Below are 57,671 nucleotides of genomic sequence, written 5' to 3' on the forward strand. Positions count from 1 at the left end.
CATTCCGGAGCGCGACATGTTCAACACCTTCAACATGGGCGTCGGCATGTGCATGGCGGTCTCCAAGGAGACGGCGGACGCGGCCATTAAGGCGCTGAATGATGCGGGCGAAAAGGCGTTTGTCATCGGTGAAGTGGTTGAGGGCGACGAGGGGGTCATCCTGTGCTGAACATCGCAGTCCTCGTTTCCGGCGGCGGAACGAATTTGCAGGCGCTGATCGACGCGGAAAAAGCCGGTAAAATCGAAAACGGCAAAATTTCCGTGGTTGTGGCGAGCAAGCCGGGCGTTTATGCCTTGGAGCGTGCGAAAAACGCGGGCATTGAGGGCATTGTGCTGGCGCGCAGCGACTATGAAAACGTGGACGCGTACAGCGAAGCGCTCGAAAACTTGCTGAAAGAAAAGCACACGGACTTAATTGTTCTGGCGGGCTTTATGACCATTACGAACGAGAAGTTCACGAAGGCGTTTGAAAATAAGATCATTAACGTGCACCCGGCGCTCATTCCGTCGTTCTGCGGCAAGGGCTATTACGGTCTGCACGTGCACGAGGCGGCTTTGGCACGCGGCGTGAAGGTCTCCGGCGCGACGGTACACTTTGTAAACGAGGTGTGCGACGGCGGCCCGATCATCTTACAGAAAGCGGTGCCGGTGGAGCAGGGCGACACGCCCGAGACGCTGCAGCGCCGCATTATGGAGCAGGCGGAGTGGAAGATTCTGCCGCAGGCAGTGTCTTTGTTCTGCGCGGGTAAGCTTTCCGTGAACGGCTCTATCGTTACGATTAAAGAATAATTCATCCCTTTACATAGAAAGGAAACGGATACATGGAAATTCTGGATATTAAAAAGGAACTTGCAGGCAACGCATACCCGGGCCGCGGCATCGTTATCGGCAAAAGCGCGGACGGCGTGCATGCGGTCATCGCGTATTTCATTATGGGCCGCAGCGTGAACTCCCGCAACCGCGTGTTTGTGGAGCAGGGCGACGGCATCCGCACGGAAGCGTTTGACCCCGCAAAGCTTTCTGACCCGTCCCTTGTCATTTATGCGCCGGTGCGCGTTTTGGCAAACAAGACCATTGTGACGAACGGAGACCAGACGGATACCGTGTTTACATACCTCAAGGCGGGCAAGAGCTTCAAAAAAGCGTTGAAGACCCGCAAGTTTGAGCCGGACTCCCCGAACTTTACGCCGAGAATTTCCGGCCTTGTAAAGCTGAAGGACGGCGACTTTACCTATAAGCTTTCCATTTTGAAGAGCTGCGAGGGCAACCCGGACGCGCCGCAGAGCTTTTTCTTCGACTATACGCCGGTGGACGGCCTCGGCCACTTCATCCACACGTATAAGTGTGACGGCGCACCGCGTATCCCGTCCTTTGAGGGCGAGCCAAAGCCGGTGAAGATTGAGGGCGACATCGACACGTTTACGAATGACCTGTGGACGAACCTGAACGAAGACAACAAGGTCTCCTTGTTCACGCGCTTCATCAATTTGAAGACGGGCAAGATGGAGACCCGCATCGTCAACAAGAATAAGTGATTTTTCGGAGGGGAAACTATGAAAGAACTGGAACTGAAATACGGCTGCAACCCGAACCAGAAGCCGGCGAAAATTTTTACGAACGACGGTCGCGACCTGCCGATTCGCGTTTTGAACGGCAGACCGGGCTATATCAACCTTTTGGATGCGTTCAACTCCTGGCAGCTTGTAAAAGAGCTGAAAGCGGCAACCGGCATGCCGGCGGCGGCCTCCTTTAAGCACGTTAGCCCGGCGGGCGCAGCTGTGGCAAAGCCGATGAGCGACACGCTGAAAAAGATTTATTTCGTGGACGATCTGGAGCTCTCTCCCATCGCGACGGCGTATGCAAGAGCCCGCGGCGCAGACAGAATGTCCTCCTACGGCGACTGGGCAGCGCTTTCCGACGTATGCGATAAGGAAACCGCAACGCTGCTGGCACGTGAAGTTTCCGACGGCATCATTGCACCGGGCTACACGGACGAAGCGCTTGCGATTTTAAAGACAAAGCGTAAGGGCACGTACAATGTCGTCGAGATTGACCCGGATTACAAGCCGGAGCCGATTGAGCACAAGGATGTTTTCGGCATCACGTTCGAGCAGGGCAGAAACGAGCTGAAAATCGACGCGGACATACTGACAAATCTTGTGACGGAAAACAAAGAGATTCCGGAGGACGCAAAGCTTGACTTAGTGCTCTCCCTCATCACGCTGAAATATACGCAGTCGAACTCCGTCTGCTATGCGAAGGACGGTCAGGCCATCGGCATCGGCGCCGGCCAGCAGAGCCGCATCCACTGCACGCGTCTTGCGGGCAACAAGGCGGACATCTGGTATCTGCGTCAGCACGAGAAGGTGCTGAATCTGCCGTTTAAGGAGGGCATCCGCCGTCCTGACCGCGACAACACCATTGACGTGTACATCAGTGAGGAGCATGACGACGTGCTGCGCGACGGTGTTTGGCAGCAGTTTTTCACGGAGAAGCCGGAGGTGTTCACCCGCGAGGAGAAAGCGGCTTGGCTTGCGACGTTTAAGGGCGTTTCCGTGGGCAGCGACGCGTTCTTCCCGTTCGGCGACAACATTGAGCGCGCACACAAGAGCGGCGTAGAATTTATTGCGCAGCCGGGCGGCTCTATCCGCGACGACAACGTCATCGATACGTGCAACAAGTATGGCATCGCCATGGCATTCACGGGCATCCGTCTGTTCCACCATTGATCCGAAAGGCGAGGTGCTTTTATTATGAATATTCTGGTTATCGGCAGCGGCGGACGTGAGCATGCGATCATCCGCAAGCTGAAAGAGAGCCCTAAAACGGAAAAGCTGTGGTGCGCACCGGGCAACGGCGGCATTGCGGCAGACGCCGAGTGCGTGGCCATTAACGCGATGGACATTGACGGCGTTGTGGATTTCGCGAAGAAAAACGCAGTTGACCTTGTGTTTGTTGCGCCGGATGACCCGCTTGCGGCCGGTATGGTAGATGCGCTCGAAAAAGAGGGCATCCGTGCATTCGGCCCGCGCGCGAATGCGGCCATCATCGAGAGCAGCAAGGTGTTCTCGAAAAATCTGATGAAGAAATACGGTATTCCGACGGCGGATTACGCGGTGTTCTCCGACCCGAAAGAGGTTGTAGAGTACGTGGAAAAGCGCGGCAAGTTCCCGGTTGTCATTAAGGCAGACGGCTTGGCGCTTGGCAAGGGCGTTATCATCGCACAAAACTTTGACGAGGCGAAGGATGCCGTGCACACCATTATGGAAGACAAGGTGTTCGGCGCTTCCGGCAACAACGTTGTTGTGGAGGAATTCCTGACCGGCCCGGAGGTTTCCGTGTTGGCATTTACGGACGGCAAGACGCTGCGCCCGATGGTGTCCTCTAAAGACCACAAGCGTGCACTGGACGGCGACAAGGGCCTGAACACCGGCGGCATGGGTACCATCAGTCCGAACCCGTATTACACGAATGAAATTGCGGACGCGTGTATGAAAACCATCTTCCTGCCGACCGTCAAAGCGATGCAGACAGAGGGCAGACCGTTTAAGGGCTGTTTGTACTTCGGCCTGATGCTGACCCCGGACGGCCCGAAGGTCATTGAGTACAACGCGCGCTTCGGCGACCCGGAGACGCAGGTCGTGCTGCCGCGCCTCAAGACCGATTTTGTGGACGTCATCAACGCGGTCATCGACGAGAAGCTCGACGAGCTTGAGATTGAATGGATTCCGGAAGCGTGCGCGTGCGTCGTGATGGCGAGCGGCGGCTACCCGCAGTCTTACCCGAAGGGACTGGAAATCACCGGCCTTGACGAAAACGGTCAGGCGGAAGGCGTGACGGTGTACCATGCCGGCACGAAGCTTGAAAACGGTAAGCTGCTGACGAACGGCGGCCGCGTGCTTGGCGTGACTGCGACGGCTAAAACGCTGGATGAAGCGCTCGAAAAGGCGTATGCAGCGGTGGAGAAAATCCATTTTGACGGCGCGCATTACCGCCGTGACATCGGCAGAACGAAATAACCGAATATACGAGTATAAAAGAATGAGCCTTGTTCCGAAAAGTGAACGAGGCTCGTCCTTTTATTTTGAGTTCTTATCAAAGAATATGCTTGAATTTATGGTTTATATACAGTGTAACGAATAGAGTTAGAAATTCTGCCGCCGGCATGGCGAGCCATACACCGTTGAGTTGCAGATAATTCGGAAGAAAATACAGAAAAAGGAGAAGCAATATGAATGATCTCAGCAGTGTAATAATGGCAGAATAATGACCTTTTCCATAAGAAGTTAACCGAATTGTGGCGTAGATGTTGAAACCGGAAAAAAGATAACCAATTCCGTAAAGTCGCATTCCGTTTAATGCGAGTGAAAAAACCGTTGTTTCCGGCTCAGTAAAGCAGGAAACAGTCAGAGGAGATGTGCAATAAGCGACAATATATAGAATTAGAGGTGCAACAATAAAGAAACAGCGGGCATAGTTTTCCAGCTTTTTGCATATGTGATCGGACTTATTTCCGTATGCATAACTCAAAAGCGGCGATACCCCGGAAGCGTAACCAAAATAAATGCCGATGAACAGAAATTGCAGGTACATAATTATAGATACAGAAGCAATTCCGTCTTCACCCGCAAAAGAAAGCGCGGCTCGATTAAAAATAACAGTGGTGATAGCGATGGCGATTTGGTCAATAAATTCTGAAAACCCGTTAACAGCACACCGAAACCCTGTTTTGAATTTCAAATGTTTGAAAGTTGGTATCAGGCTTGTGTTACGGCACGGAAAATAAAGTATGCCGAAGATAACAGATAAGAAAAGTCCGAATAAAGTTGCTAATCCGGCACCCAAAACTCCCATTTTCATTTGTGCGACAAAAATATAATCTAACAGAATATTGGATATGCCGCCGGATATTGAAAGAAAAAAGCTGTACCCGGGCGAACCCGACATGCGGATAAAGTAGGTGAGCAGTTCTTTGCCGATGACCGCAGGAACGCCAATGAGCCAGATCAATGCATATGTTTTGCAATCGTCCAAAATCAGCGGGGTGGCACCGAGAAAAGTCAGAACCCGAGATAAATTAAAAGCAATAGCAAGTGAAACTGTGGTTCCGATAGCAAGAGAGAAAATAATGCTGAGTGTGAATTCTTGATTTGCTTGCTCGTTGTTTTTAGCGCCCGCAGAAATGGCAGCTAAGCTGCTTCCGCCGGTGGCAAACATTAATGCAATACCGGTAAGGACGTTTACAATGGGATATACAATGTTAATGGCTGCCAATGCGTTTGTTCCGACATATTTGGAAACGAACATACCATCTACAATCGTATACAGCGTATTGAATAGCGTTGTCAAATAGGTTGGAAGAACAAACAGCAGAATTTTACGGAAACGAATATCGTTTTTAGCAAAAAAGACAGATGAACTATTCATATTGGTACCTCCATGCTTTACAGTATAAAGCTTAAAGATACTTGAATGTCAAGGATTTGTTTGTTATAATTATTGAAACTGTGTTCCGGAGGATTTTTAGGTGAAAGACGGATTTCAAATCAATGAAATATCAAAGTTCTTTAATGTTCCAGCTTCAACGCTGCGCTATTGGGAAGAGATGGGGGTGCTGGCTGCCAAAAAGAACCCGGAGAATGGATATCGTATATACACAGTGTCGGATTTGATGACGATTTCGGATATTCTTTTTTATAAAAACCTTGGTATCCCGCTTAAAAAAATTCGGGACATGGAGAAAATGGATTTGCAGGCACATCAGGATTTGTGTGTGCAACAAGCAAAAACAATCCGGCAGCAGCAATTGGCTTTAGAACAGAGAATGAAAAAGCTTCAGTTTCATATTGAAGCTTTAGAGATGATCTGCAAACTGCAAGAGCGTCCATATACGGAAGAAAAAGTCGATGCGGACTGTATTGTACCTTTTGAATTGATAGAAATCGAGAAACTGAAAAGATATATTCAAAACCCATACGTTTATTCGAGAGTTCAACATTCTTCTTGTATGGAACAGGAACAGAGAGGCCTGAGTGTTACGTGCAGCCGTAAAGAAGTTGAGAATTACAAAAATACACTTTGGAAAAACAATGGTGGCAAGTATGTCGTTTGTTTGATGAAAGAGGAAATTGCGGACGGATATCCGAATGATTTAGAGATACATCTTGCGGAAATTCAAAGGATATATAAAACAGGGTATGTTATCAGCCGCTTTTTAACGTGCGCGCAGGAAAACGGGAAAACGTATGACTTTTACAAAACGTATATTGAAATCTTATAAACGGAAAAGCTCCGGCTGCGAACGGTACATTCGGCAGCCGGAGCTTTTGCAAATTGGAGGTTATGAAGTTAAATTCGTCCTATTCGAGTTCAAAAGCGCCGGTATAGAGGCGGTAATATGTACCCTTTTGGGCGATGAGGTCGCGGTGGCTGCCACGTTCGATGATGTGGCCGTGGTCGAGCACCATGATGACGTCGGAGTTCTGGACCGTCGATAGGCGGTGCGCGATGACAAACACGGTGCGGCCTTTCATCAAGGCGTCCATGCCGGACTGCACGATGGCTTCCGTGCGGGTATCGATGGAGGACGTCGCTTCGTCGAGAATCATGACGGGCGGGTCTGCAACGGCGGCGCGGGCGATGGAAATGAGCTGGCGCTGGCCCTGTGAGAGGCCGCTGCCGTCGCCGGAAAGAACGGTGTCATAGCCCTGCGGCAGCATACGAATGAAGCCGTCGGCGTTTGCGAGCTTTGCGGCGGCGATGCACTCTTCGTCCGTGGCATCGAGCTTACCGTAGCGAATATTCTCCATAACGGTGCCGGTGAACAGGTTGACGTCCTGCAAAACCACGCCGAGGGAACGGCGGAGATCCGGCTTCTTGATCTTCGTGATGTTGATGCCGTCATAACGGATTTTGCCGTCAGAAATGTCATAGAAGCGGTTGATGAGGTTTGTGATGGTCGTTTTGCCTGCGCCCGTTGCGCCGACGAACGCGACCTTCTGGCCGGGCTCTGCGTAAAGCGTGATGTCATGCAGGACGGTCTTCTCCGGGGTATAACCAAAATCGACGTCCTCAAGCTCTACGTGACCGGTGAGCTCCGTATAGGTGACCGTGCCGTCCTTATGCGGGTGCTTCCATGCCCAAAGGCCGGTGTGCTTGTCGGTTTCGGTGAGCACGCCGTTTTTCTTTTCGGCGTTGACGAGCGTGACGTAGCCCTCGTCCTTTTCGCTCTCGGCATCGAGCAGAGAGAAGATGCGGGAAGCGCCTGCCATAGCCATGATGATGGACGAGATCTGCTGCGTGACCTGGCTGATCGGCATAACGAAGCTGCGGGAGAGCTGTAAGAATGATGCGATGCCGCCGAGCGTCATGACACCCATGCCGGTGAGTGTCAGGTTCGGTACGCCTGCAAGTGCGAGACCGCCGCCAAGCACGGCGATGAGCACGTAAAGGAAATAGCCGAGTGCGTTCATGATGGGGCCGAGGATGTTTGCGAACTTATTGGCTTCGGAAGCGTTTGTGAAGAGGTCGTCGTTTCGTTTGTCGAACTCGACCTTTGTTTTGTCTTCGTGGCAGAAGACCTTGATAACCTTCTGGCCGTTGATCATTTCTTCGATGTAGCCGTTCACATTGCCGAGGGATTGCTGCTGGCGAACAAAATAGCTGCCGCTTTTTGCGGTGACCTTGCCGACGATTTTGAACATGACAAAGAGGAACGCGATCAGGAACAGGGTGAGCCAAATGCTGAGCGTCAGCATAGAACAGAACACGGAAACGACCGTGAAGATGGAGGAAAGCGTCTGCGGAATGCTTTGGGAAATCATCTGGCGCAGGGTGTCCGTATCGTTTGTGTAGAAGCTCATGATGTCGCCGTGGGTGTGCGTATCAAAGAACTTGATGGGCAGCGTCTGCATGTGCTCGAACATCTCGTCACGAATTTTCTTTAACGTGCCCTGTGAAACAACTGCCATGGTGCGGTTGTAGAACAGCGTAGAGAACGCGCCGATGACGTAAATGACTGCCATTTGGAGCAGCGCATACAGAAGGCCGCTGAAGTTCGGATTGGATTCGAGCAGGAGTGGGGAGATGTAATCATCAATGAGGGATTTTAAAAACAGGGAGGACATGACGCTTGCGAAAGCGCTCACCGCAATGCAGATGAACACGAACACAAGGTGCAGCCTGTACGGTTTCATATAGGAAAGCAGGCGGAATAAGGTCTTCTTATCGAGCTGCTTCATGCTTTCTTTCATGGAGAGTCTGGGACCATTAGGACGCGGTGGCATTGTCAGGATCTCCTTTCGTCTGGGATTCATAAACTTCGCGGTAGATCGGGCTTGTTTGCATGAGCTCGTCATGCGTGCCGCAGCTGACGATCTTGCCGTCATCTAAGACAAGGATCATATCGGCTCCCTGTACGGAGGCGATGCGCTGGGCGATGATGATTTTTGTCGTGTTCGGGATCTCCTTTGCGAACGCGCCGCGGATAAGCGCATCCGTGCGGGTATCGACCGCGCTGGTGGAGTCGTCCAGAATGAGAATCTTTGGTTTTTTTAGCAGCGCACGCGCGATGCAGAGGCGCTGCTTCTGACCGCCGGAGACATTCGTGCCGCCCTGCTCAATGTAGGTATCGTAGCCTTTAGGGAAGGTTTGAATGAAGTCATCGGCCTGTGCGAGCTGACAGGCATGGTGGATCTCCTCGTCGGTGGCATTTTCATCGCCCCAGCGCAGGTTGTCTTTGATGGTGCCGGAGAACAGGACGTTCTTTTGCAGCACCATGGCGACATCGCCGCGGAGGGTATCCAGGTCGTATTTGCGGACGTCGATGCCGCCGACCTTGACCGCGCCGAGATCAACATCGTACAGGCGCGAGATGAGCTGTACGAAGCTCGATTTGGAGGAGCCGGTGCCGCCGATGACGCCGACTGTGGCGCCTGCCGGAATGTGCAGGTTAATATCGGAAAGTACGGGCTTGCCCTCTGTGCCGTGACGATAGCTGAACTGGACATGCTCGAAATCGATGCTGCCGTCCGGAACGCTCTTTACGGCATTTTCGGGGGTGGTGATGTCCGGGGTCTCGTTGAGCAGCTCAACGACACGCTCGCCGGAGGTACGGGACATGGTGAGCATGACGAAGATCATAGAGAGGCCCATGAGGCTCATGAGAATCTGCGTGGCGTAAGACAGCAGGCTCAGAAGCTCGCCGGTGGAAAGACCGGTCGCTGCGTCACCGCCGCAAGCAACAATGGTGCGTGCGCCGAACCAGGAGAGCAGGAGCACCGCCGCGTACATGCAAAGCTGCATCAGTGGAGCGTTCCATGCGAGCTGCTGCTCGGCTTTTTTGAAGTCCTTATAGATATTTTCGGAAATGGCGGTGAACTTCTTATTTTCGTGATCTTCACGGACAAAGGACTTTACCACGCGGATGCCGTGCAGATTCTCCTGCACAACGCTGTTCAGTTTATCATAAGTTCTGAACACGCGCTCGAAGATCGGGTGCGTTCTCGTCATGATGAAGTACAGGCCGAGAACGAGCACCGGGATGATGGCAAGGAAGATAAGCGAGAGCTTGGCGTCGATGCCGAATGCCGCGACAAGCGAGAAAATCGCCATAAGCGGGCTGCGTACCGCCATGCGGATGATCATTTGGTAAGTGTTTTGCAGATTCGTGACGTCTGTTGTCAGACGCGTGACGATACTTGCGGTGGAAAACTTATCGATGTTTGAGAATGAATAATTCTGCACCTTGTAGAACATGTCGTGGCGCAGGTTGCGGGCAAAGCCACTGGAGGCAATGGCTGCGAATTTACCGGAAATGGCACCGCAGAAAAGCTGACCCAGTGCGGAGAGCAACAGGACAATGCCCATTTTGACAATGTACCCCATATCGCCCATGTCAATGCCGTAATCGATGAGATTCGCCATTAAAAGCGGGATGATGACCTCGAAGGCGACCTCACCGCTGATGGTGACCATGGCCAATATGGAATTCTTTTTCTGTTCGCGGATGCTTTCCATCAGTTTTTTAACCATCTGCACCGCTCCTTTCTTTCTTTTGCTGCTTTTCGGCAAAGGCAGCATCTACATTTATTTTTGCGCGCCGTAAATAAGTGAGCATGGTTTCTTTTTCATTTTGCGTGAAGCCTTTCGTTAAAACGGCTTCCATTGCTTCGTGGTCGGCGCGGATATCGGCCAAAAGGTTTTCTGACTTTTCCGTCAGGGTCAGACGACGCAGGCGGGCGTCCGTTTCGCCGGTGTGGCGCTCCACAAAACCGTTTCGCACAAGCATATCCACCACTTTGGAGGCGGTGGAACGCGTAATGCCGAAGCGGCGCTCAATATCGCGCAAATACACGGGCCCGTCTTTGTGATCGGCGATGAACTGGATGACCCATGTGTTTGTGCCGGTGAGGTTTTCGTGTTCCTTTTTATGGGAATACGTATCAATATACCGGCGCATGGTGGTATCCAGCACATGCAATGCATGGCCGATGGGCTCTTTTTCGTGATCGTGCATTGTTACCATCCTTTCATCTGTTTTCGCGGGGAGAAGGCCCCGCCGTACAGCAAAATCGAATCTGCTCCTATGTAAACAATCATGCGCTTAATTGTTTACTCTGGCATATATTATAATCACTTGAAAGTTTGTTGTCAACAGGAAATTAAAAATCTTTTTTGCGGGGTGTTTTCATCTTAGGCGGAATGTGCTAAAATAAAACACAGTGAACCGATGTGCCGCAAATTCGGACGGCGAATGAATCGATGAAAGGAAAGCCCCGAGGGTGTGGGCGGTGTATGATATATGAATAAGAAAGTGAAATTGGCGTTTGTTTTGGCAGGAATCGGCATCTTTGCGGCGGCTGCGCTGCGCTGCGTGCAGATGCTCTGCTTTTTTGATTATGACACGGGCTTTGTGACGGACAGCGGACTGTTGACGTATATTTACTGCGGTGCGGCGATCGGCGTATCGCTTCTCTGCATGCTTTTGTGCCGTGTGGACAAAAAGCTTTGCGCGCGCATAGAGACGAAAAGAAATGTGGCGGCGGGTGCTTCTGCGCTTCTGATGTGTGTATTTTTGTTTTTGTGTGCGGCAGCGCTTCTGCGGGACTTTTACTTATACCGCAACAATCAGCCGACCTACTTTGTGCAGGCTTCGCATGTGACGACGCATTTGCCGTTTGCGGTCTTAACGTTGCTTTTCGCGATCGTTTCTCTCATTTTTGCCATTATATGGCTGACGGGCGAGGGCTTCCCGAGCGGCACGGGCGGGCTTTGGGCCATCGGTTCCGTTTGGGGCATTTCGTATATGATCGTGACGTTCATGACGTATTCCGCTGTGGCGACGACGGAGGAGAATATCTTTACCGTGGGTGGCGGTGCGATGATGCTGCTGTTCCTGCTTTCCGAAGGCAAGCTGCTCTCCGGCGCGGGCGGCAAAAAGGCGCTGCGCAGCACGTATGTGTTCGGCCTGCCGGCGGCGGTGCTTTGGATGACGTATGTGATCTCGAACACAGTGCTCATCATTGCGGGGCGCGGGTATGCGACGGAGATGCCGTATGTGATCCAGCTTGCGATGCTGTGCCTTTCTGTTCACAGCCTTTGCCTGCTGCTTACGGTGAGCGGGCAGCGCGTTTCTGCGAAAGCGGAGAGCAATTTAGAAGAAAATGCTTTAAAAGACACGGGAAACGCGTAAATTTTCTGAAAATTACGGAAAAAGTTTGCATTTTTAGCAGTTAGCCCTTGTAAAATCCTGCGAAATGCTATAAAATAGAATTGCAAATTATGCATCCACAATTATCAGGAGGTATACAATCATGGCAGTTAAAGTTGCAATCAATGGTTTCGGCCGTATCGGCCGTCTGGCGTTCAGACAGATGTTCGGCGCTGAGGGTTATGAGGTCGTTGCGATCAACGATCTGACGAAGCCCTCCATGCTGGCTCACCTGCTCAAGTATGACACCGCACAGGGCGGTTACTGCGGCAAGATCGGCGAAGCTCTCCACACGGTTTCCGCTGACGACGAGGCTAACACCATCACAGTTGACGGCAAGACCCTGAAGATCTACGCTGAGAAGGACGCTAAGGACCTTCCGTGGGGCGAGATCGGTGTTGACGTTGTTCTTGAGTGCACCGGCTTCTACACCTCTAAGGCTAAGAGCCAGGCTCACATCGACGCAGGCGCAAAGAAGGTCGTTATTTCCGCTCCGGCAGGCAACGATCTCCCGACGATCGTTTACAGCGTAAACGAGAAGACCCTGACGGCTGATGACACCATCATCTCCGCTGCTTCCTGCACCACGAACTGCCTCGCTCCGATGGCGAAGGCACTGAACGATTATGCTCCGATCCAGAGCGGCATCATGAGCACGATCCACGCTTACACCGGCGACCAGATGATCCTCGACGGCCCGCACAGAAAGGGTGACCTCCGCCGTGCACGTGCCGGCGCTGCTAACATCGTTCCGAACTCCACGGGCGCTGCAAAGGCTATCGGCCTTGTTATCCCGGAGCTGAACGGTAAGCTCATCGGTTCCGCACAGCGTGTTCCGGTTCCGACCGGTTCCACCACCATCCTCACCGCTGTTGTTAAGGGCGCTGACGTAACCGTCGACGGCATCAACGCAGCTATGAAGGCAGCTTCCTCTGAGAGCTTCGGCTACAACTGCGATCCGATCGTTTCTTCCGATGTTATCGGCATGAGATTCGGTTCCCTGTTCGATGCTACCCAGACGATGGTCTCCAAGATTGCTGACGACCTCTATGAGGTTCAGGTCGTTTCTTGGTACGACAACGAGAACTCCTACACCAGCCAGATGGTCAGAACCATCAAGTACTTCGCTGAGATCTAATTTCGGCTTAGGCGCTGGAAAAATCAGGTGTTTTGACGCTGCATCATGCAGCAAAAGACTGAATTGATTTTCGCACCCTTTCTTCCGTGGTTCATGGAGGAAAGGGTGTTTTTTATCCGAAATACGTACACACGGCAAAGAAAGGCAGGGAAAATATGAGAGAACTGCACACAGAAAGACTTTTACTGCGCACGCCGCGGGAGAGAGATGCGGCGGAGATCATGGCCATACGCAACAGCGCTTTCGTAATGAAAAACAACGTAATGGAAGTGTTTGATAAAGAGCAGATGGTTCATTTGATTCATAGGGAAATCGATTATGAAAACACATGGTATATTGAGCGAAAAGAGGACGGCGCTTTGCTTGGTATGATTGCGGCGGAGGAGGACGGCGTTCGGTTCGATGTGCGCTCGAGATGTCTTTCGTATTATCTCGGGGAGCAATATACGCGGCAGGGCTATATGAAAGAAGCACTGCGGGCTGTGCTGCATGAACTATTCACCGAAGAAGATCTGGAAGTTGTGGCAGCGCGTGTTTTCACGGGGAATATTGCTTCGGAAAAGTTGCTGAGATCCTTGGGGTTTGTGTATGAAGGGTGTATCCGCCGCTGCGTGCGTACGTCAGAAAGCGAAATCCGCGACGACATGCAGTTTTCGCTACTGCGGGAGGAATATTTCGAGGCGGAAAAATAATTTTACAAAAAAGCTTGACTTAGAGTATACTTTAAGTTGTAAGATATAGGAAGCAAAATGCTTGGAATTTTTTACATAAGGAGTATGAGTAAAATGTCTGAAAAGAAATTAGGCTTCGGCCTCATGCGTCTGCCGTCTCTGGACCCGAACGACCCGGGCAAGATCGACATTGAGCAGGTCAAGAAAATGGTGGATACGTTCATCGAGCGCGGCTTCACGTATTTTGACACGGCGTGGATGTACTGCGCATTCAAGAGCGAAAATGCCGTGAAGGAAGCACTTGTTTCCCGCCACCCGCGCGACAGCTTCACGCTGACGACAAAGCTACATTCGTCATTCGTGAATTCGTTTGAAGACCGCGACCGCATTTTTAATGAGCAGATGGAAAAGACGGGCGTAACATATTTTGATTACTACCTCATCCACGACATCAACTGCCATAGCATTGAGACGTACAATAAGTTCGATTGCTTCGGCTGGATCCGCGATAAGAAAGAAAAGGGCCTTGTAAAGCACATCGGCTTCTCGTTCCACGACGGCCCGGAGCTGTTGGACGAAGTGCTGACCGCGCACCCCGAGTTTGAGTTTGTGCAGTTACAGCTCAACTACCTCGACTGGGAAAGCGCCGGTGTGCAGTCCAGAAAATGCTACGAAGTTGCCGAAAAGCACGGCGTGCCGGTATTCGTCATGGAGCCGGTGAAGGGCGGCACGCTCGCAAACGTGCCGGAAGAAGTGACGAAGCTGTTTAAGGACTATAATCCAGAAGCTTCCGTACCGTCTTGGGCAATTCGTTTCGCAGCGAGCCTGCCGAACGTGAAGATCGTGCTTTCCGGCATGAGTGATATGGACCAGCTTTTGGACAACACATCGTACATGCAGGATTTTAAGCCGCTGAACGATGAGGAAAAAGCGCTCATCAAAAAGGCGACGGACATCATCAACGCGAGCATCGATATTCCGTGTACGGGCTGTTCGTACTGCACGGACGGCTGCCCGATGCAGATTGCAATCCCGAAGTATTTCTCGCTGTACAACGCCGATATGCAGGAGCTGCGCGGCAGGGGAATCTCTCCGGACGAGGGCTGGACGCCGCAGAGCGAGTATTACGAGAACGTCGCAAAGCACTTCGGCAAAGCGAGCGCGTGCATTCAGTGCGGCCAGTGCGAGGGTGTATGTCCGCAGCATTTGCCGATCATCGAGTACTTGCAGACGGTCGCAAAGCATTTTGAGAGAGAGTAAACACAAGGCTTTCTATAACGATAGTTAAAAGTTTCGCCCGCCTATTGAAAAAGGCGGGCGAAACTTTTACGTTGCAAACTGTGCTTTACAGCGGCAGATATGGCAATATGAGTTCACACACAAGCACGGTGGCGCTGGCGATAATGGCGACGGTGAGCAGGCTTTTACCGCGGAATGCTAAAATCAAAGCGGCGGCAAAGCCGAGCGCGGCGCTGATGGCGCTGCCGGTGGCAGTGAGAATTGCCGGGAAGGTCATGGCGGAAAGCGTGGCGTACGGCACATAATAGAGAAACGAGCGCAGTGTGCGGTTTGTGATCTTGCGGCGGATGAGCGTCAGCGGCAGCATACGGATAAGATACGTAACGGCCGCCATGACGAGTATGTAAAGGAAAACCTCAACCCTCATGCGGCATCTCCTTTTCCGGTTCTGCGGGCTCATCCGGAATGGGGAACAGCAGCGCTGCACCGCCTGCGGTGATAAGCGTGATGACAATGATGCGGAAGCCCGAGGAAATGTTGCACAGCACCGGCAGATACGTGAACAGTGCGGAAAGCACCATGGAAAGGACGACCACACCGGCAACGACGCGGTTCTCTTTTGCAGGCGGCAGGATGATGGCAATGAACATACCGTAGATTGCGATGCCGAGCGCGTTCGTCAAAACGGCCGGCAGAATGTTGCCCGCCGCCGCGCCGAGTGCCGTGCCGAGCACCCAGCCCGGAATGGCGACGGCGATGAGCCCATAGCTGTAAAACGGTGAGAGAGGCTCCCTTTGGCTGACGCTGACGGCGAAGATCTCATCCGTCATGCCGTAGGCGATGCCGAGGCGGTGCCCAAGGGGCAGGCTCGGCGAGAGCTTTTGCGAGAGCGCACACGACATGAGAAAATACCGCAGGTTGATGATGAGCTGCGTGAATGCGAGCTCGATGAGCGACGCGCCCGATGCGATGATGGCGAGTGCTGCGAATTGCCCGGCGGAGGTGACGTTTAGGGCGGAGAGCACGGAGGCTTCAAACACCGAAAGTCCGATGCCTGCGGCCTGAATGCCAAACGCGAACGAAACGGCAAAGTACCCGAAGCAAATGGGCATGCCATCTTTGAGTCCGCTTAAAAAATACTGTTTTCTGGTCATGATGACCTTCTCCTTCTTTGCTGCCGCACCCAAATGCGGCAAAATTTGCAAAATACAACCGTTTCCAAAAAGAAAAGCACAGAAAAAGGTGTGTAAAGTATGAAAAAAGGCGGTTTTCACCGCCTTGAAATGGGCATAAAAAACCCCGCCCGACCGTAACGTGCTCTCAATAACCTGCTACGTAATAAGCAGGTGGGTGCCCTCCCGCAGGTTTCGCGCTCCCTTCTTCCGGTATCCGGTCAAGCCGGGCCGGGAGGTCTGCAGTCCGCCTGCGGAGCCGAGCTCCCTAAAAGTTGAGTGTAGGGTTATTTTGCACGGTCCGCGCATCGGGCAGGTGTCTTTACATGATCTTGAACGGGGAAAGAAAATTACTCCTCTTCTTCCTCCATAGCCTGTGCATAGCGGGTCTCGAAAATTTCGGCGAGCTTATCCAGCAGGTCGTCGTCTTCGATCTCGCAAAGCTGCTCTTCGCCGTTCTCGTCTTCTACGACTTCAAAGATGTAGTACTCATCTGCGTCTGCAACTTCGCTTTGGGCGTCGCGCAGAGTGGGGACAAGTGCCATAAAGTAGCCGTCATCGTTCTCGAGTTCGTCGATGATCTCAAATTCGTGCTCCGTGCCTTCATCGTCGATGAGGGTGATGAGCTCTGCTTCGTATTCCTGGTTGTTGTCTATACTCATGGGAAAAGCCTTCTTTCTCAGTATATTCGCCGTTCTGTGATTTATGCGGCGGAGCAGAAAAGCTGTGGGAAATAAGCCCGTTGCTTTTGCCTGCAAGAATAATTGTATCGTGAATGCGGAAGAATGTCAAGCTTCATTTTGCGAAAACAGAATATACAAATAAAAAATAAAATCTTCAAAAAAACTGTTGACAAAGTAGACGGATGGTGCTAATATATAGGTGAAAAGAGAAAGAACTCCAGAACGCAAAGTAGATCGGGAAAACCGTAAGAGGTTTTCTTGGTGGAGGCTCAAAAAAGTCTCGGTAAAAGATCGAAGCGGTTCAGCGCGCGGAAGGTATTCCGAAGGGGAGAGAGAAAGGCGCGGAGGAAACTCTTGAGGCAGTATTTGCAAAGGCGGAGCTTCAAATGTTCTTCGGCTTCCGGGAAATGTGATGAAAGAGATAAGTAGGCTTTTAAGAATGTGCCGGTACAAAGGGACAAAAAGCCGAAGCGGAGAAACGGGAACATAAATAAAGAAGCAGCCGTACGTTTTGAACATGTGGAAACAGGCAAAACGTGAAAAGAGGCAAAGCTGCATGAGCCGCAAAGGCAAATCTATTGAAAGAAAGCGGGTGAGGCCAATGGCTACTGAACCTCAGCAGCAGAAGATCCGTGGTGCGTTGCGCCTCGGATCCCTGAAGTAGACTGAATATTTGCACACGAGTGTTTCAAGCTTTATGAAAGCGCGGGATCGCAAAAGCGAGTCCCAAAAGGTTTTCGTGGTACAGCAAAGATAAGTAGGTCGAAATTAACATATAGAATTATACATGAGCTGTACAAAGTGTACGGACGTGTGTAAGGATAGGCGGAAAACGCCAAAGAAAAAATCAAATACAGTTTTTGAGAATATACATGGAGTTGTGTCCAATGCACAAATGATAAACTCTGAAAGACCGACGACATTCTGAAAGTAATGCAGAGTGCAGGTATAAAAAGAGACCGATGGTTTCAAGCAGAGGAAAGTCCGATGTATTAGTATCAGTTTAAATTAACTTGAGATGTGTGCGCTGAGCGTACACCGCACAGGATGTGCAATAAAAATTAAAGAACGAGAGGCTTTTTCGGGATGCTGAAAGAGCCTCTTTTGTTTTGTGCGATAGGGGTATGTCGTGCAAGGAGCGCGGTTTGCGTGTTTTTTGGCTTAAGTAGGAGAACGGGAGCACGTATTTGATTCTGATAAAGTTTTCGACTGCGTGTCGCTTTGCGGTAGAAAACTCTTTCGCGCCGCACGGAATTGTATTTTTCGGGAGAATGTGCTATACTAACGATGTTCGCAAGACGGTGTGCAGAAAAGCTGCACTTCATCAGGAAAAGGAGCGGTGACTTATGAGCGAAAACATGGAAAAGGTCTATGACGTAATCGTGGTGGGTTCCGGCCCTGCGGGGCTTACGGCGGCACTGTATTGCGCCCGCGCGGGCTACGAGACGCTGGTGCTGGAAAAATATATCCCCGGCGGTCAAATGGTGACCTCGAATGAAATTGAAAATTACCCCGGCTTCCCGGAGGCGGTGGACGGGTTTACGCTGACGATGAACATGAAAAAGCAGGCGGAGCGCTTTGGCGCGAAGCAGACCTACGGCAACGTGACGGCACTGCGGTTAGACGGTGATGTGAAAATTCTGGAGACGGAAGACGGCACGGTTTACCGCGCGAAAAGCGTCGTTTTGGCACCCGGTGCGGCACCGAGGACGCTCGGCTTGCTGAACGAAGACGCTTTGCGCGGCAAGGGTGTTTCCTACTGCGCGACATGCGACGGTGCGTTTTATAAAGATAAGACGGTTGCGGTCATTGGCGGCGGTGACACGGCGGCGGGCGATGCGGCTTTTCTCTCCGCGATGTGCAAAAAGGTATATCTCATCCATAGAAGAGACCGCCTGCGCGCTTCAAAGAGCTATGAGAAGAAGCTCGATAAGCCAAATATCGAGATCGTTTTCGATACGGTGACGGATGAGATCCTCGAAAAAGACGGAAAAGTCGGCGGGCTGCGTCTGCGCAATGTAAAGACGGACGAGGTGTGCGAGATTGAGGTGAACGGCGTGTTTGTGGCGGTGGGCAATGTGCCGGCGACGGACTTTGTACGCGATATTCTTGATCTTGACGAAAACGGGTATTTTATGGCGGGCGAGAGCACGAAGACGAACGTTCCGGGTGTGTTTGCTGCGGGCGATTGTCGTAAAAAGACGCTGCGGCAAATCGTGACGGCGGCTGCGGACGGCGCGGTGGCGGCGCACGGTGTGGAAGAATATTTATCATAAGAAAGAAGAGGGCGCTTTGCCCGAAACATAAAGGATAGAAAATATGGGAAAAATCAAAGAACTGCTTATAAAATACAAAGAGCTGGTTTTGTACGTGGTGTTCGGCGTGCTTACGACGGTCGTGAGCTACGCTTCTTACTGGATCTTTACGGATTTTCTGCACATCCCGTACATGGTATCGACAGCGCTTTCGTGGGTGCTTTCAGTTACCTTTGCGTATGTGACGAACCGCAAGTGGGTGTTTGAGAGCCGCGCGCACGGCTTTGTGCCGATTTTGACGGAGGCGGCGAAATTTTTTGCGAGCCGTATTATGTCCGGCTTTATGGAAATGGGCATGATGTTCATCGGTGTGGATCTGCTGCACGTGAATGATAAGATTGTGAAGCTCGTTGCGAACGTTTTTGTGATCCTTGCAAATTATATTTTAAGCAAACTGGTCGTTTTTCGTAAGAAAAAGTAAATTGACGAAACGAGGTTATGGGAATATAATTGATAAGATAAAGACATCCGGCCTTTGGCCGAGACGGAGGCTTTTATGGCGAAAAGAAAACAACGCCGCGATGAGTTTCAGGATATTTCCAGTTACTCCTCAAAGCAGGCGTATAAGAAAAATCAAAAAAAGAAAAAACGGACGGGCCTTAAGGTCTTTTTGAGCTTCATCTGCGTTATTTTGGTGCTGGTGGGCGGCGTGATGATCTACGCTTCCACGGTGCTTTTGGGCGACCTGAAGACGACGACCATCACGAAAGACAAGACGGAGCTCGGTATTTCCGAAGAAACAAAATCGGAAGCGGGCATTACGAATATTGCGCTGTTCGGCGTGGATGCCCGCGATTATGACGGCGGTACCTTTGCCGGGCGCAGCGACGCCATTATGGTGATGTCGATCGATAACGTGCACCACAAGGTTAAGCTGACGTCCATCATGCGTGATGTGCGCGTGTATATGGGCGACGGCAGTCCGTATGATTCCGGCTATGATAAGCTGAACCATGCCTATATGTACGGTGGCCCGGAGCAGGCCATCCGTGCGATCAACCAAAACTTCGGTCTCGATATTCAGGACTACGTGACCGTGAATTTTGCCGCCATGGCGAAGATTGTGGATGCGTTCGGCGGTGTAAATATTGATTTGACGGAAGATGAAATCAGTGAGATCAACAAAAATATGTATGCGTTGGCGGCGGAATCCCCTGAATCAATGGCAGGCGATGTTTCTACATATGCGCCGCTTTCGGCGGGCGATGGCGTGCTCTTGAACGGCGACGAGGCTGTGGCTTACGGGCGTATTCGTGCCATCGACAACGATAACGGCCGTGTGGAACGCCAGCAGGAAGTGCTTTCTGCGCTCTTGAGCAAGGCAAGTTCTATTTCCAAGCTTGAATACCCGAGCATCATTCAACAGCTTGCGCCGCTTTGCGAGACTTCTTTGACGTTTGATAAGATGATCGGCCTGGCGCAGATTGCGCTGACGGGTTTTGACATTGAGCGCCTTTCCATCCCGAGTGATGTGGAGGGCTATGCCTCCGATTACTGCGAGGGCGGCGGTTGGATGTGGACGTATGACACCGATGTTGCGGCACAGCATATCCACGAATTTATTTACGAGGATGAAAACTGACCCCTGACGATCGCGTGACCGAACCTGTACATATGGCGGTGTGATGCCGCAGACGAGAAAGGACAATTTAGCTATGAAAAAACCGATTTTAGTCGTTATGGCGGCCGGTATGGGCAGCCGTTACGGCGGCTTGAAGCAGATCGATCCCGTTGGCAAAAACGGCGAGATTATCATGGATTTTTCTGTTTTTGATGCCGCGCAGGCGGGCTTTTCCAAGGTAATCTTCATCATCAAGGAGCAGCTTTTTGAGGACTTTAAAGAGGTTATCGGCGACCGCGTATCGAAGTACGTGCAGGTCGAATATGTTTTCCAGAAGTTGGATGACCTGCCGGAGGGCTTTACGGTGCCGGAAGGCCGCGAGAAGCCGTGGGGCACGGGCCACGCCGTTTTGGCGGCACGCGACCACATTGATGCGCCGTTTGTCGTCATCAACGCAGACGATTTCTATGGCGGCGAGGCGTTTAAGAAGATCGGCGCGTTCCTCCGGAACGTGAAGGAAAACGGCGAAAAGGCACACTGGGCGATGGTGGGTTACCATCTGAAAAACACGCTGACCGAAAACGGCCATGTGGCACGCGGCGTATGCGTGGAGAAAGACGGTGTGTTGGATACCATCGTGGAGCGCACGCACATTGAAAAGCGCGAGGACGGCCCGGCTTACACCGAGGACGACGGCGCAACGTGGCACGCGCTCGATGAGGACACGACCGTTTCCATGAACCTGTGGGGCTTTACGCCGGACTTTGTAGACGCATTGAAAAAGGATTTCGTCTCGTTCCTTGAGAACGATGTACCGAAGAACCCACTGAAAGCGGAATACTTCCTGCCGTTTGTCGTCAACGACCAGATTCGCGACGGCAAGGCAGACGTGACGGTTTTAAAATCGGCGGACAAGTGGTTCGGCGTGACGTATAAGGCCGATAAGCCCGTCGTGATGGCGGCGCTTGCCGAGATGATGCAAAACGGCACATATCCCGACCCGCTTTGGAAGTAATTTCAAACCGAAATAAGATACAAAAGGGGCGCTGCGGCGCTCCTTTTTGCGTATATTGTGCGCTTTTTTCGCGAAATGTGTGTTTTGCCCCTTGCGAAACGCATGAAAAAAAGCTATAATGAAGAAAATCAGTAAAATGGCTTTTTGCGGGATGCGGGCGGCGCTTTTTCGCTGCGGCTCTCTTCTGCGCGAAGTCTGCCAAATAAAACTGGAACCGAAAGGAGTACCACTTATGAATTATTCCAAAGAAGTGGAAGAGATGTGTATTGTAGCCAAGGGCCCGAAGCACGGTCCGGCTCCCATCCCGGAAGAGGGCAAGTGGGTACAGGCAAAGGAAGTTAAGGACATTTCCGGTTACACCCACGGTGTAGGCTGGTGTGCACCGCAGCAGGGCGCTTGCAAGCTCTCCCTGAACGTTAAGGACGGCATCATTGAGGAAGCTCTCGTTGAGACCGTCGGCTGCTCCGGCATGACGCACTCCGCTGCAATGGCAGCAGAGATCCTCCCGGGCAAGACCGTTATGGAAGCTCTGAACACGGACCTTGTATGTGATGCGATTAACACCGCTATGCGCGAGCTGTTCCTCCAGATCGTTTATGGCCGTTCCCAGTCTGCTTTCTCCGAGGGCGGTCTTGTTATCGGCGCAGGCATGGAAGACCTTGGTAAGGGCGCACGCTCCATGGTCGGTACCATGTACGGCACAAAGGCAAAGGGCGTTCGTTATCTTGAGATGACCGAAGGCTACTGCACCAGAATGGCACTCGACGCTGACGACCAGGTTATCGGCTACGAGTTCGTTTCCCTCGGCAAGATGACCGACTTCATCAAGGCCGGCATGGAGCCGAACGAGGCGTACAAGAAGTCTATGGGTACATACGGCAGATTCAATGAGGCCGTTAAGTACATCGACCCGCGCAAGGAATAAGGAGGGCACGAGAAATGGCTACATTTGAAGGTTATGAGAGACGTGAGGCGAAAATCCTCTCCGTCCTGAAAGAATACGGCATCAATTCCATTGATGAGTGCAAGACCATCTGCGAAGAGAAGGGCATCGACCCGTACACCATCGTGCAGGAAACACAGCCGATCTGCTTTGAGAACGCAAAGTGGGCTTACACCGTAGGCTGCGCGATTGCTATCAAGATGGGCTGCACGAAGGCTGCTGACGCTGCTGCCGCTATCGGCATCGGCCTGCAGGCATTCTGCATCCCGGGCTCTGTTGCTGAAAACCGTAAGGTCGGCCTCGGCCACGGCAATCTGGGCAAAATGCTCCTTTCCGAGGAGACCGAGTGCTTCGCATTCCTCGCTGGCCACGAGTCCTTCGCGGCTGCTGAGGGTGCTATCAAGATCGCTCTGAACGCGAACAAGGTCAGAACGAAGCCGCTGCGCGTTATCCTCAACGGTCTCGGCAAGGACGCTGCGTTCATCATCTCCAGAATCAACGGCTTTACGTATGTTGAGACCGAGTTCGATCCGTACGCAGAAGAAGTTAAGGTTGTCAGCGAAAAGGCTTATTCCAACGGCCCGCGTGCGGACGTTAAGTGCTACGGCGCAGATAACGTTCCGGAAGGCGTTGCAATCATGAAGCTCGAGAACGTCGGCGTTTCCATCACCGGTAACTCCACGAACCCGACCAGATTCCAGCACCCGGTTGCAGGTACCTACAAGAAGTGGTGCAATGAGAACGGCGTGAAGTACTTCTCCGTTGCTTCCGGCGGCGGCACAGGCCGTACGCTGCATCCGGATAACATGGCTGCCGGTCCTTCCTCTTACGGCATGACCGATACCATGGGCCGTATGCACTCCGATGCACAGTTCGCAGGTTCCTCCTCTGTTCCGGCACACGTTGAGATGATGGGTCTCATCGGCATGGGCAACAACCCGATGGTCGGTGCAACCGTTGCTTGCGCTGTTGCTGTTGAAGAGGCTTCCAAGTAAGAGTTGCTTCTGAAAATCGCATATTAAAGCATAAAAAGTGCTCCCGGTCGCATGATCGGGAGCATTTTTGCATAAAATAGGATCCCGGGATATATGGACTGTTCTTATGGCTCGGTATACCCGGGGTTTGCTTTATAAGATCTGGTCGTCATCGCTGGGAATGTAGAGGAGGATGTCTTCCACTTTGCAGCTTAAGATGCGGCAGAGGTCGTTGATTGTGGTGGTGTTGAGCGGCTTATTATGACGCAGCTTATCGATGATGGAGCTGGAGATGTGATGATTTTTGATGAGCGTATAGGTGGATTCTCCCGAGCTGTGCGGGCGGAGACGGAGCGGCTTTCCGCTTGCCTGAAAACAGCGTTTGACAACGACCCCGAACTTTGCTAAACTGAATTTATCCATTTGGTGAAGCGAGGGGCGCTTATGAACACATTTGAAAAGCTCGAAAGGTTGACGGAGCTTGCAAAAAAGGACGAGACTTTGCGCAAAGCTCTGCTTAAAACGCGCGAAAACAAGGAGCCGATTCTCTCGTTTTGTGCGCTGGCGCGGGAAGCGGGCGTGGAGCTTTACCCCGGCGAGCTTTTGGCTGTGGGCGAGGAATACTCCGACAACCAGTGCAAGAGCACAAACGGCGGCAACCCTACGCCGTATGACTCTTTTAACGATGCCTATGAGATTTTCTTGGCGTCTGTTGAGATATGAAGAAAAGGTTTGAAAACTGAAAAATAAGCCGTGCTGTTACCCCCCCCTATTAGGGCGACAGCACGGCTTTCTATATTCGCCGATCTGTGAAAAAGTCAGGTTATGGTCATCATGCGTTTATGTGGTGACAGGCTTTGCATGCGCCATACGGTACTTCGCGATGAAGTAGTTCACGAGCGCGGTTAGGCCCGCCGAAACGGTGCACACGGCGCAGGTGATGAGGAACACGAGCAGAAGGCCCGTTACGATGACCCACAGCACATTGCCGACATCGGGCGTCGTATTGTTCAGGCTGAACGCGGAGATGAGCTGCGCCGCGAGCAGGATGAGAAATGCGCCGATGAAGCTGAACTGCATGGTGCCGCGGCAGAGGAACCAGCGCGGAATGGCGAGCACGAAAAACGCAAAGATGAACGCGACGAGCACGCCCCACAGCGTATACTGTGCATCGGGCGTGAGCGCGCCGTTTTCGGCCGGGTGCGCGAAGGTGCCGAGGGCGACCTGCACGTGTGCGGCAAAGGTCAAGAGCAGAATGATCGTGCCGACCACACCGCCAAAGATCATGACGCCGCTCCAAAAGCCGTCCACCGGGGCAAAAATACGCTCCTTTAAGTGCGGCTTGCCGTCTTTTTTGTCGAGTTTGTACGTGCCGTAGAATGCTTCGGAAAATGTCATAGGGACACTCCTTTCAAAAAACATCAGTCTTCATGTGTTTCTTCTTCGGGGGTTCTCCGGGGGTCATTTTTCACGATCAGCAGGCGGGAAAGACGCTGGTCTTCAATTTCAAGTACGGTGATGGTGAGCCCGCAGACCTGTACGCTGGGGTGCTCGTTTTCTTTTGGAATGCGGCCTAAAAGGTCGGTGACAAGGCCGGCGATGGTATCGTAATCGCCCTCCGGCAGCTCAGTGTCGGTAAGGTCGGAAATCTCGTCGATGGAGGTGGTGCCGTCCACAGTGAACTCGTTTTCGCTGACACGGAAGATCTCTTCCTGCTCGTTGTCGTATTCGTCCTGAATGTTGCCGAAAATGGACTCCATGAGGTCTTCGAGTGTGACGAGACCCGCCGTGCCGCCGTATTCATCGACGATGATGGCGATCTGCAGGCGGCGCTCCTTGAGCTCTTTAAAGAGCTGGCTGCACTTTTTCGTTTCCGGAATGAAATACGCCGGGCGAACCATGTCTTTTAAATGGATGAAATCCGGTACGGGCTGGTTGACGTAGGGCAGAAAATCCTTAACATAGCAGATGCCGATGATGGTATCGATGTCTTCGCGGTAGACAGGGAGACGGGAGAAGCCGTTTTCCACCGCAAGTACGGCGGCTTGTGCAATGGTGCTCTCCTCATCGATGGCGCAGATGTCCGTACGGTGTGTCATGATCTCGGTGACGGTGGTGTCGTTGAAATCGAAAATGTTCGTGATCATGTCGCGCTCATTTTCTTCGATAACGCCTTTTTCCTCGCCTTCGCCGACCATGTGGAGGATTTCTTCTTCGGTGACGGTTTCATCAAGCGCTTTGGGGTCGTTGCCCAAAAGACGCATGAGACCGTCCGAAATGAGGTTGCACAAGAGGACAAACGGATGCATGACGGCGCTGAGGGCGCACAGCATGGGGCAGAGTTTGTATGTATGCTGCATGCCGTGTGCAGCCTTGTGCGCTACGAATTTTTTCGGAGCGAGGTCTGCTGCCGTTAGATAAAGACCTGCGCACAGCAATGTGCAAAGCAGTGCCGAAAGCACGGCAGCGGCAGACGTGGGGAGCGCGGCGCGGATGAATACGTTGTAAAGGCGCGGCGCAAAGCCGGTGACCGCAACAGCGAGAGCAAAGAAGCCCATGAGCATCATGCCCGATTGCAGGGGCGAAATGATGCCTGCGCTGCGTTCGAGATACTCGAGCAGCTTTTTGGCGCGCGGTTCGCCGGACTCCGCATCTTTTTTGATGCGGGATTCGTTAGCCGTTTCCGCAGCGGATTCGCACATGGCGAAAAGCGCGCCAAGCACGAAAAAGAGCAGAAACAGCAACAGGGCGAGGGGGAGGGGTAAGACGGACGAGGACGGCAGTAAATTGCCGTAAGGGTCGTCGTTCATAGTGAAAAAAGCATCCTTTCTGAAAGTTTGGGAGCAGTGAAATGGCTTTGAATGTGCTTTCGTGAAGGCGGGAGAATAAAGTTTTGTTCAAACTTTTTCAAAAGCTTACGAGTTCTTAGGGAAGCGCCCTAAGTCGCTTTCCGCAAAAGTCAAAGAAAAACGCAATATGAAAAAGCGAGTTTTCTTTTCAAAAGCGTCACGTGATATTTAGCTAAAACTAACTGCTCACCGATATATAATTATTAAAATTTTACCGCAAAAAAACGCTGTTGTCAATATTTTATGCCGGGGGCGCGCCGAATCCCGGACAAAGCGGAGGGAGAACGACGAAAAGGGCGAAAGGCGAAGCGGAGAAAAATAAAAAATGCCGAAAATCCCTGTTAATTCAGAAGAAATTTCAAAAAATCCTCGTTTTTTCCTTTACATATAGGCGAAAAAATGATAAAATTTGTTTTGAACGACGACAGGTGCTTACGGGAGAGTTCTGCAAACGGCAGGGCGGTGAACGGGGTACTGCGCCGTCAGGTAAATCCATTGATAATCCTTAAAGGAGGAATTAGTTAAATGGCAAGAAAAATGAAGACCATGGATGGCAACAACGCCGCCGCGCATGTTTCTTATGCGTTTACCGACGTTGCTGCGATCTATCCGATCACGCCGTCTTCCGTTATGGCTGATGAGACCGATAAGTATGCTGCTGCCGGCAGAAAGAATCTTTTCGGCCGTGAAGTACGCGTAACGGAGATGCAGTCTGAGGCCGGCGCTGCTGGTGCAGTTCACGGTTCTCTGGCGGCTGGTGCTCTTACCACCACCTACACCGCTTCTCAGGGCCTGCTCCTGATGATCCCGAACATGTACAAGATGGCCGGCGAGCTGCTGCCGAGCGTTATCCACGTTTCTGCTCGCTGCGTTGCTACCCACGCTCTGAACATCTTCGGTGACCATTCCGACATCTATGCATGCCGCCAGACCGGTTATGCAATGCTGTGCTCCAACAGCCCGCAGGAAGTTATGGACCTCGGCGCTGTGGCTCACCTTTCCGCTATCCACGGCAAGGTTCCGTTCCTGCACTTCTTCGACGGCTTCCGTACCTCTCATGAGATTCAGAAGATCGAAGTATGGGACTACAAGGATCTCGGCGAGATGCTCGACTGGGATGCCGTAAACGAGTTCAGAAGACACGCTCTGAATCCTGAGCACCCGGTTCTCCGCGGCCAGGCACAGAACGGCGATATCTTCTTCCAGGCTCGTGAGGCTTGCAACAAGTACTACGATGCGATTCCGGAGACCGTTGTCGATTACATGAACAAGGTCAACGAGAAGATCGGCACCGATTACAAGCCCTTCAACTACTATGGCGCTCCGGATGCGGAGAAGGTCATCATCGCTATGGGCTCTGTCTGTGAGACCATCGAAGAGGTTATCGATTACCTCGTAGCAGCCGGCGAGAAGGTTGGCCTTGTTAAGGTTCACCTTTACAGACCGTTCGTTGCAAAGTACCTGCTTGACGTGCTTCCGGAAACCGTTAAGACCATCTCCGTGCTCGACAGAACGAAGGAGCCGGGCTCCATCGGCGAGCCGCTGTACCTTGACGTTCTGGCTGCTATCAACGGCACGCAGTTCGGCTGTGCTAAGGTTCTCACCGGTCGTTACGGCCTCGGCTCCAAGGATACGAAGCCGGCTGACATCATCGCTGTTTACCGCAACATGGAAAAGGGCGACGATGCGAAGAAGAAGTTCACCATCGGCATCGTGGACGATGTTACGCACCTGTCCCTCGAAGCAAACGAGCACCCGGATACCGCACCGGCAGGCACGAAGTCCTGCAAGTTCTGGGGCCTCGGTTCTGACGGTACCGTCGGCGCAAACAAGAACTCCATCAAGATCATCGGCGACCACACCGATATGTACGCACAGGGTTACTTTGACTACGACTCCAAGAAGTCCGGCGGTCTGACAATGTCCCACCTGCGTTTCGGTCATACGCCGATCAAGTCCACCTATTACATCTCCCAGGCTGACTTTGTTGCATGTCACAACCCGGCTTACCTTGGCACCTATGACATGGTCGAAGACCTGAAGAAGGGCGGCAGCTTCCTGCTGAACTGCCAGTGGACGCCGGAAGAGCTTGACGAGAAGCTCCCGGGCAAGGTTAAGAAATACATTGCTGATAACGATATCAACTTCTACACGATCGACGGCTTCAAGATCGGTAAGGAGATCGGCCTTGGCACCAGAATCAACACGGTTCTCCAGTCCGCATTCTTCTCCATCGCGAAGATCATCCCGGAGGAAGACGCAATCCGCTACATGAAGGATGCGGCTACGAAGTCCTACTCCAAGAAGGGTGACGCCATCGTTAAGATGAACCATGACGCTATTGAACGCGGCGCTAACGGCTACGTGAAGATTGATGTTCCGGCTTCCTGGAAGGACGCTGTGGACGATTCCACGAAGCACGTTGCAACCGGCGACCGTCCGGAGCTCGTGGACTATGTAAACAACGTGGTTATCCCGGTTAACACCTTCCACGGTAAGGATCTGCCGGTTTCCACCTTTGAAAAGTATGCAGACGGCACCTCCCCGCAGGGCACCGCTGCTTACGAGAAGCGCGGCGTTGCAGTTGACGTTCCGACCTGGATCCCGGAAAACTGCATCCAGTGCAACTTCTGCTCTATGGTCTGCCCGCACGCGGTTATCCGTCCGGTGCCGATGACAGATGCAGAGCTCGCAGCGGCTCCGGCTGCTGTGAAGAGCAAGGCCATGACCGGTATGCCGGGCATGAACTTTGTCATGACGATTTCCACCCTGGACTGCACGGGCTGCGGCTCTTGCGTACAGGTTTGCCCGGGCATGAAGGGCAACAAGGCTCTCGCAATGTCCCCGATCGACAACGAGCGCCCGGGTCAGGAAGTATTCGATTACGGCGTTAAGCTGGATCCGAAGCCGGAAGTTCTTGCTAAGTTCAAGGACACCACGGTCAAGGGCAGCCAGTTCAAGCAGCCGCTCCTCGAGTTCTCCGGCGCATGCGGCGGCTGCGGTGAAACTCCGTACGCTAAGCTCGTTACCCAGCTGTTCGGCGACAAGATGTACATTGCAAATGCTACCGGCTGCTCCTCCATCTGGGGCGGTTCCGCACCGGCAACGCCGTACACCGTCAACAAGCAGGGTCACGGCCCGGCATGGCAGAACTCCCTGTTTGAAGACAACGCTGAGTTCGGCCTTGGCATGACGCTTGCACAGAACGCAATTCGCGGCCGTCTGGAGCAGCTCACGAATGAGCTCGTTGCAGAAGAAGGCGCAAGCGAAGAGCTGAAGGCAGCAGCTGAGAAGTGGGTTGAGACCATGGCTGACCGCGCTGAAAACGGTCCGGCGGCTGAGGCTTACATCACGGCTCTTGAGGCTTCCTCCTCCGAGAAAGCAGCCGAGATTCTGAAGGATAAGGATTATCTCGCTAAGAAGTCCATGTGGATCTTCGGCGGCGACGGCTGGGCATACGACATCGGCTTCGGTGGCGTTGACCACGCTTTGGCTTCCGGTGAAGATATCAACATTCTGGTCTTCGATACCGAGGTTTACTCCAACACAGGCGGACAGGCTTCCAAGTCTACCCCGGTCGGTTCTGTTGCACAGTTCGCGGCTGCAGGTAAGTCTGTGAAGAAGAAGGATCTGGCTTCCATCATGATGAGCTACGGCTATGTTTATGTTGCGCAGGTCGCTATGGGCGCCGACATGAACCAGTGCCTGAAGGCTATGCATGAGGCTGAGAGCTATCATGGCCCGTCCATTGTTATCGCTTACGCACCGTGCATCAACCACGGCATCAAGGGCGGCATGGGCGTTTCCATGAACGAAGAGAAGAAGGCAGTTGCAGCAGGCTACTGGCATACCTTCCGCTTCGACCCGCGCCGTGCTGACAACGGTGAGAACCCGTTCCAGCTCGACAGCAAGAAGCCGTCTGCTTCTTACCGTGACTTCATCATGGGCGAGGTTCGTTACAACAGCCTTACCCGTGCATTCCCGCAGAGAGCCGAGCAGCTCTTCGAGAAGGCTGAGAAGTACGCAGAAGAGAAGTACGAGAAGTTCGCACACATGGCTTCTGAGGAGGAATAATTCCGCAAGGAATTTTCCGCCTGTACCGAACCGTACAAAAGCGGCGTAAACCGCTGAAATAAAGAGACCCCCGATTTGCAGCAATGCAGATCGGGGGTCTTGCTATATTAAAAAACCGGCATAATTGTGTAAAAGCTCAACGTACAATGCAGCACCGGCATCACATCGGTGCCGATCTTGTAGGGACAATCGAAAATGAATATATCCGAAACGATACAAATACAAAGCTGTGTCCAGTGATGCAGATGGGCCGTTTGCTATATTATAAAACCTTTAATAGAGTATGGCAATGAAGTGAAATTGGAAAATAATATAAAATATACTCGACAAGTGTTTGAAAAATTGATATAATATGAATGAAATATCTGCGGTGCGGAGGCAGTGGATTTTCTCGATTACCTCCTTATTGTAAGCGGCTCTTTATATCGGTAAAACTGTACAGTTGGCTCCGAGTTTGCGGCGCAAGATATTGTAGCCTAAACTTATGCTGAAGCTCCTGTATACCGACTGCCACATGATGCTTTTACAGTTTCTCATCGTGAATGATGTAATTCCGGCATAAATACGGGCTGATTCTTTATGTTTTCACTAATAAAATTTATCAAAAGCTTAATTTTGTAGGAATAAAAGAAAAAATTGTTTGTTTTCAATATTCTTCAGACATGATATTCTATAATCACTTCCATAAAGGAAAAACCATTATTTTAAGGAGGAGTAAAAGTGGCTGTGCGTTACAATCCCAATCCTGCAAGAATTACGGAGCCGTTGTATAAAGTTGAGGAACTGGAAAAATCTCCTTTGTACACTGTGCTTTGCGGCGGAAAGGAGCTGACGGTTTACCACACGGATAGTTTTGATTACGTAATTCCGGTTGTGGACGACGATTCTCCGCTAAGTTTTCAGGTAAAAGTGTCCAAAGATTTCCAAAAGGCGGTTTTCCGTCCGGCCAAGACCAATGTTCAGGCTCAGATTTCCGGCCGAGAGTTGAGCTTCCAGCTGGAAAAGCCCAGTAAGGTCACCTTGGAGTTAGATGGCAATTTGAAGACACCGCTCTTTATCTTGTGCACAAAGCGTGTCCCGAAGCCCGAAAAAGTGGATCATCTTTTTGAGAGTGGGAAAGTCTACAATGTTGGCACGTTAGAGGTCAAAGCGGAAGAAACGGTTTTCTTGGAAGAGGGCAGCGTTGTCTGTGGTTGTGTGAATGCTTTTTTCGCCCACGGCATGAGAATTTTAGGAAACGGCATTCTGAATGGTTGTGTATGGCATCCGAAAGAAGAAAACGGTGGCGGCAGACCAATGATTCGAATGGTGTTTTGCGATGATGTGAAGATTCAAGGCATCACCATGGTGGACGGTGGTTCGTGGCACCTGGTTCCTGGCGCTTGCCGGAATGTGGAGATTGAGGATGTAAACATCATGTCTCGAGTTTGCACGGGTGACGGCATCGATATTGTAGGCTGTGAAGACGTAACCATGCGAAACTCCTTTATTCGCGCTTCGGATGACTGCGTGTGCATTAAAGCTGCAAGTTATCCCGACCCTGCTGCCAATAGGAATGTGAAGAATATTCTGGTAGAACACTGCGTTTTGTGGAATGCAGAACCCGGTAACGCCGTGGAAATCGGATATGAAGTGCGCTGCGATGAGATTAGCGACATCACATTCCGAGATCTGGACATCGTTCATTGCGAGTATGAGGGTAATCAGTCTGGCGGCGTGCTGACCATCCACAATGCAGATCGCGCTCACATTCATGACATTGTGTATGAAGATATCCGCGTTGAAGATGCTCAGGAAAAGTTTGTCGACATCAAGGTATTGGATTCCAAGTACTCATTGGATCGAAAACGCGGAAGTGTCGAAAATATATATTTCCGTAACGTGGAAATTCTGAATGGTAATTTCCCTGTTTCTATTATTCGCGGTTTTGAGATGCATACGGAAATGAGTCGCCCCCGAAATATCTATTTTGACAATGTAGTGGTTTTAGGCAAACAAGTCGAATCCCCCAGCGACTTGCATATGGTGGTGGAACTCTCTGATGATATTTTGTTTAATGGTACGGCACACGCAAAAAGGAATCCATTCTAATTGATATGCAGGAGTCCCGATAATTAGGAAAGAAAGACAGAGCATCAGGAGTGGCTTCTGATGCTCTGCTTTTTTATAGGTCATTTTTAGAATGTCAGGAAAGGATGAACACTTATGTATACTGTTGTAATCGTTGATGATGAGCCGTGGGCATTGCAAGGGCTGGCAGAAATCATTGATTGGAACAACGAAGGTTTCTCTATTATAGGCCAGTTTACGGATCCGGACGAGGCTTTTGAATTCCTGTGCAAAAAAGAACCTGATGTAGTGTTTACGGACATTCGAATGCCTGGACTTTCCGGATTGGATCTCATTGAGATGTCTCGCGTAAAGGGGCTTAACTGTGAGTTTGTACTTATAAGCTCATATGAAGATTTTGAGGCAGCACAAAAAGGAATTCGCCTGCATGTGTGGGAATACATTTTAAAGCCCTATAACGCGGAAGATATCCATAGTGTTACTAAAGTTTTGTCACTTCATTTGGAGAAGAGAAATGATCTCGTCAGTGTGGAATGGAACGATTGTGCAGAAGAAATTTTGCGTAAGGCGGGATCGCTTCAAGACCAGTTGAAAAACTACCAAACAATGGTGTTGTACCTTTGCTCTCATCTATGCGAAGTGCCGGAGGTGTTGAAAGAAGAAAAGTGGATTCCTTTATTTGTCAAAGACACCGGGGGTGCATATCTGAGAGTATCTGCAGAATCCCATATAACTAGACTCAACATGCCTCAAGAGGGTAATCAAAAGTGGGGGGCCAGTCGGGTGCACAAAAGTAGAGTAAATTCTTTACCTCAAATGCTTCAAGAAGCTTGGTACGCATTGTGGGCGGGATTTTCATATTCCGGCAGTGAAAAGGTAGGAGAGATTCAGTTTTATCTTTGTAAAAATATGAATGAAGAGTTTTCTCTTAAATCAGTGGCGGAGAAGTATCATTTTTCCGAACCATATTTTTGTACACTGTTTAAAAAGGGGACCGGTATGTCGGTTATCCATTTTGTTCAACATGTGCGCGTTCATTATGGAACTTATCTCATTCGAAACAGTGAAAAAAAGCTTCAAGAAATCGCGGAAGAGGTAGGATTTGAGAATTACAGCTATTTTGGGAAACTATTTAAGCGATATGTTGGGCAAACTCCGGAAGCCTATCGGGAGGGTTCAGAAGGAAAATTAGGAATATAAAGAGTAATGACGGTGTAATGATTTTCTTGAGAGCGTAAAGAAAACCGAAAATCTTTTCCATAGAATAAATGCAAACGGCGGAGTACATTATCAAGACCGATGTGGTCGTTATGGAGAGCTTCTCCTTCCTGAGAGTAACGTTGTTCTATTTCTTGGATTTTTTCCAAAGGAATTCCTATTCCGTTATCTGCAATTTTAAGAAGAAGAATACCGCTTTCCTCGTTTACTTGGCCCTGTATGAAAAGAATACAGGGCTTTCTTTTTCTTTGAAAACCGTGAGTGATGGAGTTTTCAACTATAGGTTGCAAAATCATAGAAAGAAGTGAATGGGATAGTGCTTTCGAAGAAATATCTACTCGTAGTTCATAGCGCAGTGGGGAACGCATGTCCATTACATTGAAATAGTGTTGCACATGATTCAGCTCTTCTTTTAAGGATACGACCAGATTGCTCCGAAGGCTGTATCGGAAAAGACTGGATAAAGAGGTGAGCATATTTTCAAGTATAGGAACCTGATAATGGTGAGCCATACTCCGCATACTCTCTAAAGTGTTGAAAAGGAAATGGGGATTAATCTGATTTTTATATGCGTTTAGCTGCGCTTGCTTTTGAGCCAGTGTGGTTTGATACAACGTATGGGACATTTCCAGTTGCCGACGATTGGCAATATCCAGTACGTTCAGTGTTTGATTGATGCTTTCTGCCAAATACCTAAGGTCACTGAGGTTGGGCAGAGTTAGTGATTTTCTTATTCCAGCTTGAATATCCTGCATATCTGCAATTATCTGGTTTATTGGTTTAGAGATATAATGTTGAATAAGCCATGTGGAGAAGATCAGACAGGCGCAGGTACCTAAAAGAACCGTTGTAGCGATAATTCGAATTTGAGCACTGCTTTGCAAAAGATTAGCAGTAGGAACCATGTCAATCATAGACATGTCTATATTTTCCAACATCACTGTGTGGCAGGTATATTCAACGTTACCTATCCGAAACTTGCCTGGGGTTCTTTTATGTAAAGCTGACATTTCTAATTGAGATACTTCTCTGCTGATATAAACAATATTATTATGATAAAGGATGGCTTTGATTTCTCCAACATATTTTTCCGAAGAGGACAGACCTACCAATGTATTGACATCAATTAATGCCATTCCTAATGCGTACTCATCGGAAATGTAACCTGAAAGCAGAGTATTATATACCGGAAAGCAATAGACCAATTGAGGTAGTTGATTGGAATCATCTTCGGGAGGAATGGTGAGGAAGAACGGTTCACGGGACATATTCTTATTTTCTTGGATGATTTTTTCCGCAAATTTCTGATAGCGGTATTTTCCGGTAGTACCTGAATAAAAGGTGTGACCGTAGGGGCTGGTGATAATAACATCAGTGATTATGGGCAGAGATGTTTTCAAATAACCCCAAAGTTGGTTGCAACCGGAGATGTTGTTGAGATATACAAGAGGCTTTTTGCTAAAGAGAATCTCTTGCATGTTGGAAAAATAGGAGAGTTGTGTAACGCTGTGCTCCACGTTGCGGAACTGGGCGTCAAGTTGTGCTTCTATACTTTCAGAAAAAGTTTGAAAAGAGCTTTCAAATTGATCCCGGGAAAAGGTATAAATGAACAGATAATATAGTGTTGAAATAATAAACAGAAAAAGGAGCATTACTGCGAGACTGATTCGCAGAAAATGTTTGATAGAAATGCTTTTTTTACCAGTCATAAAATATCTCCTTTGTACGAAAGAACAGTATTTAGCCAAGTATACCTTATCTACAGAAAAATGTAAAGTAACAGAATTGCGATTTATTGACAGAGCAAAGACTGAAAGCACCGACAAAAAGCACAAATTCAAATAATATAGAAGAAAAAAATTAGGGAAATCTTAATTTTGTAAGAGAAGTGCAAAAGATTGTCCCTGTGCAAACGAAAAATTCTTCGATATAATTTAAGCATAGATTTTGGAGATTTCCATAAAAACTTTTGACAAATATTCCAAAACAGAAAGGCGGATGAATGTGGAAAAAAAAGAAAAAACAATAAAGCAAAAGTCTCTTTGGCAAGAGATTTGGAAAAACAAAGCAATCTATCTGATTATGCTACCGGGTATCATATGGTTCATTGTTTTTTCTTACGGACCTATGTCTGGTTTGCAGTTGGCATTTAAAACATACAGTATGAAGCGGGGAATTTGGGGAAGTCCTTGGTGCGGATTGGAGAATTTTCAATACGTGTTTCGGGATCCATCTTTTTTAAAATCCGTGGGGACGACTTTATGGATAAATGCTGGACGATTAATCTTTCAATTTCCTATTCCTATCATATTGGCACTGCTGATGAACGAGTTGAGAATGAAGCGATACAAAAAAGTTGTGCAGACAGTGCTGACATTCCCGCATTTCTTGTCTTGGGTTATTGTGGCAAGTATTGCAATCAATGTCCTTTCTTATGACGGTTTGTTGAACAGTTTAATCCTGTCTTTTGGAGGAGAGACAGTGAACTTTACAGGAAACGCCAAACTGTTCCAGCCGTTGCTGTATATTACGGAGAACTGGAAATCCGCTGGGTGGAGCGCCATCATCTATATGGCAGCGATTTCGGGAATTGATATGGACCAGTATGAAGCAGCGGATCTGGACGGAGCTTCTCGGATACAGAAAATCTTCCGTATCACTCTTCCAAATATTCTCCCAACTATTTCGGTGATGTTTGTATTGCAGATGGGCAACATGATGTCTGGAGGGTTTGATCAGATTTTTAACCTTTCTAACCCCGCAGTAAAAGAGGTATCTGAAATCTTAGATATGTACATTTACAACATTTCATTCGGCTCCACACCCGATTTCGGTTTCTCAACAGCTGTCAGCTTTTTCCGTTCTGTGGTAAACTGCATATTTTTAGTAGCTGCTGACAGGGGTGCAAAAGCACTGGGCGGAAGCGGTTTATTTGGTTGAGGAGGTAGTGTTAATGAAAAGAAAGAATCAGATTCACAAAAAACGGTTCGATGCAGTGGATGTTGTGGTGGTTGTTTTGTTGACTTTATGGATGCTTTTGGTCATTGTTCCGTTCGTCAATGCCATCTCTATTTCCTTCGCCACACAAAAGGAATACGTAGACAATCCTTTGATGCTCTTTCCTTCGCAGCCTACGCTGCAAAGCTACAAAGTGCTTCTCAATGATTACCGCATTTGGGTAGGTTTTCGCACTTCCTTTTTATTGGTAGTGGTGGGCGTTCCGGTAAGCATGCTTTTGACTACAATGTTGGCATATGGCACCAGCCGAGGAAATTATCCAGGAAAAAAGATTATTATCGGCGGAATTCTCTTCACAATGCTTTTTAATGGGGGTATCATTCCTCTGTACTTGCAGATGAAGGAAATGGGACTGACTAACACTATTTGGTCAGTGGTTCTGGCCGGAACAGTGAATGTATTTTATTTTGTGATTATGAGGAATTACTTTCAGTCTTTGCCGGAATCTTTGATAGAGTCGGCTCGTCTGGATGGTGCAGGAGAATGGAGAATCTTATTTGACATTATCCTTCCTTTGTCCAAACCGATTATTGCCACTTTGACATTGTTCTATTTGGTGGATCGATGGAACGAATGGTACAATGCCTTGATTTTTATTCGTAATACGGATCTGCAACCCTTACAGTTAGTTTTGCGATCCATTGTGATGGAGTCCAGTATTGTCAATAACGTAACCAGTGCTGCTGCTATGGAGCAAATGCAGAATTTTAATATGGGCGTAAAAATGGCAGCAGTTATCGTAACAATCTTGCCAGTTATGTGCGTGTACCCGTTCCTACAAAAACATTTCGCTCAAGGCGTGATGGTGGGGGCGGTGAAAGCTTAATAGAACTGTTCCAGATAGATATAGAAAAAGGAGGAGGATAGTTAATAGTTATTTAAAAATGACGGATCGACATACATCAAGAATCAAAAAGAAAGGATGAAAGAAGTGCAAAAAAGCAAAAAGTTTATAACGGCGTTTTTAGCAACTATCATGGTGATGTCTACAGCGGCTTGTGGTGGGAATGCAAGTCAGAATAGCTCATCTCAGCAGAGCGCAGAGGTATCGTCTACTACAGGAGAAGAAAAGACCGGATATGACACTCATGTGGAGCTGTCTTGGTTTAAAGAGGGCATCACGGGTCATGAGATTAACTACGACGGAGATGCGTATGGTCAGTTTTGGCAGGATAAATTCAACACTACTTTCGACTTGACCGCTGCTACCATGGATGATTCAGACTGGAGTCAACGCTTGCGTATCTGGATTAATTCCGGAGACATGCCCGATGTGGCTCACTGGGGATTCAACTACGGTGAGTTGGTTGACTACGCCGCCCAAGATGCAGTTTACCGTTTCCCTGACGATTGGAAAGAGCGTTGGCCTAACGTAGCTGCAAGTCAGGAATGCGTTCCAGGTGCAGCTGTAGCGGAAGAAAAACTGGGTGGTACATACACACTGTTCAGAACTATCTTCGCTAATCACCGTCCTTCTGAGAGATTAAGTTATCATGCCCTTTTGTATATGCGCAAAGACTGGATGCAAGCTTGTGGAGTCGAAATCAAAGATACATATAGCCCATCAGAGCTGGAAGAGATCGCCACAAAGTTCAAGGAAGAGGATCCGGGTAATGTAGGAAGCCAGCTGGTACCAATCAGTATTCGTACATATGATGTTCCTAAGATTTATCCCGGCACATATTTCCCTCAATCCATCAATGTCGGCGATGGCTACTACAAAGATGAAAGTGGACAGTTCCAGTGGGCGCCGGCGGACGAGCGCACTCTGGAAGGATTAAAGAAATATCAGAACCTTTATACCAGCGGACTGTTGGATCCTGAATTCTACACCTTGACTCGATATGAAGGTACAGAAAAGTTCTACATCGGAGGCACCGCAGGCATCGTTTTAGATGACGGTATGGGCTATATGATTCAAAGCCGAATGGAAAACGGACTTCAGAAGAATCTTGGATTGGACCCTGATGAAGCGCTGCATATCGCTCAGTTAGTAGGTGAGGATGGAAAGTATTATTATCGTGAGGACATGAACTTCTACGGATCCATCATTTTCTCTCCCACCATTACCGATGAAGAGTTTGAGAGAGCCATGGATATTCTTGATTTTTGCTGCACGGAGGAAGGTCAGGAAATTATCAATATGGGTTTTGAAGGGGAAGATTGGAAGCGGGATGAAAACGGTGAATATGTCAGCCTTCTTCCGAATGAGATTACTGGTAATGCCGGTTCTATTTTGGCAAGCAAATATCCTACTGCCGATGTGTTCTTCGGTGGCGTTATTCTGGGTGATGATTTCCAGTTTGTGACTCCCAACTATACTAAAGAGACCCGAGATACCATTTCTCATTTCTATCAGCTGCGAGATGAACTTTGCGATGAAACCACTTTGTTGCCACGCGAATATGATTATGAGTTTTATAGTTCTCGTACTAAGACTCAGGCCAACATGGATTTGTCTGAAGAGTATGCTCAGCTGATTTTGAAAGACGGAGATTTGGAGACAAATTGGCGCAACTGGGTGGATGAGAAAATGCAGTTGGTACAGCCTCTGTTAGATGAATTGAATGAGCAATAAACGCGTTCTTTTCTGAAAAACAGAAAAACAGGATAGTAAGTTAGCGATAATTCAGGAGCCTGCCCTATACGCATGAGCAGGCTCCTGTCTTCTTTAAGGACCAAAGGTAGGGATGGACGAATTTATGGAGTATGAACTTTATACCGGAAGATACACGGGAGAACCCTCCGAGGATGGGGTGTGCTCTTGGAATTTCGATGGGGCGGTTCTTCGACGAAAGAAACAGTTTGGAAAGTTAATAAACCCTTCTTATGTACTGCCACATGGAGATCGCTTGTATGTTGTGGAAGAAATCCTCGATGGAGCAAGTGTGGCTTGCTTTTCTGTGGGTAATAAAGAAGAATCAAGCGTTTTATGGCATAAGGAAGTACCTGGAGCTGGATTGTGCCACTGTACGATTATCGGGAACAGTTTGTATGTTTCCGGATATACTGGAGGAACACTCACGGGGTTGAATGCTATTTCGGGACAAGTTATGTTTTATAAGGAGTTCTTGGGGCATGGTTCCAATACTCTTAGGCAGGAAAAGTCCCATATTCATTCCGCGCAGCCTACGCCGGATGGTTCCCGACTTTTGGTAGCAGATCTAGGCACTGACCGTCTATACAAGTTTGTGATGGATGCCAAAATCGGCTTGATGCTTGATGAGGAACAGCCGTACTTTCAGGTAAGAGCGGGACAGGGACCGAGGCATTTCGCGTTTCATCCAAACGGAAAATGGCTGTATCTGGTAACAGAATTGGATTGTTCACTTTTGGTGTTCCGGTATCAGAATAACAGATTGAACCAAGTGGGAGAATATTCTCTGAGGGAGAAGGGCGATCCGGACAGTTCATTAGCAGCAGATATTCATGTTTCTCCGGATGGAAAGTTCTTGTATGTTTCTGTCCGTGGTCCGGGATGTTTGCAAGGATTCGAGATTCAAAAGGAGAATGGTTTGTTAAATCCTTTGGGGAGATTCTCCACTGGTGGCTGGTGTCCCCGAAGCTTCCATATTAGTCCAGATGGACGCTACGTAGCAGTAGCCAATCAGGAGTTGGGGACGTTGGAAGTGTTTTCTCGAGAAAATACGAACGGACAATTGGGAAAGTTGCTGTGCTGCGTGGAAGTTCCTCATGTGTCCTGCGTAAAATGGAGGAATTAATTTTTGCGGTAACATATACAGATAGGAGGTATTGCAATGGAACGAAAAAAGGCAGTGGTAACAGGAGCTAGCCGAGGTATTGGGAACGGGATTGCCCGTTGCTTGGCCAGAGAAGGGTATGACTTAGCCATTTCCTACGCTACTAAGCAGGAGGAAGCTCAAAAGTTGGCTAACGAACTTCAGGAAACATATGGTGGAAAGTGCTTCTATTTTCAGGCTTCCTTAGAAAAGGAAGGTGTTGGTGTAGAGTTATTGAAGAAAAGTGTTGAAGCTTTGGGTGGGTTGGATTTGCTCGTAAATAACGCTGGAGTGACCCGATTTGAGAATATCCTTGACTTGACGCCAGAAGTTTTCGATTTGCTGTTTCATCTCGATTTCAAAAATTACATACTAATGATGCAAGAAGCAGCGCGTTATATGGTAAAAAATAAGGTGAGAGGTAGCCTAATCAACATCACATCATCCCGAGGTGAACGTGCCTATGCAGGGGATTTTCTTTACGGAGGGTTAAAAGCTGGACTTAATCGGGCGATCCAGTCTATCGCTTTGGATTTGGCACCTTACGGGATCAGAGTTAATAACGTAGCGCCTGGAGCTGTTCGAGTCCGGGATAAGCAGGAATTGGTAAATCAGGGAAAAACAGATTTTTGGGACGATTTGGGAAAGAAGATTCCATTGGAACGCTGTGGCATGCCTGAGGATATCGGAGAAGCTGTGGCTTTTTTAGCTTCGGAAAAAGCTTCTTATATTACTGGCACTACTCTGAGAATTGATGGAGGTCTGATTCTTCCCGGTATGCCGGAACATGTTTTACCTGGGGAAGATTTCAATGGGTGGAGCAAAGCTCATTCCTTGTTCGCAGAAGAAGTATTTAAGAGAATTGTTTAAGAAAGGAACTTATTTGATATGGTCACAATTCGGAATATTAAAACAATCCTTACAGCGCCCCGAGGCATTGACTTAGTAGTAGTAAAAGTGGAGACCAGTGAGCCGGGGCTTTATGGATTAGGCTGTGCCACATTTACCCAACGTTGGGCGGCTGTAGCCACGGCAGTGGAGGAATATATGAAACCTTTGCTGGTGGGACGTTGCGTGAATGATATTGAAGATATCTGGCAGACAGCTATGGGAAGTTCCTATTGGCGTAACGGTCCTGTACTCAACAACGCTATCTCTGGTGTAGATGAAGCGCTTTGGGATATTAAAGGCAAAATGGCGGGCATGCCGGTATATGATTTGCTAGGAGGAAAGTGCCGGGAAGCAGTGTCGGTCTATCGTCACACTGACGGTGCCACTCCCGAAGAGGTGGAAGAAAATGTTCGCAGGTATATGGAAGATGGATATCGTTACCTGCGATGCCAGATGGGAACCTATGGCGGTCAGATGGGAAAGGGAAAACAACGAGTTATTTCTCCGGAAAACAGCAAGCCTGGTGCTTACTATGACCCGAATCAGTACTGTGCGGGGGTAGTTAAGCTATTTAGCCATCTTCGCGACAAGTTAGGATATGAAGTGGAGTTGCTTCACGATATACACGAGCGGTTAACACCAGCACAGGCGATAGGGTTAGCCAAGAAACTTGAACCATACCAACTGTTCTTTCTGGAAGATGCTCTTTCGCCGGAGCAAATGGGGTGGTTTAGCCATTTCCGCAATCAGACAGCAGTACCTCTTGCCATGGGTGAGTTATTCAATAATCCGATTGAATGGAACGAGCTAATCTCCAAGCGGTTAATCGACTATATCAGGGTTCACGTCAGTCAGATAGGTGGCCTAACGCCTGCCCGAAAGTTGGCGGCGTTGTGCGAGAATTTCGGCGTACGCACTGCTTGGCATGGACCTGGAGATCTTTCTCCGGTGGGAGTGGTTGCCCAACTTCATCTGGATCTTGCCATTCCGAATTTCGGAATTCAGGAGTTTTCCGGGTTTTCCCCAGAGGAAGAAGAGGTATTCCCTGGTTGTCCTCAAGTGCGGAATGGTTATCTGTATGCCAATGATAAGCCCGGTTTTGGTATAGATATTGATGAGAAAAAGGCGGCTATGTATCCTTGCAGTTACCGTGAGCCCGGATGGCTTTTGGCTCGTACTACTGACGGCACAGCTGTAAGACCGTGAGTGCAAATTATAAGTGTAGAAAGGAGAATTAAGTTTGAAAATCCTAAGTATTCCGAATGAAAACGGAAAAATGACTTGCTTTTGGGAAGAAGGGGCAAGTTCTGGAAAAAAGCCATTGATTATTTGCCTGGCGGATAAGGAAGAAGATGCACAAAGGGATCTTAATTTGCTGTTTTCTCAAGCAAATGGAGCAAGCGTTGCAGCTTTAGTGATCTATCCGCAAACCGAAGAGCAGATTGTAGGAGATTGGCTCTACTCATTGCGTCAGAGAGAGGACGTGGACGAAAATAGAATTACTCTGACAGGAACCCTTTCCGCAGCGGACTGGGTCTGGCGTCTTGGAAGCCATTTTCCACAGTGGTTCGCGGGAATTTGCGCTGTTGGAGGTTATGGAGATCCCTATGAAGTTAGAGCCATGAAGAATGTTCCTGTTCGTGCTTATTTGGTAGAAGAAGAACCACAGATTATACGGAAGGAAAAAGTGGCAGTGAACGTGGACCAACTGGTCATGAGCCTATTAACTGCAGGTTCGGAATGTGTGGAAATGAGATCCATGTATGAGAAGAATCCATGGAATAAGGCAATCCAGGAAGATGGGGTGGTTTCATGGCTTTTGGAACAGAACCGGAAACATCAATTTCAGGTGATATGGCTGAAACCCGGAGTATGGCGTATTGACGATTGGTTTTCTTCCTCTTGCTATTTGATTGAAGGTCAGGATAAGGCGTTACTTATCGACACTAGTTTAGGAGAAGGAAACTTAGCGGAACTTGTGACGTCTCTCACCAATCTTCCGGTAGAGGTGGCTATCACTCATCCCCACGGCGATCACATGCACTGGGTGGATTCTTTTGATCGTGTGTACCTGCATAAAGATGATATTGCCTTGATGAGGGAAAAATCAGATGTATTTCCTGCAACGTTCCGTTATCCGAACAATTCTCATACAGAGTTTATTCCTATTGAGGAAGGGACGAAGATTCATTTAGGAGACATAGACGTAGAAGTGTGGGAATTATCCGGTCATACTGCGCATTCGGTAGTGTTTGTGGATCGTAGTCATAAATGTATTTTCACTGGGGACGCTATTGGATCTGGTTATATTGTACTTTTGATTTGCTCTGAAGAACATGCAATGGAGACGGTGGAGCAGTACCGGGAAAGCCTGATGAAAATAACCCCTCGCATGTCTGAGCTGAAGAATTTTGCTTGGTTAGGCGGTCATGGAATTCAAGAAAACGGCTGTGATCCGCGTCATCAGCAGGATTATTTAGCAGGGGAGTCTCAGTATTTTAACCCAATTCGCCAGCAGGTTATGCTGGATATGATCTGCCTGTGTAACAATTTAATTTCTGGAAAGATTTCTTGGAAATCGGTCATAGATTCTCCGGAACATTATTGCAATACAGGTTCTGCAGGAATTTTTTTCCATTTTATTTAAAAAATCGTGTTTTGAACGAAAAGAAAGACAGCGCCTTTTAGGTGCTGTCTTTCTTTTTATAAAGAGACCTGCTTGCTGGGCAAGTGGTTCTGGTTTCATAGGGTATCTCAAGGAAAAAGCGGCTCATGATGAATGAATATCGGGATGCACGGCAGAGCAATAACAATTGATTCCATGTGTTGATGAGCGTTTAAATTCTTTTTCAAAACAAAAAGAGGTATAATTAGAGAAAAGCTCAACATATAATGCAGCACAAGTATCACAGACAAGGGTGTGTTACGATGAAGCAGAATGTTGAGGACAGAGCCGCCATGCTGGGGGAGTATATCGTAGAGAACAAAGCTACTGTGCGCCGTGCCGCCAAGCAGTTCGGTGTGAGCAAATCCACCGTGCATAAGGACGTTGCCGAGCGGCTGCGCAGCGTGGATATGGGGCTTTACAAAGAGGTGAGCAGCGTACTGGCGGTGAATAAAGCCCAGCGCCATATCCGCGGCGGTATGGCGACAAAGCGCAAATACGAGGCACAGAAGAAATGAGAAAAGCCCTCCGCAAACAAATACGGAGGGCTTAAATTCTATGCGGCTTTAAATAGCTCGGTTAGCTTTTTACAGGTACTTCCTGCGGGGCCTTTTTGTGGTGGCTTTCCGGTAGTGTGTACTTGCTTGTGAAGCGGTTGTAATAGCCGGTGAAGCGCGGGTCTCCGGAGGTTTTGATCTCGTTTAAGTAACCGTGTGTGTCCATGGTGGAATCCTTGATCTGGATCAGGCATACCGCAATGTTAGAGCAGTGATCGGAAACGCGCTCGAAATTGTTGAGGATGTCTGAGAGCACGAAGCCGAGCTCAATGGTGCACTTGCCTTCCTGTAAGCGGCGGATGTGGCGGTTTTTCAGTTCAACTTTCAACGAATCGATGACCTGTTCGAGCGGCTCTACTTCGTAGGAAAGCTGTAAGTTGTTCTCGACAAACGCGTCTGTCGTGATGTTCAAAATCTCGATGATGGCACCTGTGAAGACCTCAAGCTCCTGCTGGGCCTTTTCGGAGAATTTCAGATCTTTATCGTGGATCTCGCGTGCAACGCGCAGGAGATTCACCGCGTGGTCGCCGATACGCTCGAAATCGCCGATGGTATGCAACAGCTGCGAAACATCGTTGCTGTCGGACGTGGAGAGGTTTTTACTGGAAATTTTGACGAGGTAAGAACCGAGCTTATCTTCGTACTGGTCGATGGTTTCTTCGTTTTTCTCGATTTTTTCTGCTGTGGCGGAATCAAAATGCGAGAGCAGACCGATGGCATCCAAAATGGTGTCACGCACAAGGTCTGCCATTTTTGTGGTGGCATTGCGGCACTCCGCAATCGCGAAGGACGGAGAGAGCAGCAGACGCTCATCGAGCAAAACCGCGTGCGGGTCCTGCTTGCCGGGCTTCAGGCGCTTATCCCGCACGGTGATAACGGCGAGCTTTTCAAGCTGATTGCAGAAGGGCAGCAGAATGAACGTGGTGATGAGGTTGAATGCGGAATGCACGACTGCGATCATAAACGAGGAGATCGGCTGGTCGGTGAATGTGAAATGGAAAATGCTGTTTGCAATATAAAAGCCGGAAAGACAGATGACGGTGCCGAGCACGTTAAAGTAGATATGCACGGCGGTCACGCGCTTTGCGCTTTTTGTGGTGCCGATGGAGGAAAGCAGCGCCGTGATACATGTACCGATGTTCTGGCCCATAATGACCGGCAGCGCCATGCTGAACGAAATACTGCCCGTCATGGCGAGAGACTGCAGAATGCCGAGCGAAGCAGCGGAGCTCTGGATGAGTGCCGTGATGCCTGCGCCGACTAAAATGGCGATGATGGGGTTATCGAGAATCGTTAAGACCTCTTTAAACTGCGGCAAGTCCGCAAGCGGTTTTACCGCGCCGCTCATCATGGTCATGCCGGTCATCAAAATGGCGAAGCCGACACATACGGAGCCGATGTCCTTTTTCTTGCTGCTCTTGGTGAACATGATGAGAATGATGCCGATGAGCGCCACGATGGGCGAAAAGCTCTCCGGCTTTAAAAGCTGTACGAAAACGTTGTCGCTCGTGATGCCGGAAAGGCTTAAGATCCACGCAGTGACGGTGGTACCGATGTTTGAGCCCATGATGACGCCGATGGTTTGCCCAAGCTCCATGATGCCGGAGTTGACGAGGCCGACCAGCATGACCGTCATAGCAGAGGAGGACTGGATCGCAATGGTGATGCCCATGCCGAGCAAAAGGGCCTTGAAGCGGTTTGAGGTCATGGAACGCAAAATACGTTCGAGCTTGCCGCCGACCATTTTTTCAAGGCTGGAGGAAAGCAAATGCATGCCGTAGAGGAAGAACGCAAGTCCGCCAAAGAGTGTAATAACGGAGAAAATGTCCATTTGTGGTTGCAGCTCCTTTGTGTGCGCAAAACGCTCGCTTTTCAAATTTTTTTCTTTTTTCTTACTTAATCTTTACATACAAGCTTATTCTAACATAGGTGACGGCGGGAATTCAATGCTTTTTTGATAAAAAACGTCGAAAGAGAAAATTATCTTGCCTTGACCCGCGGCGAGCATCGCGGTATACTGTATTTATATTTTAGGCAAACGCATTTGAATACTTGAAAAAATAAGGTGGGAAACGTGATGAAAACGGCGGCAATTTTGGTGGCGGCGGGCAGCTCTGCACGTATGAAAAGCGGCGGCGCTTCGAAAACGATGATGGAGATCGGCGGCGAGCCGGTTTTGAGCCGTACACTGCGCGCATTTGAGAATGCCGCGTGCATCTCAAAGATCGTCATTGTGGCGCGTGCATGCGATTTCGATGCAATCCAAAAAGCGTCGGCGTTCGTCACAAAGCCGCTCACGATTACCGAGGGGGGCAAGGAGCGGCAGGATTCCGTTTCAAACGGTGCGGCGCTTTGCGGTGACGCAGAGTATATCGCCGTGCACGATGCGGCGCGACCGTTTATCACGCCGGAGGAAATCGAAACCGTGTGCGCGGACGCGGAAAAATACGGCGCGGCGACGCTGGCGGTGCCGGTGAAAGACACCATCAAGGTTGCTGCGGCGGACGGCACGGTGTGCGCTACGCCGGAGAGAAGCACTTTGCGTGCCATTCAGACGCCGCAGGTATTCCGCCTTTCTTTGTATAAAGAAGCGCTGTGCCTTGCGAAAAACGCCGGAAAGCAATATACGGACGATTGCCAGCTCATTGAAGCGGCGGGCGGCAAGGTATATTTGACCCCGGGCGACTACAAAAACATCAAGATCACAACGCCGGAGGATCTGCTTGTGGCAGAGGCTTTTGCGGCGGAAAAGTAAAGGAGTGTTACTATGCGGATCGGTCATGGTTATGACGTACACAAGCTTGTAGAAAACAGAAAGCTCATTTTGGGCGGCGTGCATATCCCGTATGAAAAGGGCCTTTTGGGGCATTCCGATGCGGACGTGCTCGCGCATGCCATAGCGGATGCTTTGCTCGGCGCGGCGACGCTCGGGGACATCGGCGTGCTTTTCCCGGACGATGACCCGCAGTACGCCGGTGCGGACAGCTTAAAACTGCTCGCGGTGGCGGTGGCGGCGGTACGCCGCAAGGGCTTTGGGATTGAAAATATCGATGCGACGATTTTGGCACAGCGTCCGAAGTTGCGCCCGTACATCGATGAAATGCGCCGCAACATTGCATCCGCCTGCAACCTCGACCTCGATTGCGTGAGCATCAAGGCGACGACGGAGGAGGGCCTCGGCTTTACCGGCCGCGGCGAGGGTATTGCAGCGCATGCGGTGTGCCTGCTGAAATAAATTTGCATTGTTTTGAGAGCTTCGCTTCGGCGGGGCTCTTTTTTGCACCAATTCCCGGCTTGTCTCATATTCTGTTTTGATGAGACTGTTTTGAAGGCTTGGAGGTGCTTGCAATGGAAAACAAAAGAGACACGGGCGGGAAGCGGCTTATTGTTGTCAGCAGCGTGACCTATGCGCTGAAAAGCCGTGATCTGCTTTTTCAAAGAGGGATAAAAGCCTACATTGAGCGGCTGCCGCGCACCCGAGAAAGCGGCTGCGGCTATGGTGTATATGTTCCGCAGCGCACGGACGAAGCGGAGCGCATTTTGCGGGATGCAGGCGTGAAAGTGTTCTACCGTGCGGAACGGGGCGAAAAGAAATGATCTATCTCGATAACAGCGCGACGACGTACCCAAAGCCGCTTTCGGTGCGCCGCAAAATGGCGCAGGCGCTGGAGCAGTTCGGCGCGAACCCCGGCCGCGGCGGGTTTAAAATGAGCTTGCAGACGGCGCAGGCGGTCTACGATGTGCGGCAGAAGGCGGCGAGCTTTTTCGGTGCGGCGGGCCCGGAGTGCGTCTCGTTTCAGCCGAGCTGCACGCAGTCGCTGAATATCGTTATCCACTCGTTAAAGCGTAGCGACCATGTGCTTGTGACCGATTTGGAGCACAATGCGGTTTTGCGGCCGCTGAAAGCCATGGAGGTGCACGGTGTTTCGTTTACCGTTGTGCCCGTGACGCCCGGCGACAACGACGCGACGCTCGACGCGTTCCGTCATGCGATGCGCGAGAACACAAGGTTGTTTGTCTGCACGCAGGCCTCGAATGTATTCGGCATCCGCGTGCCTGTGGAGCGGCTGGCGGCGCTTGCGCATATATACGGCGCGGAGATCTGCGTGGACGCGGCGCAGTCCGGCGGGGTGATTCCCATTCATGCGGAGCGCGACGGCATCGATTACCTTTGCTGCGCGGGACACAAGGGGTTATACGGTCCGATGGGCACGGGTATGCTCATTACGAAAAACGGTGAAAAGCTGGAAAGCCTGATACAGGGCGGCACGGGTACGCGCGCGTTGGAGTTAGACCAGCCGCGGGAAATGCCGGAGTACCTTGAAAGCGGCACGCAGAATGTGCCGGGCATCCTCGCACTCGGCGCGGGCATGGATTTTGTGCGCACGAACGGTGAATACATGCTGCGGGAGAGGGAAATGCGCCACATTCGCCGCGTATACGAGGCATTCAAAAACATGCCGCATGTTGTTTTATACACCGCAATGCCGGACACGATGTACTTTGTGCCGGTGCTCGGCTTTAACGTGCGCGGCATGCAGAGTGAAGAAGTGGGCGAGGTACTTGCAAAGCGGAACATTGCCGTGCGCTGTGGATTCCACTGTGCACCGCTCGTACACCGCAAAATGGGAACGGACGGTGAAACGCCCGGCGGCGCGGTGCGCGTTTCGCCGGGTGCGTTCACGACTGACAGGGACATTACGGAGTTGATTCGCACGGTCTATTCGCTCCGGGCTGAAAGTGCGGCGCGAAAAGTCGAATAAAAATGAACAAAGTGTAAATAAAAATCGAAAAATATAGAAAAGAACAGGAGAAAACATACAATTCCCCCTTTTCATCCCCACCTCTTTGTGTTAAACTATATACAGTACGCATTTAGGTTTTGTAAAAAGTAAATCGTATGGAGCGGATGTGCACCGTGTGCATGTACCGCCGAATCCTGTACAAAGAGGTGAATGCTTTGAATAAGGTTTTTGAAGCCATTGCTTCCTGGTGGGAGTGGATGGTGAGCATTGCCATGAATTTTCAATTTAAAGATGCCGTTGATATTATCATCGTTGCATTTTTGATCTACGGTGTGGTCAAGCTTGTGCGCGAAACGCGCGCGGGGCAGCTTGTAAAGGGACTTTTTCTGCTTGTCGTTCTGTTTATTATTTCTTCGTATTTTAATCTGGTGATGGTCAGCCGCGTGCTGGCGTATTTCTTCCAGTTCGCTTTCGTCGCAATCCTCATCGTGTTTCAGCCGGAAATCCGCAAGGCGCTCGAGCAAGTGGGCCGCAACAACGTCGGACAATCTATTGCGGCTGTGGTAACAGGCCGTGACCGCAGCTATGACCGCGCGCAGATCCGCAAGGCAATCAACGCCGTGGTAGACGGCGTGGGCATTTTACAGCAGCTCAAAATGGGCGCGCTTATCGTATTCGAGCGCAAAACGAAGCTTGGCGACATCATTGAGACCGGCACGCAGATTAACTGCGAGCCTTCCGGCCAGATTGTGGGCAATATTTTCTTCAATAAGGCGCCTTTGCATGACGGCGCCATGATCATTCGCGACGGCATGATTCATGCGGCGGGCTGTATTCTGCCGCTGACGAAAAACACTTCGGTCTCTGCAGAGCTCGGCACGCGTCACCGCGCGGCGCTCGGTGTCAGTGAGGAATCGGATGCCGTGGTCGTGGTGGTTTCGGAAGAAACGGGGCAGATCTCCGTGGCTGTAAACGGCGTTTTGGCGCGCCGCTTTACGCGCGATACGTTGCGTGATGTTTTGGAGGGGTACCTCATTCCGCAGGAAGAAGCTTCCACCGTGCGCCGTAAGTTCGGCGTGCTGAAAAGCAAAAGGACGGTGAAGAAGTGATGGCAAAAATGTCTAAGAAACCCAGAAACGAAGTAAAACAGCGCTTACGCGTGTTTGAAAACAACACAATTTTGCTTATCTTTTCATTCCTTGCCGCGGCGGCCGTCTGGTTTGCCATGATGGCGAGCAACTCCGAAGGCCGTGCGACCGTAATCCGCAATGTGCCGATTAACGTTGAAATTTCCGATACGGCGCAGGAAGCCGGTGTGCGCGTGTTCAGTATGAGCAGCAGCGCGACGGATGTGAGTATTACGGGCAACTCACTCATTACAAGTAAGGTGACGAGTGAGGACATCGGCGTTACGGGGACGCTGGATCCTTCCGTCAGCATGCTGACGGGCAGCAGCTTGCAACAGACGACGCTTTCTCTGCGCGCAGCAAAAAAGGGCAACACCCTCGCCGAATACGAGGTGGAAAGCGTTTCGCCGTCCGAGATCACAGTGGTGTATGATAAATATAAAGAAACGCAGCTCACTTTGGAAACAAATTTTCAGTACACTACGGCGGGAAATTACTATGCGCCTTCTACGCCCACACTTTCTACGGAGCTTATCACGGTCTCCGGCCCGGAAAGCAGCGTGAACAAGGTGGCACGTGCCGTGTTGGAATATAAGTTCAGCGAAGAGCTCACGCAGTCGAAGTCGCTTTCCTGCAAAGTGACGTTGTACGACGCGAACGGCAATGTACTTGACCCAACGGAGCTCTATTTGAAGCTGAGCGACGACACGGTGGAGGTCTCCATTCCGGTGACGAGCCGACAGACGGTCAAGCTGGAAGCGGATGTGCGCAACATTCCGGACAGCTTTGCCTCGAACCGCATCACGATCGACCCGGCAGAGATTGAAATTGCCGGCGACGGTGAAACGGTCTCAAAGTACACGACCCTGACGCTCTCCACGCCGATCAACTTCCTGGACGTTACGCCGGAAAACAACACGTTCACGGTGGCTATCCCGGTGCCGAGCGGTGTGACAAATGTGACGCGAGTGGAAAACGCGACCGTTACATTCAACTTGAACGGTTACAAGGAAACGTCTGTGCTGACGAGCAACATCAGCGTCATCAACGTGCCGGAGGGTATGGAAGCAGAGCTTTCTACAAAGACGCTCACGCTGAAGATCATCGGCACGGCGGCGCAGATCTCGAAGCTGACAGGAGATTCCGTTTTCTGTACGGTGGATCTTTCCACGGTGACAGACCCGAGCGGCAGCATGGAAGCGCCGGTGACGGTGACGATTAACAATGCGGATTCCTGCTGGGCGACCGGCAGCTACACGGCGCATGTGACGCTTTCGCCGAAAACCGAATCTTCCACCAGTGGCGCTTCGGACTAAATAAGCAAAATGAAAACCCGCCGAGCTGAAAAGTTTCGGCGGGTTTGTGTTTTATGGGGAGAGTACATTCAGCGTAGCGCGATCATGTCGCCGGTGAAGTGCGAAAGCCAGTCTTTTACGGCGAACGGTACGCCGGTAGCTTTTAAAATAACGATCACCAAAATGATGGCGATGAGAATAAGCAGCACCTTAAGCGCAAATTGCGGGTTGCCGTGTTGGTGCTCGTCTTCGTGCTCCGGCACATGGTGTTCTTTAGCGGTCTGCTTGGCGGTTTCAGGTTTCCGTGTTTTTTCTTCCATAACGGCACCTCTTTTCTGCAAAGATACAGAATCTTTCATTTCCATTTTACCACATGCCTTTCCTGTTTTCTATAATTTATCGACTTTTTTCTTCGGAAAAATCAACAAAAATTCGGGAAATAATTCTGCGCCGAGCGCTTATAAAACAAGACACTTTGGTGTCTTGTTCAGAGAACTCATACAGCCGGGCTTCCTACGACTTGAACGTCCGCCGGAAGTTCAAGTCTACCTGTCCTGACGATTACGAACGCAAAAGTGTTTCGTCGTCTGCGGACGACGACTCAAGGCACTGCCTTGAGAATCCGTAAACTTTCTTGAAGAAAGTTTACTCAAAGACTTTGTTCGTCGCTTTGCCGACAGATGGAGAATGTGTTTTTCTTTTTCTACAAACAGTTTCGCAGATAATTGTGAAATTCTGTTGAATAACCGGCAAAAAAATGCTAAAATATTCTTTTAGAAATGAAACGAATTTGCATAGGACACGGTTGCCGCGCAGTAGTTGGGGTTGCGCGGAAAATCGGGCTTTTGATTTAAAGGGTGAAGCAAAATGATCTTGCGAAAATGGGAGGTGCGTCCTCTCGATAAGGAACGTGCGGCGGCGTTTGCACAGACGTATGGCGTGCCGTTCTTCCTCGCGATGCTGATGAATATTCGCGGCCTTGACGATGCCGCGCATCTGCGGGAATTTCTTGGCGAGGGCGAGCCGCTCTCTGACCCGTTTCTTTTAAAAGATATGGACAAAGCCGCGGCGCGTATTACCCGCGCGGTGGACAACATGGAAAAAATCGCGGTTTACGGGGATTACGATGCCGACGGCGTGACTTCGACCGCCATGCTGTATTCGTACCTTGAAACGCGTGGTGCGGACGTAATCTTCTACATACCGCAGCGCGAGGGCGAAGGCTACGGCATGAACATCGGCGCCGTGGAATACTTAAAAGAGCAAGGTGTGTCGCTCATTGTCACGGTCGACAACGGCATTTCCTCCGTGCAGGAGGTAGCGCGCGCGAACGAGCTTGGCATTGATGTGGTCGTCACCGATCATCACCGCCCGCAGGAGATATTGCCCGATGCTGTGGCGGTCGTGGACGCATACCGACCGGATGACACAAGCCCCTATAAGCATTTTTCCGGTGTAGGCATCGCGTTTAAATTGCTTATGGCGCTGGAGGACGGAGCGGGCGACGTGGAAGATCTGTTAGAAGCATACAGCGATCTCGCGGCCATCGGCACCATCGGCGATATTGTGCCGTTGACGGGCGAAAACCGTACGCTGATCCGCGCGGGTCTTGAGCGTCTTTCACAGAGCGACCGCCCGGGCGTGCAGGCACTTTTGGAAAACGCAGGCGTTGCAGGGAAGGCACTGACGAGCACGAATGTGGCGTTTACGCTTGTGCCGCGCATCAACGCGACGGGCCGTATGGGCGCGCCGGAACGCGCCGTGCGCTTGCTCATCAGCGGCTATGAAGAGGAAGCCGAGGTACTGAGTGAGGAAATTTGCGCCGATAACGAGGAACGCCGCCGTGTGGAAGCAGAGATTGCCGAAGCGGCGTTTGCGGATATCGAAGCGAAAGGATACATGAAAGACCGCGTGGTCGTGGTGGACGGTGAAAACTGGCACCATGGTGTTATCGGCATTGTGGCGTCCCGTGTGACGGAGCGCTGCGGCAAGCCGTGCATGATCATTTCGCGCGGCGAAACAGAGGCGAAGGGCAGCGGCAGAAGCATTGAGGGTTTCTCGCTGTTTGAAGCCATCTGCGCGTGCGGCGACTTGCTCATCAAATTCGGCGGACATCCCATGGCGGCGGGTATCACGTTGAAGCCCGAAAACATCGAAGCGTTCCGCAAGCGCATCAATCAGTATGCGGCGGAGCACTTCCCGCAGATGCCCACGCAGACGGTCACACTGGACTGCAAGCTGAACCCGGCGGCACTTTCGGTTTCCATGGCGCAAAGCCTGACGCAGTTGGAGCCGTTTGGAAACGGCAACCCGCAGCCGGTGTTCGGTTTGTTCAACATGGAGCTTTCCAATGTCACACCGGTCGGCGGCGGGGGTCATCTGCGCCTGACCTTAGAAAAGAACGGCGCGGTCATCACGGCGATGCGTTTTAATACAAAGCCCGAGGAGCTGCCGTACCACATCGGCGATAAGATCGACCTTGCGGTGCAGCTGGAGGCGCGCGAATTTCGCGGCCAGCCGTCGCTGACTGTCATCGTGCGCGATATGAAGTTTGCAGCGTTCAATACGGAAAAGAATATAGCGTCACTTGCGAGCTTTGAAAAGTGGCAGCGCGGCGAGGTGCTTTCCGCGGAGGATAAAAACAGATTATACCCCGACCGCGCGTGCTTAGCGGCCATTTACCGCGCACTGCGCACGGTAAACGGTAAAGAGACGGACCAGGTTCGGTTTGTTTCGCAGTTTGGAAAAGATATGACACTGGGACTCTTTAAAACGGCGCTTCTTGTATTTGAGGAGCGCGGCTTGGTACACAGCGAAATTGCAGACGATACATTTACGGCAACGCTCATCGAAACGAGCGGCAAAACAGATATTACACGTTCCCCGGTGCTTTTGGCACTGCAATAAGGGAACGGAAGGAGTGAAAAACGATGGAAGAAGCAGCAAAAACGTATGCGGACCTTGTGTCACTGATCGAAAAAAGCGAAAAAGAATATGACCTCGCGTTGATCGAAAAAGCGTATCAGTTCGCGGAGGCAGCGCATCAGGGACAGGTGCGGCGCTCCGGCGAGCCGTACATCATCCACCCCATTGCGGTGGCGTATAAGCTTGTGGAATTCGGCATGGATACCCCGTCCGTCGTGGCAGGTCTGCTGCATGACGTCATTGAGGACACGCCGGTTACGTATGACGACATTGTGAAAGCGTTCGGTAAGGAGATTGCAAACCTGACGGACGGCGTGACAAAGCTCGGCAAGATCCCGTTCTCCTCCCGTGAAGAGCAGCAGGCGGAAAACCTGCGCAAAATGCTCATTGCGATGAGCGAGGATATCCGCGTGATCATTATTAAATTTGCGGACCGCATGCACAATTTAGCGACGCTCGAATACGTAGCGCCGCAGAAGCAGCGCGACAAGGCGCTGGAATGTCTTGAGGTGTACGCTCCCATTGCGCACCGTCTCGGCATGCGTAAGGTTAAGGAATACATGGAGGACGTTTCTTTAAAGTACCTTGACCCTGTTGCGTATAAGGAGATTGAAGATAACCTTGAGGCGCGCAGCACAAAGCGCAAGCAGTTTATTGAGACAACGAAAGAAATGATCCGCAGTCGTGTGGAGCCGCTTATCCCGGGCGTATATATTGAAGGGCGCGTAAAAAGCGTCAACGGCATTTATCGCAAGATGTTCATTCAGGGTAAGAGCTTTGACGAAATTTACGACGTGTTCGCCCTGCGCGTAATCGTCGATACCATCAACGATTGCTATAATGTGCTCGGTATCATCCACGATATGTTCACCCCGCTGCCGAACCGCTTTAAGGACTACATTTCCACGCCGAAGCAGAACATGTACCAGTCCTTGCACACGACGGTCATCAGCAAAGAGGGCATCCCGTTCGAGGTGCAGATCCGCACGTGGGAAATGCACCACACGGCAGAATACGGCATCGCGGCGCACTGGAAGTATAAGCTCGGCATGACGAGCGGCAACGAAAAGCCCGACTCGCTGGAGGGCCGCTTGCAGTGGATCCGCAACATGCTCGATAACCAGTCCGAAAGTGAAGATATCACTGACCTTGTGCGCTCCATCAAGACCGATCTTGCGCCGGAAGAGGTGTTCGTCTTCACCCCGAAAGGTGATGTTATCAACCTGCCGATGGGCTCTACGGTTATCGATTTTGCGTATGCCATTCATTCCGCCGTCGGCAACCGCATGATCGGTGCAAAGGTTGACCAGAAGATCGTGCCGCTCGATTACAAGGTAAAAACGGGCGAGATCATTGAGATTTTGACGACGAAGGAGGTCGGCCGCGGCCCGAACCGCGACTGGCTTTCCATCGTGCGTACAAGCGAAGCACGCAATAAGATCCGCGCGTGGTTCAAGAAAGAAAAGCGCGATGAGAACATCGTAGAGGGCAAGGCGGAGTTGGAGCGCGAATTTAAGCGCAACGGCATCGTGATGAGCGACGAGCTGATGCAGTTCATGCTGGAAAGCGCCGGCCGCCGCCACAGCTGCGTCACGCCCGATGATTTCTATGCGGCCATCGGCTACGGCGGCATACAGCTTTGGAAGCTTCTGCCGCGCGTAAAAGAGGAATACCAAAAGACCCACAAGCCTGCACCCGAACCGCAGCAGGAGATTGCGCAGCAGACCCCGCCGCCGAACCTCAACAAGAAAGCGGCAGGCGGCGTGCTCGTAGAGGGTATGGACAACTGTCTCATCAAGTTCTCCCGCTGCTGCAACCCGCTGCCGGGCGATGAGATTGTCGGCTTCATCACGCGCGGTTTCGGCGTTTCCATCCACAAACGCAGCTGCTCGAACGTGCCGAAGGATTTCTCGCAGGCGCCGGAGCCGGAGCGCTGGGTGCGTGCGCACTGGGCGGGTGAAGTCAAGGAAGAGTTCAAGTCTACGCTGCATATTGTGGCGACCGACCGTTCCGGCCTGCTCGCAGACGTGACCCAGCAGCTTTTCAATATGCACATTTTCATTCACTCGCTCAACTCCCGCGAGGTCAAAAATTCGGAGAATGCCGTCATTTCGGCAACGATTACCATCAACGGCCTTTCGCATCTGCAGACCGTTATCGACCGCTTGCAGAAGATTAAGGGCGTAATCTCTATTGACCGCAGCTAAAGGTAAACAAAGATATGAAATATAAATGTATAACGGGCGGGCCTATTTCGGAAAATTGCTACCTGCTCATCGACGAAAAAACGAATCAGGCGGCGGTCGTTGACCCCGGCTTTTTGAACGACGCTCTGTTAAATGAAATTAAAAAATATACGGTGCAAAGAATTTTGCTGACACACGGCCATTTTGACCACATTTGGGAGGCTGACCGCCTGCACGAGATGCTCGGTGTGCCGGTGTGCGCCTATGAGACGGAAGCGGCGTTTGCAGCGGACGATAAGCAAAACGGCTCGCTTCTCATGATGTACGAGTCCGTCACCTGCAAAGTGCACGAGGCTTTCAAAGACGGTGAAACATTTCAGATCGGCGAAGTGCCGGTCACGGTGCTGCACACGCCCGGCCACACCGCGGGCGGCGTGAGCTACATTACGCCGGACGCCGTGTTTACGGGCGATACGCTGATGGGCTACTCCGTCGGGCGGTGCGACCTGCCAACCGGCAACAGTGCCGAGCTGCGCGAGTCTCTGAAAAAGCTTGCGGCGCTGTCCGGAAATCCCGATATCTGCGGCGGCCACGGCCCCGTGACGACGCTGGAAGACGAAAAGCGCCGAAATCCGTATTTATAAAGGAAAATGTATGGTTTTATATATTATCGATCACCCTTATCATTATGAGGCGGAAAACCTCTGCCGCGTGTTTTACCCGTTTGACAAAGTCACGGTACAGCACGAATTTATGCCGAGCGATGAAAACCGCACGGTGTACACCGCCGAAGAAAACGGCGAATATATCGTGCGCATTGAAGACGCAGACGGCAAAACGGAGCGCAAAGCAAAAGTAGGCGCAGAGACCGAATACGGCATGGTGTCTTT

The 57,671-nt window shown here is 50.4% G+C and carries 51 protein-coding genes and 1 other RNA gene (1 of these 52 running past the window's edge); 38 read left to right on the plus strand and 14 right to left on the minus strand.

Annotated features, from left to right (window positions below; all coding sequences use genetic code 11):
* From ACLTX1_RS10140 to purD, 5 genes are all read left to right on the plus strand, one after another.
* Positions 1 to 169, plus strand: a 169-nt coding sequence (locus ACLTX1_RS10140) for an AIR synthase-related protein (RefSeq protein ID WP_412330904.1), incomplete at its 5' end; no start/stop codon positions are given.
* On the plus strand, positions 163 to 789 hold the full coding sequence (purN, locus tag ACLTX1_RS10145; RefSeq protein ID WP_176820787.1) for a phosphoribosylglycinamide formyltransferase: 627 nt from the start codon (positions 163 to 165) through the stop codon (positions 787 to 789). The genes ACLTX1_RS10140 and purN, both read left to right, overlap by 7 nt.
* Before the next feature lie 32 nt (positions 790 to 821).
* Entirely contained in the window at positions 822 to 1,535 is a 714-nt protein-coding gene (locus ACLTX1_RS10150) for an IMP cyclohydrolase (RefSeq protein ID WP_412330891.1), read from the plus strand.
* A gap of 18 nt (positions 1,536 to 1,553) precedes the next feature.
* Positions 1,554 to 2,729 carry a phosphoribosylaminoimidazolecarboxamide formyltransferase gene (locus tag ACLTX1_RS10155; RefSeq protein WP_412330892.1) on the plus strand — a complete coding sequence of 392 codons (1,176 nt, stop codon included), beginning with the start codon at positions 1,554 to 1,556 and terminating at the stop codon, positions 2,727 to 2,729.
* 24 nt (positions 2,730 to 2,753) lie between these two features.
* Complete coding sequence (gene purD, locus ACLTX1_RS10160; protein WP_412330893.1) at positions 2,754 to 4,019, plus strand: phosphoribosylamine--glycine ligase; 1,266 nt, start codon at positions 2,754 to 2,756, stop codon at positions 4,017 to 4,019.
* A 76-nt stretch (positions 4,020 to 4,095) separates the two neighbouring features.
* On the opposite strand, the gene ACLTX1_RS10165 is transcribed toward purD, so the two are convergent.
* Positions 4,096 to 5,427: an MATE family efflux transporter gene (locus ACLTX1_RS10165; protein ID WP_308449016.1), complete on the minus strand. Its 1,332-nt coding sequence runs from the start codon at positions 5,425 to 5,427 to the stop codon at positions 4,096 to 4,098.
* Between the two features lie 100 nt (positions 5,428 to 5,527).
* Between ACLTX1_RS10165 and ACLTX1_RS10170 the strand changes: the two genes are divergently transcribed.
* The gene (locus ACLTX1_RS10170; protein WP_308449015.1) at positions 5,528 to 6,280 is read left to right on the plus strand and encodes a MerR family transcriptional regulator; all 753 of its coding nucleotides are present in this window, start codon (positions 5,528 to 5,530) and stop codon (positions 6,278 to 6,280) included.
* 79 nt (positions 6,281 to 6,359) lie between these two features.
* Here ACLTX1_RS10170 and ACLTX1_RS10175 read toward each other — a convergent pair whose 3' ends face one another.
* The 3 genes from ACLTX1_RS10175 to ACLTX1_RS10185 are packed head-to-tail and all read right to left on the minus strand — an operon-like array spanning position 6,360 to position 10,516.
* The gene (locus ACLTX1_RS10175) at positions 6,360 to 8,285 is read right to left on the minus strand and encodes an ABC transporter ATP-binding protein (protein ID WP_308449014.1); all 1,926 of its coding nucleotides are present in this window, start codon (positions 8,283 to 8,285) and stop codon (positions 6,360 to 6,362) included.
* Complete coding sequence (locus ACLTX1_RS10180) at positions 8,269 to 10,032, minus strand: ABC transporter ATP-binding protein (RefSeq protein ID WP_308449013.1); 1,764 nt, start codon at positions 10,030 to 10,032, stop codon at positions 8,269 to 8,271. The genes ACLTX1_RS10175 and ACLTX1_RS10180 overlap by 17 nt, the downstream gene beginning before the upstream one ends.
* Positions 10,025 to 10,516: a MarR family winged helix-turn-helix transcriptional regulator gene (locus ACLTX1_RS10185; RefSeq protein WP_176820781.1), complete on the minus strand. Its 492-nt coding sequence runs from the start codon at positions 10,514 to 10,516 to the stop codon at positions 10,025 to 10,027. Before ACLTX1_RS10185 ends, ACLTX1_RS10180 begins: the two co-directional genes overlap by 8 nt.
* A 285-nt stretch (positions 10,517 to 10,801) precedes the next feature.
* On the opposite strand from ACLTX1_RS10185, the gene ACLTX1_RS10190 reads away from it, so the two are divergent.
* The 4 genes from ACLTX1_RS10190 to ACLTX1_RS10205 all read left to right on the plus strand — a co-directional run bounded on the left by ACLTX1_RS10190 (position 10,802) and on the right by ACLTX1_RS10205 (position 14,779).
* Positions 10,802 to 11,692 (plus strand): hypothetical protein, encoded by an 891-nt coding sequence (locus tag ACLTX1_RS10190; protein ID WP_308449012.1) that lies wholly within the window; start codon positions 10,802 to 10,804, stop codon positions 11,690 to 11,692.
* Positions 11,693 to 11,813: 121 nt separating this feature from the next.
* Positions 11,814 to 12,848: a type I glyceraldehyde-3-phosphate dehydrogenase gene (gene gap / locus ACLTX1_RS10195; protein ID WP_176820779.1), complete on the plus strand. Its 1,035-nt coding sequence runs from the start codon at positions 11,814 to 11,816 to the stop codon at positions 12,846 to 12,848.
* A gap of 155 nt (positions 12,849 to 13,003) precedes the next feature.
* The gene (locus tag ACLTX1_RS10200) at positions 13,004 to 13,540 is read left to right on the plus strand and encodes a GNAT family N-acetyltransferase (RefSeq protein WP_412330894.1); all 537 of its coding nucleotides are present in this window, start codon (positions 13,004 to 13,006) and stop codon (positions 13,538 to 13,540) included.
* Between the two features lie 93 nt (positions 13,541 to 13,633).
* Positions 13,634 to 14,779, plus strand: coding sequence for an aldo/keto reductase (locus ACLTX1_RS10205; RefSeq protein WP_308449010.1), 1,146 nt, complete (start codon positions 13,634 to 13,636; stop codon positions 14,777 to 14,779).
* A gap of 85 nt (positions 14,780 to 14,864) precedes the next feature.
* On the opposite strand, the gene ACLTX1_RS10210 is transcribed toward ACLTX1_RS10205, so the two are convergent.
* The 4 genes from ACLTX1_RS10210 to ACLTX1_RS10225 form a co-directional block, all read right to left on the minus strand.
* Positions 14,865 to 15,185, minus strand: coding sequence for an AzlD domain-containing protein (locus tag ACLTX1_RS10210; protein ID WP_176820776.1), 321 nt, complete (start codon positions 15,183 to 15,185; stop codon positions 14,865 to 14,867).
* The gene (locus ACLTX1_RS10215; RefSeq protein WP_395590342.1) at positions 15,175 to 15,912 is read right to left on the minus strand and encodes an AzlC family ABC transporter permease; all 738 of its coding nucleotides are present in this window, start codon (positions 15,910 to 15,912) and stop codon (positions 15,175 to 15,177) included. Before ACLTX1_RS10215 ends, ACLTX1_RS10210 begins: the two co-directional genes overlap by 11 nt.
* A 138-nt stretch (positions 15,913 to 16,050) precedes the next feature.
* Positions 16,051 to 16,252, minus strand: a non-coding RNA gene (ssrS, locus tag ACLTX1_RS10220) — 6S RNA.
* 28 nt (positions 16,253 to 16,280) lie between these two features.
* Positions 16,281 to 16,592, minus strand: coding sequence for a DUF1292 domain-containing protein (locus tag ACLTX1_RS10225; RefSeq protein WP_176820774.1), 312 nt, complete (start codon positions 16,590 to 16,592; stop codon positions 16,281 to 16,283).
* Between the two features lie 1,367 nt (positions 16,593 to 17,959).
* Between ACLTX1_RS10225 and trxB the strand changes: the two genes are divergently transcribed.
* The 6 genes from trxB (at position 17,960) to ACLTX1_RS10255 (ending at position 23,442) form a co-directional block, all read left to right on the plus strand.
* The gene (trxB, locus tag ACLTX1_RS10230) at positions 17,960 to 18,889 is read left to right on the plus strand and encodes a thioredoxin-disulfide reductase (protein WP_308449008.1); all 930 of its coding nucleotides are present in this window, start codon (positions 17,960 to 17,962) and stop codon (positions 18,887 to 18,889) included.
* A 43-nt stretch (positions 18,890 to 18,932) separates the two neighbouring features.
* Complete coding sequence (locus ACLTX1_RS10235; protein WP_308449007.1) at positions 18,933 to 19,349, plus strand: GtrA family protein; 417 nt, start codon at positions 18,933 to 18,935, stop codon at positions 19,347 to 19,349.
* Positions 19,350 to 19,424: 75 nt separating this feature from the next.
* The gene (locus ACLTX1_RS10240) at positions 19,425 to 20,510 is read left to right on the plus strand and encodes an LCP family protein (RefSeq protein WP_308449006.1); all 1,086 of its coding nucleotides are present in this window, start codon (positions 19,425 to 19,427) and stop codon (positions 20,508 to 20,510) included.
* Between the two features lie 73 nt (positions 20,511 to 20,583).
* Positions 20,584 to 21,504, plus strand: coding sequence for a nucleotidyltransferase family protein (locus tag ACLTX1_RS10245; protein WP_308449005.1), 921 nt, complete (start codon positions 20,584 to 20,586; stop codon positions 21,502 to 21,504).
* Between the two features lie 232 nt (positions 21,505 to 21,736).
* Positions 21,737 to 22,429: an iron-sulfur cluster assembly scaffold protein gene (locus ACLTX1_RS10250; RefSeq protein WP_176820770.1), complete on the plus strand. Its 693-nt coding sequence runs from the start codon at positions 21,737 to 21,739 to the stop codon at positions 22,427 to 22,429.
* A gap of 14 nt (positions 22,430 to 22,443) precedes the next feature.
* Positions 22,444 to 23,442, plus strand: a complete 999-nt coding sequence (locus ACLTX1_RS10255) for a GGGtGRT protein (protein ID WP_176820769.1) — start codon at positions 22,444 to 22,446, stop codon at positions 23,440 to 23,442.
* Between the two features lie 132 nt (positions 23,443 to 23,574).
* Here ACLTX1_RS10255 and ACLTX1_RS10260 read toward each other — a convergent pair whose 3' ends face one another.
* On the minus strand, positions 23,575 to 23,844 hold the full coding sequence (locus tag ACLTX1_RS10260) for a helix-turn-helix transcriptional regulator (RefSeq protein WP_308449004.1): 270 nt from the start codon (positions 23,842 to 23,844) through the stop codon (positions 23,575 to 23,577).
* A 21-nt stretch (positions 23,845 to 23,865) separates the two neighbouring features.
* Between ACLTX1_RS10260 and ACLTX1_RS10265 the strand changes: the two genes are divergently transcribed.
* Complete coding sequence (locus ACLTX1_RS10265) at positions 23,866 to 24,144, plus strand: hypothetical protein (RefSeq protein ID WP_308449003.1); 279 nt, start codon at positions 23,866 to 23,868, stop codon at positions 24,142 to 24,144.
* A gap of 117 nt (positions 24,145 to 24,261) precedes the next feature.
* Here the strand turns inward: ACLTX1_RS10265 and ACLTX1_RS10270 are convergent, their stop codons facing one another.
* Both ACLTX1_RS10270 and ACLTX1_RS10275 read right to left on the minus strand, forming a co-directional pair.
* Positions 24,262 to 24,819, minus strand: a complete 558-nt coding sequence (locus ACLTX1_RS10270; protein ID WP_308449002.1) for a hypothetical protein — start codon at positions 24,817 to 24,819, stop codon at positions 24,262 to 24,264.
* A gap of 23 nt (positions 24,820 to 24,842) precedes the next feature.
* Entirely contained in the window at positions 24,843 to 26,231 is a 1,389-nt protein-coding gene (locus tag ACLTX1_RS10275) for a hemolysin family protein (RefSeq protein ID WP_308449001.1), read from the minus strand.
* A gap of 564 nt (positions 26,232 to 26,795) precedes the next feature.
* On the opposite strand from ACLTX1_RS10275, the gene nifJ reads away from it, so the two are divergent.
* The 3 genes from nifJ (at position 26,796) to ACLTX1_RS10290 (ending at position 33,614) form a co-directional block, all read left to right on the plus strand.
* Entirely contained in the window at positions 26,796 to 30,344 is a 3,549-nt protein-coding gene (gene nifJ, locus ACLTX1_RS10280) for a pyruvate:ferredoxin (flavodoxin) oxidoreductase (protein WP_308449000.1), read from the plus strand.
* Positions 30,345 to 31,064: 720 nt separating this feature from the next.
* Positions 31,065 to 32,435 (plus strand): glycosyl hydrolase family 28 protein, encoded by a 1,371-nt coding sequence (locus tag ACLTX1_RS10285; RefSeq protein WP_308448999.1) that lies wholly within the window; start codon positions 31,065 to 31,067, stop codon positions 32,433 to 32,435.
* 114 nt (positions 32,436 to 32,549) lie between these two features.
* Positions 32,550 to 33,614 (plus strand): response regulator, encoded by a 1,065-nt coding sequence (locus ACLTX1_RS10290; RefSeq protein WP_308448998.1) that lies wholly within the window; start codon positions 32,550 to 32,552, stop codon positions 33,612 to 33,614.
* On the opposite strand, the gene ACLTX1_RS10295 is transcribed toward ACLTX1_RS10290, so the two are convergent.
* Positions 33,578 to 35,341: a sensor histidine kinase gene (locus ACLTX1_RS10295; protein ID WP_343284907.1), complete on the minus strand. Its 1,764-nt coding sequence runs from the start codon at positions 35,339 to 35,341 to the stop codon at positions 33,578 to 33,580. The genes ACLTX1_RS10290 and ACLTX1_RS10295 overlap by 37 nt on opposite strands.
* A 295-nt stretch (positions 35,342 to 35,636) precedes the next feature.
* Here ACLTX1_RS10295 and ACLTX1_RS10300 point away from each other — a divergent pair, with 295 nt between their 5' ends.
* From ACLTX1_RS10300 to ACLTX1_RS10335, 8 genes are all read left to right on the plus strand, one after another.
* Positions 35,637 to 36,572 (plus strand): ABC transporter permease, encoded by a 936-nt coding sequence (locus ACLTX1_RS10300; protein WP_308448996.1) that lies wholly within the window; start codon positions 35,637 to 35,639, stop codon positions 36,570 to 36,572.
* 13 nt (positions 36,573 to 36,585) lie between these two features.
* Entirely contained in the window at positions 36,586 to 37,476 is an 891-nt protein-coding gene (locus ACLTX1_RS10305; protein WP_308448995.1) for a carbohydrate ABC transporter permease, read from the plus strand.
* Positions 37,477 to 37,572: 96 nt separating this feature from the next.
* Positions 37,573 to 39,228, plus strand: a complete 1,656-nt coding sequence (locus ACLTX1_RS10310) for an ABC transporter substrate-binding protein (RefSeq protein ID WP_343284906.1) — start codon at positions 37,573 to 37,575, stop codon at positions 39,226 to 39,228.
* Positions 39,229 to 39,340: 112 nt separating this feature from the next.
* Positions 39,341 to 40,372, plus strand: a complete 1,032-nt coding sequence (locus ACLTX1_RS10315; protein WP_308448993.1) for a lactonase family protein — start codon at positions 39,341 to 39,343, stop codon at positions 40,370 to 40,372.
* A 36-nt stretch (positions 40,373 to 40,408) separates the two neighbouring features.
* Positions 40,409 to 41,260 (plus strand): SDR family NAD(P)-dependent oxidoreductase, encoded by an 852-nt coding sequence (locus ACLTX1_RS10320; RefSeq protein WP_308448992.1) that lies wholly within the window; start codon positions 40,409 to 40,411, stop codon positions 41,258 to 41,260.
* A gap of 18 nt (positions 41,261 to 41,278) precedes the next feature.
* Positions 41,279 to 42,487 carry an enolase C-terminal domain-like protein gene (locus tag ACLTX1_RS10325; protein WP_308448991.1) on the plus strand — a complete coding sequence of 403 codons (1,209 nt, stop codon included), beginning with the start codon at positions 41,279 to 41,281 and terminating at the stop codon, positions 42,485 to 42,487.
* A gap of 34 nt (positions 42,488 to 42,521) precedes the next feature.
* The gene (locus ACLTX1_RS10330; RefSeq protein WP_308448990.1) at positions 42,522 to 43,928 is read left to right on the plus strand and encodes an MBL fold metallo-hydrolase; all 1,407 of its coding nucleotides are present in this window, start codon (positions 42,522 to 42,524) and stop codon (positions 43,926 to 43,928) included.
* A gap of 281 nt (positions 43,929 to 44,209) precedes the next feature.
* Entirely contained in the window at positions 44,210 to 44,464 is a 255-nt protein-coding gene (locus ACLTX1_RS10335; RefSeq protein WP_176820763.1) for a sporulation transcriptional regulator SpoIIID, read from the plus strand.
* A 61-nt stretch (positions 44,465 to 44,525) separates the two neighbouring features.
* On the opposite strand, the gene ACLTX1_RS10340 is transcribed toward ACLTX1_RS10335, so the two are convergent.
* Positions 44,526 to 46,334, minus strand: a complete 1,809-nt coding sequence (locus tag ACLTX1_RS10340; protein ID WP_412330905.1) for a Na/Pi cotransporter family protein — start codon at positions 46,332 to 46,334, stop codon at positions 44,526 to 44,528.
* Between the two features lie 246 nt (positions 46,335 to 46,580).
* Here ACLTX1_RS10340 and ispD point away from each other — a divergent pair, with 246 nt between their 5' ends.
* From ispD to ACLTX1_RS10370, 6 genes are all read left to right on the plus strand, one after another.
* Positions 46,581 to 47,258 carry a 2-C-methyl-D-erythritol 4-phosphate cytidylyltransferase gene (gene ispD, locus ACLTX1_RS10345; protein WP_308448988.1) on the plus strand — a complete coding sequence of 226 codons (678 nt, stop codon included), beginning with the start codon at positions 46,581 to 46,583 and terminating at the stop codon, positions 47,256 to 47,258.
* 12 nt (positions 47,259 to 47,270) lie between these two features.
* Positions 47,271 to 47,738 carry a 2-C-methyl-D-erythritol 2,4-cyclodiphosphate synthase gene (ispF, locus tag ACLTX1_RS10350; RefSeq protein WP_176820761.1) on the plus strand — a complete coding sequence of 156 codons (468 nt, stop codon included), beginning with the start codon at positions 47,271 to 47,273 and terminating at the stop codon, positions 47,736 to 47,738.
* Between the two features lie 113 nt (positions 47,739 to 47,851).
* A complete protein-coding gene (locus tag ACLTX1_RS10355) occupies positions 47,852 to 48,100 on the plus strand; it encodes a DUF3343 domain-containing protein (RefSeq protein WP_176820760.1) in 249 nt (82 codons plus the stop codon).
* Entirely contained in the window at positions 48,097 to 49,266 is a 1,170-nt protein-coding gene (locus ACLTX1_RS10360) for an aminotransferase class V-fold PLP-dependent enzyme (RefSeq protein ID WP_412330895.1), read from the plus strand. Before ACLTX1_RS10355 ends, ACLTX1_RS10360 begins: the two co-directional genes overlap by 4 nt.
* Positions 49,267 to 49,463: 197 nt before the next feature.
* Positions 49,464 to 50,357: a diadenylate cyclase CdaA gene (gene cdaA, locus ACLTX1_RS10365; RefSeq protein WP_343284901.1), complete on the plus strand. Its 894-nt coding sequence runs from the start codon at positions 49,464 to 49,466 to the stop codon at positions 50,355 to 50,357.
* Between the two features lie 8 nt (positions 50,358 to 50,365).
* Positions 50,366 to 51,691 carry a YbbR-like domain-containing protein gene (locus ACLTX1_RS10370; protein WP_412330896.1) on the plus strand — a complete coding sequence of 442 codons (1,326 nt, stop codon included), beginning with the start codon at positions 50,366 to 50,368 and terminating at the stop codon, positions 51,689 to 51,691.
* A 68-nt stretch (positions 51,692 to 51,759) separates the two neighbouring features.
* Here ACLTX1_RS10370 and ACLTX1_RS10375 read toward each other — a convergent pair whose 3' ends face one another.
* Complete coding sequence (locus ACLTX1_RS10375) at positions 51,760 to 51,990, minus strand: hypothetical protein (RefSeq protein ID WP_176820757.1); 231 nt, start codon at positions 51,988 to 51,990, stop codon at positions 51,760 to 51,762.
* A gap of 547 nt (positions 51,991 to 52,537) precedes the next feature.
* On the opposite strand from ACLTX1_RS10375, the gene recJ reads away from it, so the two are divergent.
* The 4 genes in view from recJ to hemZ are tightly spaced (at most 23 nt apart) and all read left to right on the plus strand, a layout consistent with a single transcriptional unit that may run on beyond the window.
* Positions 52,538 to 54,577, plus strand: a complete 2,040-nt coding sequence (gene recJ, locus ACLTX1_RS10380; RefSeq protein WP_412264060.1) for a single-stranded-DNA-specific exonuclease RecJ — start codon at positions 52,538 to 52,540, stop codon at positions 54,575 to 54,577.
* Positions 54,578 to 54,600: 23 nt separating this feature from the next.
* On the plus strand, positions 54,601 to 56,802 hold the full coding sequence (locus tag ACLTX1_RS10385; protein WP_308448981.1) for a bifunctional (p)ppGpp synthetase/guanosine-3',5'-bis(diphosphate) 3'-pyrophosphohydrolase: 2,202 nt from the start codon (positions 54,601 to 54,603) through the stop codon (positions 56,800 to 56,802).
* Between the two features lie 14 nt (positions 56,803 to 56,816).
* Positions 56,817 to 57,425, plus strand: a complete 609-nt coding sequence (locus ACLTX1_RS10390) for an MBL fold metallo-hydrolase (RefSeq protein ID WP_308448980.1) — start codon at positions 56,817 to 56,819, stop codon at positions 57,423 to 57,425.
* 10 nt (positions 57,426 to 57,435) lie between these two features.
* On the plus strand, positions 57,436 to 57,671 hold the 5' portion of the coding sequence (gene hemZ, locus ACLTX1_RS10395) for a coproporphyrinogen dehydrogenase HemZ (RefSeq protein WP_412330897.1). 1,222 nt of this gene lie beyond the right edge of the window; the window shows 236 of its 1,458 coding nt (coding positions 1–236); the start codon lies at positions 57,436 to 57,438; its stop codon lies beyond the right edge, outside the window.

Origin of the sequence: Hominenteromicrobium sp. (assembly GCF_046974225.1) — a bacterium.
GTDB classification, from domain to species: Bacteria; Bacillota; Clostridia; order Oscillospirales; family Acutalibacteraceae; genus Hominenteromicrobium; species Hominenteromicrobium mulieris.

What these genes read in the sequence shown, in the direction of transcription:
- ACLTX1_RS10200 (WP_412330894.1), top strand. Translation starts at nt 13,004, where the DNA reads ATGAGAGAACTGCACACAGAAAGACTTTTACTGCGCACGCCGCGGGAG.
- purD (WP_412330893.1), top strand. Translation starts at nt 2,754, where the DNA reads ATGAATATTCTGGTTATCGGCAGCGGCGGACGTGAGCATGCGATCATC.
- nifJ (WP_308449000.1), top strand. Translation starts at nt 26,796, where the DNA reads ATGGCAAGAAAAATGAAGACCATGGATGGCAACAACGCCGCCGCGCAT.
- ACLTX1_RS10290 (WP_308448998.1), top strand. Translation starts at nt 32,550, where the DNA reads ATGTATACTGTTGTAATCGTTGATGATGAGCCGTGGGCATTGCAAGGG.
- ACLTX1_RS10235 (WP_308449007.1), top strand. Translation starts at nt 18,933, where the DNA reads ATGGGAAAAATCAAAGAACTGCTTATAAAATACAAAGAGCTGGTTTTG.
- ACLTX1_RS10165 (WP_308449016.1), bottom strand. Translation starts at nt 5,427, where the DNA reads ATGAATAGTTCATCTGTCTTTTTTGCTAAAAACGATATTCGTTTCCGT.
- ACLTX1_RS10355 (WP_176820760.1), top strand. Translation starts at nt 47,852, where the DNA reads ATGGAAAACAAAAGAGACACGGGCGGGAAGCGGCTTATTGTTGTCAGC.
- ACLTX1_RS10225 (WP_176820774.1), bottom strand. Translation starts at nt 16,592, where the DNA reads ATGAGTATAGACAACAACCAGGAATACGAAGCAGAGCTCATCACCCTC.
- ACLTX1_RS10370 (WP_412330896.1), top strand. Translation starts at nt 50,366, where the DNA reads ATGTCTAAGAAACCCAGAAACGAAGTAAAACAGCGCTTACGCGTGTTT.
- ACLTX1_RS10175 (WP_308449014.1), bottom strand. Translation starts at nt 8,285, where the DNA reads ATGCCACCGCGTCCTAATGGTCCCAGACTCTCCATGAAAGAAAGCATG.
- ispF (WP_176820761.1), top strand. Translation starts at nt 47,271, where the DNA reads ATGCGGATCGGTCATGGTTATGACGTACACAAGCTTGTAGAAAACAGA.
- ACLTX1_RS10390 (WP_308448980.1), top strand. Translation starts at nt 56,817, where the DNA reads ATGAAATATAAATGTATAACGGGCGGGCCTATTTCGGAAAATTGCTAC.
- ACLTX1_RS10310 (WP_343284906.1), top strand. Translation starts at nt 37,573, where the DNA reads ATGAAAGAAGTGCAAAAAAGCAAAAAGTTTATAACGGCGTTTTTAGCA.
- ACLTX1_RS10215 (WP_395590342.1), bottom strand. Translation starts at nt 15,912, where the DNA reads ATGACCAGAAAACAGTATTTTTTAAGCGGACTCAAAGATGGCATGCCC.
- ACLTX1_RS10335 (WP_176820763.1), top strand. Translation starts at nt 44,210, where the DNA reads ATGAAGCAGAATGTTGAGGACAGAGCCGCCATGCTGGGGGAGTATATC.
- ACLTX1_RS10340 (WP_412330905.1), bottom strand. Translation starts at nt 46,334, where the DNA reads ATGGACATTTTCTCCGTTATTACACTCTTTGGCGGACTTGCGTTCTTC.
- ACLTX1_RS10325 (WP_308448991.1), top strand. Translation starts at nt 41,279, where the DNA reads ATGGTCACAATTCGGAATATTAAAACAATCCTTACAGCGCCCCGAGGC.
- ACLTX1_RS10150 (WP_412330891.1), top strand. Translation starts at nt 822, where the DNA reads ATGGAAATTCTGGATATTAAAAAGGAACTTGCAGGCAACGCATACCCG.
- ACLTX1_RS10320 (WP_308448992.1), top strand. Translation starts at nt 40,409, where the DNA reads ATGGAACGAAAAAAGGCAGTGGTAACAGGAGCTAGCCGAGGTATTGGG.
- ACLTX1_RS10385 (WP_308448981.1), top strand. Translation starts at nt 54,601, where the DNA reads ATGGAAGAAGCAGCAAAAACGTATGCGGACCTTGTGTCACTGATCGAA.
- ACLTX1_RS10255 (WP_176820769.1), top strand. Translation starts at nt 22,444, where the DNA reads ATGGCTACATTTGAAGGTTATGAGAGACGTGAGGCGAAAATCCTCTCC.
- ACLTX1_RS10245 (WP_308449005.1), top strand. Translation starts at nt 20,584, where the DNA reads ATGAAAAAACCGATTTTAGTCGTTATGGCGGCCGGTATGGGCAGCCGT.
- ACLTX1_RS10190 (WP_308449012.1), top strand. Translation starts at nt 10,802, where the DNA reads ATGAATAAGAAAGTGAAATTGGCGTTTGTTTTGGCAGGAATCGGCATC.
- ACLTX1_RS10315 (WP_308448993.1), top strand. Translation starts at nt 39,341, where the DNA reads ATGGACGAATTTATGGAGTATGAACTTTATACCGGAAGATACACGGGA.
- ACLTX1_RS10210 (WP_176820776.1), bottom strand. Translation starts at nt 15,185, where the DNA reads ATGAGGGTTGAGGTTTTCCTTTACATACTCGTCATGGCGGCCGTTACG.
- ACLTX1_RS10240 (WP_308449006.1), top strand. Translation starts at nt 19,425, where the DNA reads ATGGCGAAAAGAAAACAACGCCGCGATGAGTTTCAGGATATTTCCAGT.
- trxB (WP_308449008.1), top strand. Translation starts at nt 17,960, where the DNA reads ATGAGCGAAAACATGGAAAAGGTCTATGACGTAATCGTGGTGGGTTCC.
- ACLTX1_RS10275 (WP_308449001.1), bottom strand. Translation starts at nt 26,231, where the DNA reads ATGAACGACGACCCTTACGGCAATTTACTGCCGTCCTCGTCCGTCTTA.
- ACLTX1_RS10155 (WP_412330892.1), top strand. Translation starts at nt 1,554, where the DNA reads ATGAAAGAACTGGAACTGAAATACGGCTGCAACCCGAACCAGAAGCCG.
- ACLTX1_RS10185 (WP_176820781.1), bottom strand. Translation starts at nt 10,516, where the DNA reads ATGCACGATCACGAAAAAGAGCCCATCGGCCATGCATTGCATGTGCTG.
- ACLTX1_RS10375 (WP_176820757.1), bottom strand. Translation starts at nt 51,990, where the DNA reads ATGGAAGAAAAAACACGGAAACCTGAAACCGCCAAGCAGACCGCTAAA.
- gap (WP_176820779.1), top strand. Translation starts at nt 11,814, where the DNA reads ATGGCAGTTAAAGTTGCAATCAATGGTTTCGGCCGTATCGGCCGTCTG.
- ACLTX1_RS10205 (WP_308449010.1), top strand. Translation starts at nt 13,634, where the DNA reads ATGTCTGAAAAGAAATTAGGCTTCGGCCTCATGCGTCTGCCGTCTCTG.
- ispD (WP_308448988.1), top strand. Translation starts at nt 46,581, where the DNA reads ATGAAAACGGCGGCAATTTTGGTGGCGGCGGGCAGCTCTGCACGTATG.
- ACLTX1_RS10260 (WP_308449004.1), bottom strand. Translation starts at nt 23,844, where the DNA reads ATGGATAAATTCAGTTTAGCAAAGTTCGGGGTCGTTGTCAAACGCTGT.
- ACLTX1_RS10295 (WP_343284907.1), bottom strand. Translation starts at nt 35,341, where the DNA reads ATGACTGGTAAAAAAAGCATTTCTATCAAACATTTTCTGCGAATCAGT.
- ACLTX1_RS10305 (WP_308448995.1), top strand. Translation starts at nt 36,586, where the DNA reads ATGAAAAGAAAGAATCAGATTCACAAAAAACGGTTCGATGCAGTGGAT.
- ACLTX1_RS10270 (WP_308449002.1), bottom strand. Translation starts at nt 24,819, where the DNA reads ATGACATTTTCCGAAGCATTCTACGGCACGTACAAACTCGACAAAAAA.
- ACLTX1_RS10265 (WP_308449003.1), top strand. Translation starts at nt 23,866, where the DNA reads ATGAACACATTTGAAAAGCTCGAAAGGTTGACGGAGCTTGCAAAAAAG.
- recJ (WP_412264060.1), top strand. Translation starts at nt 52,538, where the DNA reads ATGATCTTGCGAAAATGGGAGGTGCGTCCTCTCGATAAGGAACGTGCG.
- ACLTX1_RS10360 (WP_412330895.1), top strand. Translation starts at nt 48,097, where the DNA reads ATGATCTATCTCGATAACAGCGCGACGACGTACCCAAAGCCGCTTTCG.
- ACLTX1_RS10180 (WP_308449013.1), bottom strand. Translation starts at nt 10,032, where the DNA reads ATGGTTAAAAAACTGATGGAAAGCATCCGCGAACAGAAAAAGAATTCC.
- ACLTX1_RS10250 (WP_176820770.1), top strand. Translation starts at nt 21,737, where the DNA reads ATGAATTATTCCAAAGAAGTGGAAGAGATGTGTATTGTAGCCAAGGGC.